The organism is Arthrobacter jiangjiafuii (genome assembly GCF_018622995.1).
In the GTDB taxonomy this organism is placed as follows: domain Bacteria; phylum Actinomycetota; class Actinomycetes; order Actinomycetales; family Micrococcaceae; genus Arthrobacter_B; species Arthrobacter_B jiangjiafuii.
The window spans coordinates 2215025-2270800 of the sequence record NZ_CP076022.1 but is presented as its reverse complement, the minus strand read 5'-3'; the positions used below and the strand labels follow the sequence as shown (position 1 = coordinate 2270800).

Genomic DNA, 55776 nt, shown 5'->3' with positions numbered 1-55776 from the left:
GCATGGCATGCAGGGGGTCAGGGGTTCGAATCCCCTCAGCTCCACCAATAAGCTCCTGCGCAGGCAGGGTTTATGTTCATCTTTTCCTGCCGGGGTTTCCCGGAGGCAGTGGTGATGAAGAAATACAACTGAATTGGGGCTGTGGCGCAGCTGGTAGCGCACCTGCATGGCATGCAGGGGGTCAGGGGTTCGAATCCCCTCAGCTCCACCCAATCGTTTCATCAAGAACACCGGTTCCTCAGGGAGCCGGTGTTTTTGTTTGGGCGGGGCAAGGTCTGGGCAAGATGGCGACGCGGCCGGGGCCCGGACCGGGCCCCGGGTTCACGGCACAACCCGCCGCCGGCAACCGGCCCGCCCTAGTCAATGACGCAGGGTCTGCACCAGAATGCTGGGATGGCTGAACTGCTCCGTCCCCGCCGTACGGCCGTGATCCACTTGCCCTGCCATACGTCCGCCGGCTGACGTGGAAAAGACCTCCGCGGCGCTTCTGCTGGTTTTCACGGGGTTGGCCCTGCTGTGGGCCAATCTCCCGTTTTCCGCGACCTACGGGGAATTCTGGGACACCAGCATCGATCTTCAGGTGGCCGGTTGGGAACTGGAGATGACGTTCCACGACTTCGTCAACGATGCGCTGATGGCTTTCTTCTTTTTCACCGTAGGGCTGGAGGTGAAGCGGGAGTTCACCGTGGGGGAGTTGACGGACCGCTCCCGTGCCGTGGTGCCGGTGGCAGCCGCGCTGGCCGGGCTCCTGGTGCCGGCAGCCATTTTCCTGCTGCTGAATCCCTCCGGAGAGAACGCCGCAGTGTGGGGAGCGGTGATCTCCACGGACACGGCGTTCCTCGTGGGGGCGCTGGCTGTTGCCGGGCCCAGGTTTCCCGGCCGGCTCCGGGTGTTCCTGCTGACCCTGGCCGTGGTGGATGACATTGGTGCGCTGGCTGCCATCGCGGTGTTCTACACCGCAACCCTTGAGCTGCTGCCCCTGCTGGCGGCGATAGTGCTGCTGGTACTGGTGGCGCTGGTGCGTTTCCTGCCGACCGGGCGCGGGCCGGCCTATGCGGTCCTCAGCGTCCTGGCCTGGGGCGCCACATACGCGTCCGGCGTGCACGCCACCCTGGCCGGGGTGGCGATTGCCCTGATGATTCCGGTGTTCACGCCGCGCCGCCCCCATGTGGAACGCACCGAGGAACTGGCGCGCGCCTTCCGGCAGTCACCGACTCCGGAGTACGCGGCCGCGACAGCGCGAAGCCTGAAGGAGTCCATTTCCGTCAACGAACGGCTCCAGGGCACCTACGCGCCCTACGTTTCCTTCCTGGTGTTGCCGCTGTTTGCCCTGGCCAACGCCGGTGTGCGCCTGGACGGACCGACCCTGGCTGCCGCGGCCCAGTCCCGCTTGACCTGGGGGATAGTCGCAGCGCTGGTGATCGGGAAAACGGTCGGCATCACCGGCGCTACGGCACTGATGCGGATCACAGGAGCCGGAGCGCTGGCACCGGGCCTGACCCTGGCCCGGATCGGAGGGGGAGCGGCGCTCTGCGGCATCGGGTTCACCATATCGCTGTTCATCGTCGACCTTGCCGCGGAGGATGAACTGCTGCAGGCCGAAGCAAGGGTGGGGGTCCTCGGGGCTTCCGCCACCGCGTTCGCGCTGGGGTGGGCCTGGTTCCGGGTGGTGGACCGGGTGCAGCCACCGTCCATGGTGGGACGCCTTTTGGTGCGGGACTTCGACCCGGCGCGTGACCACTTCCGCGGCAATCCGCAGGCGCCGCTGCAGCTGGTGGAGTACGGGGACTTCGAGTGTCCTTTTTGTTCCCGGGCCACCGGTTCCATTGACGAACTGCTGGAGTACTTCGGCCCCCGCCTGGTCTATGTCTGGCGCCACCTGCCGCTGACCCGCGTCCACCCACACGCCCAGGAAGCGGCCCGTGCCAGCGAGGCAGCTGACCGGCAGGGGGCGTTCAGGGAGTATGGGCGGCTGCTGTTCAGGCACCAGGACCACTTGGAAACCGATGACCTGATTACCTACGCGGAGGAGCTGGGACTGGATGTGGACCGGTTTCGGGATGACCTGCAGTCCGGAGCCGTTGCCAACCGGGTGGCCGATGACGCCCTGGACGCGGAGTTTATGGACCTTTCCTCCACCCCTACGTTTTTCGTCGGGTCCAAGCGGCACCTTGGACCGTATGACGCGCCGGCGCTTATCCGTGCGCTGGAAGGGCGGCCGGGCGGCGCCAGTGTGCGGCGCGGGCCCTGAGCCCGCCGCGGAGGACGCCGGCGACAATGAGGCCCTGCCCGGCGCAGTAGGTCAGCATCACGAGCGGATTGGTCCAGTCGGGCATCGCATCGGGCATGAAGATCCGCAGGGCCAGGATCGTGTCGGAAGCAAGGAACAGCAATCCGCCGGCCGCCACCATCCGGCTGCAGCGCGCCGCCGTTGCAGCGGTTCCGGCGAGCACAATGCCGTACGCGGCCACGGCAGCCGTCAAACCCCCGAGGGTCGGCCAGAGCACCAGCAGCATGAGTGCCCACCACGCCACAAAGACCAGGGCCCACCGCGGGAACGGGCGCAATGCCGCGTACCTGGCCAGCAGCCAGATGTAGCAGATATGGGCCAGGCCAAACGCGCCGAGCATCACCGGCAGCTCCGGCGCAAAGGGGAAGAAGGTCCCTGCACCGTCACCCAGCCAGGAAAACAGCAGTGCCCCGAGCAGCAGCACGGCCGGCAGCCGCCGGGCATAACCGCGGCCGCCCCAGGCGGCCGCCACGGCGAGCAGTGGCATCAGGGCCAGCTTGGTCGGTTCTGCGATCTCCGGGGCGCCGACGGCGCGTGCGCCGATGTGGACCGCTGACACCGCGGCGAACGGAAGGAAGCCCCACCACCAGGAGCTGGGGAGATGTGCGGTTTCGGCGGGGGCAGGCTCGGTGGTCACGGTTTTCCTTCGGGTCGGGGCAACTAGGGCCCATCCTACGATGTGCGGCAGGATTTCCCGTGACGCCCGTCACTGCTGCGGCCATCACCCTTAGGGGCCCAGGACACGGTCCAGATAGTCGTTGCTGAAGGACCGCCCCGGGTCCAACTCATTCCTCAGCTCCAGAAAGTCCCCAAAGCGCGGATACAAACGGGCCAGGGCAGCGGCGTCGAGGGAGTGCAGCTTCCCCCAGTGCGGGCGGCCGCCGTGGGCGAGCATGATCTCCTCGACCGCGTCGAAATACTCGGCCGGATCCTCCCGGTAATACCGGTGCACGGCAATATAGGCCGTGTCCCGGCCATAGGCAGTGGAGAGCCACCTGTTATCGGCGGCAGCCCAGCGGACCTCCACCGGAAACGATATCCGCCACCCCCGCTCCCGGATCAGCCGGCGGAGGGCATCGAAGGCTGCGGGCAGCCGCTCTGCCGGAAGGCCGTATTCCATTTCCCGGAAACGCACGGTGCGGCGCTGCGTAAAGACCCGGTGGGAGTGGTCGGTGTAGTCCTTTCCGCCCAGCAGCCGGGCCGCGATGCCGTTTACTGCCGGGACGACGCCGGGCATAAGGGTGCCGGCAGCGCAGGTGGCCCGGAACACGGCGTTGGACAGCAGCCGCTCGTCCAGCCACCGTCCGGCCGGCGACAGCGGCGCCAGCGGAGCTGTTCCGGGCAGCCGATGATTGGCCTTGGACGCTGCCTTGTCCGTATGCGGAAACCAGTAGAACTCGAAGTGGTCGGTGGTCCCCACCCGCCCGGGCAGGGATCCGAGCACATCGGAGAGCGGTTCCGAGCGTTCCACCGCATGCAGGGCAAAGGCCGGCACGCACTGCAGGGTCACGTCGGCGATGACGCCCAATGCCCCCAGCCCCAGCGCCGCGGCAGGCAGCCGGGCATCGTCCTCGGCAAGAGTGAGCAGGCCGCCGTCGGGCTGGACAAGAGTCAGGCCCACTACCTGTGTGCAGAGCCCGCCGAACCCGGCGCCGGTGCCGTGTGTCCCCGTGGAGAGAGCCCCGGCCACCGACTGCCGGTCGATGTCGCCGAGATTCGGCATGGCCAGGTTGTAGGCGGCCAGCAGGGGCGGGACACGGTGCAGGCGCGTGCCCGCGAGCAGCCGGACCCGGAGCCGCCCGGGATCGGCCCCGGCAAGGCCCTGCAGCCGGCTGAGGTCCAGCAGTACACCCGGTGCTGCTGCAATTCCGGTAAAGCTGTGCCCGGCACCAACCGCCTTCACCCGCAGGCCCGCGCTGACGGCGCGCTTCACGGCCTGCTGCAGCTCTTCCACGCTGGCCGGCGTTTCCACCCGCTGCGGCAGCACCTGCACCGTACGCGGCCAGTTCTGCCAAGGCCGGCGCCGGGCACTCACAGGAACGCCTTCCCTTCGCCCCGGTAGGTAGGCAGCATGGCGGTCACGGTTCCGCCATCCACAACGGCGAAGGAGTTCACCCGTTCAGCCGGTTCACCGCTTTTGGCGTGCCGGAACCAGACCCGGTCGCCGACGGCCAGCCCGGCAGCAGACCGGCCCGCCAGCGGCGTCTGGACTTCGCCGGCACCCTCGCGCGGCAGCAGCTTGAGTCTCCGGGGCCAGGCAACCTGCGGCACCCGGTTGGCGCCGGGCGGCCCCGAGGCTATCCAGCCGCCGCCAAGGACGGTGGCGATGGCTGGCGCCGGGCGGCGCACCACATCAAGCGCGACGGCGGCCGCCGGGGCGGGGGAGAAGGCGCGGTAGGAGTCGAATAAGTGTCCGGCAAAGAGCCCGGAGCCGGCGGTGATTTCGGTGACCGAGGGATCGGCAGCCGTCGATTCCACCGATCCGGTGCCGCCGCCGTTGACGAACTCCAGGTCGGCCAGCTCCCGCAGTCCGCGGACTATGGTGCCGCGGCGCTGCCGGAGTTCGGCGATCGAGCGGGGCTGCACCCGGCGCATCAGGGCATTCATGGCTGCGGCCCGGGGTGCGGCGTCGCCCACTCCGGCGATCTGACCTTCGTACATCATGAGCCCGACCAGCGTGAATCCCGGACGGGACGCGACGGCGCGGCCCAGCGCGACGGCGTCCGCCGGGGCGTGCAGGGGAGAGCGGCGGGTGCCGATAAAGCCCAGGAGCGGCGACCGCCAGGACGCATCGGCATCGAGGCAGATCCGCACCTCGGGGCGACGTCCCGCCGGAGTGAGGGAGTCGATCAAATCCAGCTGCGCCTCGTCATCTATCATCAGGGTCACCCGGGCGGCCAACCGGTGATCGGCCAACAGCCGCGCAAGAGCTGCGCGGTCTGTGCTCGGATAACCGACGACGACGTCGTCGCAGCGTTCGGCGAGCCACAGCGCCTCGGCCAGGGTGAAGGCAAGGATGCCGCGGAAGCCCGGGAGGGCCAGCAATGCGTTTATGACTCCTCGGACCCGCAGCGATTTGCTGGCGACGCGCAACGGGGTTCCGCCGGCCCGGCGGAGCAGGTCATGCGTGTTCCATCGCAGCGCCTCGAGTCCCAGTACTGCGACCGGGGCGCTCAGGTGGGCAACGGCCCGGCTGAGGTCCGGCCAGTAAGCGGACGGATTCCGCCATGGCTCGTGCCCGGCAGGAACGCTGAGGTCCAGGGTTCCGTGGTCAGCTGTTCCGGTTGGGGATGTCATGGCCGGTCCTTCCTGCTTCTTGTGCTGGTAACCAGTGTGGGACAGGCCCGAAGGCGAGACGGGCCTGCACCGGATACTAGCCGGATTGAGCCCTGCAGCTGAGTTGGCGTGGCGGGCAGTCGTGACAGCCCGGGGGAGCCGGTCACAAGGTTTTGCCAGCTCTTGGGGTTAGGCTGGAGTATCTGCAGAGCAGCAAATGCTCGTTTAGCCGGCTGGGAAGCCGAAGAACCCCCGAGGGCCGCATGAGCACAACTGCACAACCTGCTGCACCGAAGACCCGCACCAACTCCGTCGTCAGCAGCTATTCAGGGCTGCTGAAGGCCGTTCGTGAGGAAGGGCTGCTGAAGCGCCGCCGCTCCTTCTACATCACGACCTTCATTTTCCTCTGCGCCGGCTTGATCGCCGCCGGAACCGGGTTCTTCCTGATCGGTGAGAGCTGGTTCCAGCTGCTGATCGCTGCTGCGCTGGGCGTGCTGCTGACCCAGATGGCGTTCATCGCCCATGAGGCAGCGCACCGCCAGGTGTTTGAGTCCGGCCCCGCGAACGACCGCGCCGGACGCTTCGTGGCCAACGCCGTCGTCGGCATCAGCTACCAGTGGTGGATGAACAAGCACAGCCGGCACCACGCCAACCCCAACACGGTGGGCAAGGATCCGGACATCGACATGGACACCATCTCGTTCCTGCCCGAGCAGGCGGCACGGCAGAAGGGCTTCATGGCCTGGTTTGCCCGCCGACAGGGCTGGCTGTTCTTCCCCCTGCTGACGCTCGAAGGCATCAACCTGCACGCCACTTCGATCAAGCACCTCTTCGCCAACAAGCAGGTCAAGGGACGCATCACCGAACTCTCGATGGTCTTCCTGCGCCTGGGCCTGTACCTGGCCGCCGTGTTCTTCTTCCTCCCGGTGGGCATGGCCTTCGCCTTCATCGGAGTGCAGCTGGCCGTCTTCGGTGTGTACATGGGCGCCTCTTTCGCCCCGAACCACAAGGGCATGCCGATCATTCCCAAGGACTCCAAGGTGGACTTCCTCTCCCGCCAGGTCCTGACTTCGCGCAACATCAAGGGCACCGGCATGAACACCCTGATGGGCGGGCTCAACTACCAGATTGAGCACCACCTGTTCCCGAACATGCCCCGGCCGCACCTGGCCCGCGCATCCGAGATCGTCAAGGCCTACTGCGCCGATCACAAGATCCCCTACACGGAGACCACGCTGACGCAGTCCTACGGCATTGTCGTCCGGTACCTGAACGAGGTAGGCCTGGCGGCCCGCGACCCGTTTGATTGCCCGATGACCGCAGAGCGCCGCCGCTAGGCCAGCCCGGCAGCTTGAAAGCCGGCAGCAACCGTCCCGCACGGTTGCTGCCGGCTTTTTGCTGCCCGGGGCGGGCAGGGGAAGCACCCGGCACCTGAGAACTGCGGATCTGACAGACTGGAGTTATGTCGCTGACACCTTCCCAGACACCGCCCGTCCAGAGTCCGCCAACCGAAACGACCACACCGTCGGTCAAGGAGCAGGCCAGCCACCTCGGCATGCGGCTGGAGGACGTGTTCCACAGCTTCCGCTCGGCCCGCGCCCGCAAGCATGGACAGGTCCAAACCGTGCTGCCCTTCACCGGGTACGGCACCACCGAATGGGTCCGCGTCCTGGGCCGGGTGATCCTGGCCAAACCGGGCTACGCCTCCACGGCAGAGGATTCCGCCGGCGCCAAGGCCATCCGCGACGGCATCCGCGGCTGGCGCAACTTCATGAGCCCGCCGATCAACAAGGCAGCCGTGACCGTGGAGATCGGCGATGAGAGCTATCCGGTGACCGCCGACCGCGGCGGCGTGATCGACGTCGTCATTCCCGTGAAGCTTGCCCCGGGCTGGACCACTGTCACCCTGCGTTCGGAGGACTCCGAGGCAGCCGAGGCGCCCGTCTACATTGTTGACCCGCAGGCCAGCGTGGGTGTGGTCTCGGATATTGACGACACGGTGATGGTGACGGCCCTGCCGCGTCCGTTCCTGGCCGCCTGGAACACCTTCGTGCTGGATGAGCACGCCCGCACGCCCACGCCCGGCATGGCCGTGATGATGGACCGCCTGGCCCGGGAGAATCCGGGCAGCCCCGTGCTGTACCTGTCCACCGGTGCCTGGAACGTGGCAGCAACCCTGACCCGTTTCATCACCCGCAACCTGTATCCTGCCGGGCCGCTGCTGCTGACCGACTGGGGGCCCACCCGGGACCGCTGGTTCCGCAGCGGGCCCGAGCACAAGAAGACCCAGCTCGAGCGCCTGGCCAAGGAATTCCCGCACATCAAGTGGCTGCTGATCGGCGATAACGGACAACATGACGAGGCCATCTACGCGGCCTTCGCGCAGCAGTACCCGGACAGCGTCCGGGCCATTGCCATCCGGCAGCTTTCTGCCAGCGAGGCCGTCCTGGCCGGCGGGCGGTCCGCTTCGCGGGCGGGCGAGACGCCGTCGGACATTCCCTGGATCTACGCGCCCGACGGTGCCGGCATGGCCCGGCAGCTGACGGACCTGGGGCTGCTGCCCGACGCCGGGTAGCGGCTGTTGCGGCCGGCCGGCCGGCGGCTTCTGCCGCCGGTTACGGCTGGTCTTCTTCGGTCCGCACGGTCCGCAGGATCCGGCGCATGCTCATGGCCAGCGACGCGGTGACGTCCACCGGGCTGTCCGGGGAGGCCGACGAGTTCATGTCGATCTGGAGGCGCCGGACCGCGTCGCGGGCCTGGGTGTATTCCTCGGTATCGGCATCCCACGCTTCCACCGCTTCCCCGGTTGCGGTCATGGCCTCGGAAAGCTGTTCGGTAAACTCGTCCGGAACCGGCATATCCTCCGGATAGGTCCAGATGGCGGTGGCGAGGACCTCGGTCATGTCCTCCACATACAGTGTCACCCGTTCCATCGCCCGCAGGGCCCGGTAGTCGGCGTCGAGGTCGCGCTGGTGCCGGTGCCTGCGGAGGTTGCCGCGGCGGCTGGTGTCCGCCAGCTGGACAGATTCCCGGACCTCGCGGCTGAACGCCATGAGCTCGGTCCGTCGCTTGGACCAGTCTTCATGCTCGGGCGGCCAGGTTTCGGAGATGGCGGTGCCCATCTCCTTTAGCTGCCGGGCAAGGGAGAGCCGCAGCGACGCCAGGCCGTCCACTGCGCCGGTGAGGTGCAGGGGAGGAAAGATGGTGGCGTTGACGCCCAGTCCCACGCCCACGCCCACCAGCATCTGCACGGCATAGCCGATGGAGTAGCCGTCGGGGTCGTCGCCGCCCATCACCAGGACAAAGAGGGCCGCCATGGGCAGGTACTCCCGCCCTGCACCAAGCCGGGAAATGCCGGCAAGCAGTACGCCCACCCCAACGACCAGCGCAATGGTCCACACCGACGGACCGCCGAACAGCAGGACCAGCAGGGCCAGGGCCATCCCCGTCACCAGTCCGATCAGGGTCTGGATCCCGACCTTCGCCGAGCCGGAAACCGTCGGATACATGCTGATCAGGGCGCCGAGCGGAGCGTAATACGGATACTGCGCGGCCACGCCGGGCACCAGCGGAGCCAGCGTCCAGGCAATACCGACGGCGAGGGCGGCCTTAACGGCGAGCTGGAGGCGTGTGTAGCGGAGCATGTCCTTGAACTGGCCCCTCACGGAGGCGAGCCCGGGCGCCTGCAACAGCTTTCCCGTTCGGCGAAAGAGGTTTCCGGTAGTAGGCATCACCCCAGTATTACCCGCGCCTGCGGCGAGCCGCGATTCGGGTCGTCCCCGTCACAGCGCTCCCGGTTGCTTGCGGCGCTAGGTGCCGGCTCCTGCCCGCGGGGCAATGCTCTGCGTCCGCAGCACCTCGGCCAGCTGGTCAAGGAACAGGCGGACCTGCGGGTTTTCGCGCTCGTTGATGATCAGGGCGAAGATGCTGCGCGCCAGCCGGATTTCGGGCACGTCCAGGACCACCACGCCGTCGTGCCGGTTCAGCATTGCCAGTTCAGGAACCAGCGCCGCACCGAGCCCCGCCGCTGCCATCTCCAGCGACGCGTTGAAGTCATCGCAGTAGGCAGCGACCCGGGGATGCAGATTGCAGCCCGCGAACAGCCGCTCGATGACCAGGGCATCGGGGGTGCCGGGGTGGTGCATGATCCAGGGCATGTCGGACAGCTGCTCGGCCGACACCTGCGAGCCCTCGCGGATGCCCCAGGAGCGGGGGAGGACCACGCGGAAATCGTCGTCGCCCAGCCACTGGCGGCTGATGGTCGAGGGCCAGGCGAGCCCTCCTTGTCCCACCAGGTAGATGAGGGCGACATCTAGCTCCCCGCCGGTTCGCAGGCCCTGGATGGTTTGCCCCGGCTCCGCGACGTGGATCTTCAGGTTGATGCCCAGGTCCTGCCAGCCGGGGGAGCCGACCAGCCGGGGGAGGGCAAAGGTGGCCAGGCTGGGAAAGATGCCCAGGCGCAGTTCATGGCTGGTGCCGGCCTCGACCCGGGCCGAGGCGGCCATCAGCGCATCCATGTCGGTGAGCACCTTGGCTGCGTGGCGGGCCATGACGACGGCGGCCTCCGTGGGTACCGCAGTCCTGGCGGAGCGTTCGAACAGGTGGGTTCCGGTGGCCCGTTCCAGGGCGGACATCTGCTGTGAGACGGCCGAGGCGGTGTAGCCCAGCCGCAGGGCGGCCGCGGCGAAGGAACCCACCCGGATGACCTCCAGCAGGGTTTTCAGGTGTATCGGGTTTACCACTGGTGCCGCCTTCCGTGCCCCGGGGAGCCGGGCTTGTGACGCGCTTTCCCGCCGTCGACCACTTTATCCGGTCGGCGGCAGGATCCGGCCGTGGGCGGGCAGGGGCATCGCCCGACACCGGGTGCGGGCCACGACACGCCCGCAAATCACGACACGCAACTGAAATTGTGGCCTTGCCGACGTCCGGAGCCTGTGCGTTCGTTCTGCACAGGCTGTGGAGAACCCGGAGCGGACCAGCGGAAATCCACGGAATTTTTCACCCGCCCCTGTGCATTAACTGTGGACGACGCACCCGGCTAATGACATACTTGTAATACATCATCTTGGGGTCCCCTCTGCAGCTGCGTACTAGATGTAGTGTCTGGCTGTAGTATCAATGGACAGACTTCAAGCATCACAAGGGGAGACCAACCATGACCGTTACGGTTTACACCAAACCCTCCTGCGTTCAGTGCAACGCTACTTACCGGGCGTTGGACAAGAAGGGCATCACGTACCAGATCGTGGACATGTCCCAGGATGCCGAGGCCCTGGAACGGGTCCGCGCGCTGGGTTACATGCAGGCCCCCGTCGTCATCACCGAGCAGGATTCCTGGTCCGGCTTCCGTCCGGACAAGATCGACGAGCTCGCCCTGGCATCGGTATCCTCGGTCGCCTGATTCGGCTTCCGCACACCGCACCACACCGCACCACCTTGCACCGTCAGGAGCACAGCAACCATGGCACTGGGGATAGCAGACCGCACCGGAACTGATCCGGTTCCGGGATCCGCAGCTGAAGCCCAGCCCGTCACCGACGCGCCCCTGATCTTCTTTACATCGGCATCGGGCTACACCGGCCGCTTCGCCGAAAAGCTGGACACTGCCGCAGGAAGAATCCCGCTGCACACGTCCGCCCCCACGCTCCTGGCCCAACGCCCGTACGTCCTGCTGCTGCCGACCTACGGCGGCACCGCCGCACAGCCGGGGGCGGCAGCCGCAGGGGCAGTACCCAAGCAGGTCATCAAGTTCCTGAACGACGAGCACAACCGCTCCCTGATCCGGGGAGTGATCGGCGCGGGCAACACCAACTTCGGGGAATCCTATTGCCTCGCGGCAGACATCGTCGCCGCGAAGTGCAAGGTCCCCGTGCTGTACAGATTTGAACTCATGGGCACGTCCGAAGACGTCGCCAAAGTTAACGAAGGATTGGAAGAGTTTTGGACGCATCAGTCGCAGAAGCCGGCATGACGGACTCCAAGGAGCTGCCGGAGGCATACAAGGACCTCGGCTACCACGAGCTCAACGCCATGCTGAACCTGTACGGCAAGAACGGCGAGATCCAGTTCGACGCCGACCGCGCTGCTGCGCGCCAGTACTTCCTCCAGCACGTGAACAACAACACCGTGTTCTTCCACGACCTGGAAGAAAAGCTGGAATACCTCGTGAAGAACGAGTACTACGAGAGCGAAACGCTCGACCAGTACTCCATGGACTTCATCCGCGAGCTCTACCAGCGCGCGTACAAGAAGAAGTTCCGCTTTGAGACCTTCCTGGGTGCGTTCAAGTTCTACACCTCGTACACGCTGAAGACCTTCGACGGCAAGCGGTACCTGGAGCGCTACGAAGACCGTGTCTGCATGGTTGCCCTGCACCTGGCCCGCGGCGACGAGAAGCTGGCCATGCAGATGGTTGACGAAATCATCGGCGGCCGTTTCCAGCCCGCCACCCCCACGTTCCTGAACGCCGGCAAGGCCCAGCGCGGAGAGCTCGTTTCCTGCTTCCTGCTGCGCATCGAAGACAACATGGAGTCGATCGGCCGTTCCATCAACTCCGCCCTGCAGCTGTCCAAGCGCGGCGGCGGCGTCGCCTTTGCGCTGACGAACATCCGCGAGGTCGGTGCCCCGATCAAGCAGATCGAGAACCAGTCCTCCGGCGTCATCCCCGTGATGAAGCTCCTTGAGGATTCCTTCTCCTACGCCAACCAGCTCGGTGCCCGCCAGGGTGCCGGTGCCGTGTACCTGCACGCCCACCACCCGGACATCAACCGGTTCCTCGACACCAAGCGGGAAAACGCCGACGAGAAGATCCGCATCAAGACCCTCTCCCTCGGCGTCGTCGTTCCGGACATCACCTTTGAACTGGCCAAGCGCGACGAGGACATGTACCTGTTCTCCCCGTACGACGTCGAAAAGGTCTACGGCATGCCGTTCTCCGACATCTCGGTCACCGAGAAGTACTACGAGATGGTTGACGACGCACGGATCAAGAAGACCAAGATCAAGGCCCGCGAGTTCTTCCAGACCCTCGCCGAGATCCAGTTCGAGTCCGGCTACCCGTACATCATGTTTGAAGACACGGTGAACCGGGAAAACCCGATCGACGGCAAGATCATCATGTCCAACCTGTGCTCCGAGATCCTCCAGGTCTCCGAACCCACCACGTACAACGATGACCTCTCCTACGCCGAGACCGGCAAGGACATCTCCTGCAACCTGGGTTCGCTGAACATCGCCAAGACGATGGATTCCCCGGACTTCGGCCAGACCATTGAGACCTCGATCCGTGCGCTGACCGCTGTCTCGGACATGAGCCACATTGGCTCGGTGCCGTCCATCGCCAAGGGCAACGACCAGTCGCACGCCATCGGGCTGGGCCAGATGAACCTGCACGGCTACCTGGCCCGGGAGCGGGTGCACTACGGCTCCGAAGAGGGTATCGACTTCACGAATATCTACTTCTACTCCGTGGTCTACCACGCGGTGCGGGCGTCCAACCTGCTCTCGATCGAAACCGGCCGTAAGTTCGCCGGCTTCGAGCGGTCCAAGTACGCCACCGGCGAGTTCTTCGACAAGTACGTAAATCAGGAATGGGTTCCCCAGACGCAGCGCGTCCGGGAGCTGTTTGACGGCATCCACATCCCGACCCAGGCTGACTGGGCCGCGCTGAAGGCTTCGGTCATGGAGCACGGCATCTACAACCAGAACCTGCAGGCTGTGCCGCCCACCGGCTCGATCTCCTACATCAACAACTCCACCTCCTCGATTCACCCGGTGGCCGCGAAGATCGAGATCCGCAAGGAAGGCAAGCTCGGCCGCGTGTACTACCCGGCGCCGTACCTGACCAACGACAACCTTGAGTACTACAAGGATGCCTATGAAATCGGCTACGAGAAGATCATCGACACCTACGCCGCTGCCACGCAGCACGTGGACCAGGGCCTGTCCCTGACTCTGTTCTTCAAGGACACCGCCACCACGCGCGACATCAACAAGGCGCAGATCTACGCATGGCGCAAGGGCATCAAGACCATCTACTACATCCGCCTGCGCCAGCTCGCGCTCGAGGGCACTGAGGTGGAAAACTGCGTCAGCTGCATGCTGTAGCGGTTAGCTAACTGGCATGGAAACGACGACGACGACGGCGGAGGCTGGCTTTGTCTACGGCATCCGCCCGAGGCGGGAACGGGAGTACCGTTACGTAGGCATCACCACCAAGACCGTCGCTCGTCGTTTCCAGCAGCACCTCAAGGTTGCGCGGGGCGGCCGGAAGACACCGTTCTACGATTGGCTTCGCAAACAGGAAGCCGACTCGGTCGTGGCCGAGGAGCTTCAATCCGTATGGGATCTCGAGGATCTAGGCAAGGCCGAAATTGACTGGATCGCGTATCTGAAGCGGGACGGAGATAGACTTCTGAACGTTTCAGGGGGCGGTCTCGGGCCGATCGGTCTCGTCTGGACCGCAGAACAGCGCGAAGCGGCCCGAATCAGGTCTCTAGGGCGGCCGGGGATAAGCAGGTTCGGTGAAGCCAATCCGTTTTTCGGGCGTTCACACACTGCGGAACAGCGTCAAAAGTGGGCGGAGACCCGGAAGGGCACGCACACAGGACCGGACAATCCTAACTACGGGAAATTCGGCGACGCTCACCCGGGATTCGGGCGTTCCATGACGGAGGAATCCCGGCAATTGCTGTCCGAAACCAGGACGGGGGCAGGTAACCCGAACTATGGCAAGAAGGCCAGCGAGGAAACACGGGCAAAAATGTCGGCGGTCCGAAGGGGCCGCCCGATGCCGACCAGCAAAAGAAGCGCCCACACAAGACATCACACCAATAAAGGCGTCGAGAAAGCCGACTGCAGGTACTGCATCGATGACTCAGCCAAACCAAGTCTCCCTTCAGAAAGTGAGTCGGAGTCATGACCGAAAAGATAAAGCTGCTCAGCCACGTTGAGGCGATCAACTGGAACCGCATCCAGGACGACAAGGACGTAGAAGTCTGGAACCGCCTGGTCAATAACTTCTGGCTGCCCGAGAAGGTGCCGCTGTCCAACGACGTCCAGTCCTGGAACACGCTCACCCCGGACGAGCAGCAGCTGACCATGCGCGTGTTCACCGGCCTGACCCTGCTCGACACCGTGCAGGCAACAGTTGGTGCCGTCTCGCTGATCCCCGATGCCATCACCCCGCATGAGGAAGCCGTTTACACGAACATCGCGTTCATGGAATCGGTCCACGCCAAGAGCTACTCCTCGATCTTCTCCACGCTGGCCTCCACCAAGGAGATCGACGAGGCCTTCCGCTGGTCCACCGAGAACGAGAACCTGCAGAAGAAAGCCCACATCGTCACCGATTACTACCGCGGCGATGATCCCCTGAAGCGCAAGGTGGCCTCCACCCTGCTGGAGTCCTTCCTCTTCTACTCCGGCTTCTACCTGCCGATGTACTGGTCCTCGCGGGCCAAGCTGACAAACACGGCTGACCTGATCCGCCTGATCATCCGTGACGAGGCCGTGCACGGCTACTACATCGGCTACAAGTTCCAGAAGGGCCTGGAAGGCCTCTCCGAGGAGCGCAAGCAGGAACTGAAGGACTACACGTACGAACTGCTCTTCGAGCTGTACGAAAACGAAGTCCAGTACACGCACGACCTGTACGACGGCGTCGGCCTGGCCGAAGACGTCAAGAAGTTCCTGCACTACAACGCCAACAAGGCGCTGATGAACCTGGGCTACGAAGCCATGTTCCCGTCCACCCTGACGGACGTGAACCCGGCGATCCTGTCCGCGCTCTCTCCGAATGCTGACGAGAACCACGACTTCTTCTCCGGGTCCGGTTCCTCCTACGTGATCGGCAAGGCCGTGAACACGGAAGACGACGACTGGGACTTCTAGTTCTAAGTAAATAAAATGCCCGGTTCCTTAGGGGGCCGGGCATTTGTGAGTTGACAAGTTAGTTGGCCAGTGTCAGGCAACTTGGCATAAGTGACAAGTTGCTGGGCAATTGTCGGGCCGTTGTCAATATCCCACGTCCCAGGCCCCTTACTGGACGTAGAGGCATTTCCACAGCCGTTGGCTGGCTGATCAATGCAGTTAGCCAACGGCTGTGGGTTACCGCGATTGGTTCGGCAACCTACAGGCATAGCAAATGGGCTCTCGGTTCTTGTGAGATCCCGTTCAGCGGTAGACGGATGGCCAGGTTCAGGGGTATCGGCCAATATTCCATGGTGGTGGCTAACAACCACAAGGTGCCGATCGAGTTTCCCTAGAAGCGGCAATCATCATTATTGAGGCACGGCTGTCATTCCAGGGCGCACAAGGCATTGCGGAAGATGCTGATCGAGGACCACAAACTCGACGGCGTAGTCAGGATTCCGCCGGCGTGCCGGGCTCCCTTCTTGTCTGCCCGGACTGCATCTAGCCATGCCCGGGAGGTCATCGCAGCCGTCCCGGAGCTGCCGGTTGACGGCCAGACCCGGCGCCCACTGCCGCGGGAGGGGAGATTCAGCGAGGCTCTGATCCGCAGTACGTTTTGACATGCCAGTCCCAGAAACTGCCGTTCCGGATGCATTCAGCCTTGTACTCAACGCCGTCGTAAGTGATTACTTCCTGGGTTCGGCCGCTTTTCCTGCCGTCTCTATATTCGAACCGCACCAGTTTATCTTCAGTTTCAAAGCAGGTCTTGGACGAGAAAAAGCCGGAATCATCACATTTCGACATTTTCATGCTATTGCCTGAAGAATCCTCGTACTCCCAATCTTTCTTCGTTCCGCTGTCTGGCGCGACTTGCCTTACCCTGTGCTCTGAGGTGGCGAACTGCGCGGGAACAGGGAGCCGTTCATCAACCGCACGGGTTTGACCGGATAAAAATATAGCGGCAGCAATCACAGCGCTGACCGCGGCGATGAGGAGTAGGAACTTCGTGAAGGTTTTCATGCAATCTTCCTGGGCGGGGCTGCAATAAAGGCGATGCTGGATTCTCTCAAGGAGTGCCAGCCCTAGGATATCGATGTTTCTGGAGACTCTGATTATTCGGGGTTTGCAGCCGCTGCTGCTCTTTATGCCTACATATGTGCGGCGAGGATCGAAGGTTTCGACATGAATCTGATGCCCGTCAGCTGCCGGCAGGCATAGAAACAAAGAGAGCCCGGGATCGGCCGGGCCAGCCACGAGCAAGGAGGGCGTCAGAAAAAATGACAACTAGTGTGGCAAAGTCATGGACCGGGCACGCTCATCGATCCCTGAGGATTCAAGGGACAAGGTACTTGGCAAATGGCCAGATAGCGTGTCATCTCACACCGGACCAACAGACAGGTCCGGTGCTGCGGTCTTTAACTCCCGATCCCGTCCGACAAAAGACCGGCATTGGATCGCCCCATGTTTGGTTGAACAAGCGCGGCACTTGCAGTTGGATTGCGGCTTTCAAAACTGCCAGCCTCAGGCGCGGTTCCAGAAGAACACTTTGAAGCGCGCGCTCCCATCGAGAATTGGATGATCCATGTCTTTTGATAACTGTCGCTGCTTGCTCAGGCCAACAATGGCGGCAATGGCGGCTGTCGGCCTGAGGCAGTGGGGATCCGAAAACGAGCAGCTCAGGGCCCAGCTCACCGGAAACGTCAGCTCATAGAAGCTGCGGGCGCTAACCCGGGCACTAACTCCGGCCGGGGCCTTAACTTTCGTCCGCCCGAGCGGGAAGGTTCTCGATTTCGGGCAGCAGCGTGCCGTTGACAGCATCGCGGGCAATCGTCCGGCCAAGCTCCGTTGCCGCGTGCCGGTAACCGTCCCCGCCCAAAACCTTGCTGATCGCCCGCGCGATGCGCGTGGCGCTGGCGCGGCGGGAGACAGCAAGACCGGCTCCTCTCGTTGAGACACGCACGGCATTGTCTGCCTGGTCACGGCCATGCGGAAGGATGACCATCGGCACTCCGGCAACCAGGGACTTCATCACGGTGCCGTGGCCTCCGTGCGTGACAACGAGGCGGGCCTGCGGCATCACCTGGTGATGTGGAACAGAGGGGACGACGGCGACATTGGCCGGAGCGCGAACCGCCCCCGGACGGACCGCCGGGCCGGTTGTCACCAGCCCCCGCACGGGAAGGCTGCCGAGGGCATCCATAATGCGCTGCAGGCACCCGGTCTGGTTCTGGAACGTGGAGGAGAGCGCAACCAGGACCAGCGGCTGGTCCCCGTCCGGCAGCGTCCAGCTGTCACTGACTGCCCAAGCGGGGTCATCGAGGATGGGTCCGGTATAGCGGACGTTGTCCGGTAGCCGGGCAGGGAAATCGAAGGCGGCAGACGTCAGCACGAGCTCACGCCATGCCTGGTGCATCTGGTCCCACGAGTGGGCGAGAGGCACGAGCCCGTATTCTGCCCGCAGCGCGTTCAACCGCGCCAGCGCATACCGGTCGAACAGAGCCATGCTCATGCTGCCGGCAACCGAATCCCGCAAACGGCCAGTACGGCCCCGGGCCGGCGGCAGACCGGCACCGAACGGCGGCATGCCAGGCGCGGGCAGGGCATACACGTTCGGGAACATGACGCCGAACGGTATTCGGTGGGATTCCGCGGCGATCATGGCCCCCATAGCCGGCAATGAGGTCAGCACGAGATCCGGCCGGAGGTATTCAATGGCCGCTGCCGCGTCCCGGGCCTGTCCGGCGGCCGGTCCAACGAACATGTGGTCGACGACGCCGCGAAGCTGGCTTCTCGGCGTGCGCAGCTCCCAATCTTCAAACTGCCCCCAGCTCTCGGTCCAGGGGGTAAACGCGGCACCGGTACCGGCGACTTCCCCGGCCATTGAATTGTCGGCGAGGACGTTGACCCGGTGCCCTCGATCGAGCAGCCGGCGGGCGACGCCGAGTTCCGGGGGGACCGTGCCGCCGCCATCGACTAACGCGAACAGATAGTGATGGCGGGCCGTTCCCGGGTTGTGGTCCCGGGTCTGCTGATCGCTCATCAGGTCACGTCAATCCTGGAACAGGGTCCACAGCTTCTGAGTGGTGTTCCAGCTTCGGATGGTCATCGATTTGTAGAGCGGGGAGGCCGCAATGGCGCTCAGGCGGCTCTTGGTGCGTTCGGCGCTGAGGCGCTGGGAGTAGACGACGCCGTCGCCCGGCCACACCCGGTCCACCCCCTCACGCGGATTGAAAGCACTCATGGCTTCCTCTGCATCAATGCCCATGAGGAAGATCGCGTCGCTGTGGTACTTGCCCGGCTGCTCGCCGAAGTTCTCCGGTTTCTTATCGACGACGTCCTGCAGCTGTCCCCGGCTGAGCACCAACACCCTGATGAGCTCATCGTCAAGGTCGAACCTGCCGGTCAGGGCGGCTTCAATGTCCCGGCCGACCTGCTCGGCGGAATCGGCTGACTCGAGCAGCACATTGCCGCTCGCAATGTACGTCACTACCTGTTCATAGCCCAGGTCCTCCAGATGGCCCTTCAGCGTCTTCATGGGGACTTTGTTTCGACCGCCCACATTGATGCCGCGCAGGAGCGCGAGGTAATGGCTCGTTTCCACAGCTGCCTTCCGTTCATCAGCGGGCGCCGGCCCGGGCGCGGGAGAGGCGGAGGTAGTTTTCCGTGCCCCCGATTGGAGCACATGGGGCCCGCCACGGGCAATGGGTCCTGGATGCTTCCGGCCCTGCAGACGTTAGGAATCCTGCAGCAGTGTCCAACCAGACGAATCCACGGCAACGAGAGCCGGCGGCTTCGCATCCAGGCCATGCCGGCGCAGCGCCTCGGCGATGTCTGCGGCGGCCACCGGCAGCCGTGCGAGCCACGGCGGCGGGGGAGCGCCATTGGCGAGCAGGACAACCGTTGCCGGACACTGCAGGTCGGTCACGGACTGGTCCCGGGTCCGGGCTGCCCGCGGTGAAGCCGGGCGGCAGGCAGCGGCAGTTCGATCGAGGCGTTCATGTCGGCGGCCTTGGCAATGGCCCCGGCAGCGGTTGGAGCAACCGAAACCCGGTCCCGGCGCACTTCCTGAATGAGGACCGGAATCCACTGCCCGTCGATGTCCAGCCACCAGTCCTCGGTGAACATCGCCAGCCCCAGTTCGTTCAGCAGGGCCTCGGCTGCCTCCAGGTCCATGGGCTCCGCACGCCTGCGGTGCAGCAGGTCGAACGGAACGAAGTCTCCGCCCGGAGTCATATGGATGTACCCCACATGCTCGCCGTCGGAGTCCCTCAGGTGGTCAAAGGTGTTGTCCGCCGGCATCGCCTCGATCATGGGTCGACCCTAGCATCGGGTCATGGCGGTGGGGGCTAGGCATCCTTCGCGGAATTAAACCGTTCCAGGGCTGCGGCAAAGTCGCGGAGTTCGGACTCGCTCCAGCCGTCCAGCCGGCTGCGGACCGCTTCGCGGTGGATCGCCAAAGATCGTTCGAGCCGGTCGGCTCCCTCCTCGGTCACATGCAGCGGACGGCCGCGGCGTGCCTGGCCGTCGTCGTCGTCACCGGCTGTCACCAGCCCCAGAGCGGCAAGGTCATGCAGCTGGCGGGAGACCGTGGAGCGGTTGAGGGAAAAGGCAGAGGCGATATCGGTGGCCAAGCAGCCGGGATTCCGCCCGATGTAGGACAAAAGGGATTGTTCCACCGCCGTCAGCGGCGCGTTGATGCGGCGGGAGCGGGCCACGGCGCGCTGGTAGATGGCATCGATCTGTTCGTAGACGCTGCCGACGGCCGTATCCCTGAATTTGTCCTGTTGTGTCACCTTTCCAACCTACCTTCCGCCAGGTGTCCGGCTGTCCGCGTCATCGCTGTCAGTTGCATTGTGCAACAATGTCTTATGTTGCATAGTGCAACATTCGAGCCGGAGTCGCATCCGCCAGCCCCAGAGAGGTCCCATGCCCGTTCCGTACAGTTCCGCATCATCCACTGAGATAGTCCTCACGGAACTGCCGTCGGGGCCCTCGCTGGATCCCGCGCCGACTGCGCCGGCGGCGGACCGAACGGCCCGGCCGGCGCCGGGCCGCAGCCTCCCGCCGGCCGCCTTCTGGCGGGACCTGGGCCTGCACATCCTGATTCCGTTTTTCCTGGCTGCGGGAATGGGCCTGGCCTACCTTGGTGCCTTCCACCAGCCGGAACCGAACCACATGGCACTGGGCGTCGTCGGCTCGGGAACGTCGGCGCAGGTTTTCGCCCAGCAGCTGAACGACGCCGAGCCGGGCCGGCTGGATGTCCGGGTGGTGGAGGACCCGGAAACCGCCCGTCACCTCCTCACGGACCGCGAACTGTCAGCGGCGTACGAGCCGGGCAGTGAGGACGCCACGCTGTACCTGGCCTCTGCGGCCTCCGCGACAACGGCCGAAGTGGCCAAGAAGATCTTCCAGCCCATTGCCTTTGACCAGCACCTGCCGCTGGAGATCGTGGATGTGGTTCCCACCAACGAGCACGATCCGACGTCCCAGGGCCTGTTCTTCCTGCTTGTGGGCCTCAGCGTCGGTGCGTACTCCAGTGCCGTGGCCATTTCCGCCGTTGCCAGCCGGATCAGTATCCTCTGGCGGGCCGCCGTCGCCGCCGGCTCTTCGGTAGTAATTGCGGGCATCGGCGTGGTCATCGCCGGACCTGTCTACGGGGTCCTGGAACACAGCCAGTGGAGCATCTGGCTCTTGTCCTGGTTCTACGTCACCACGATCACCCTGCTGGGCATCGCCCTGCATCCGGTCCTGCGGAAGTGGACCACGCCCACGCTGACGCTGCTGTTCGTGATGCTGAATTTCACCAGCTGTGGAGGCATCTTCACGGCCGAGACGCTGCCGCCCTTCTTTGCGGCTCTGGGAACCTTCTGGAACGGCGCTGCCTGGCTGCACGCCGCGCAGAGCATCGTCTACTTCCCGGGCCAGTCCTTCGGCATTGACGTGCTGAAGCTCGGCCTGTGGCTGGCAGGCGGCGCGGTGCTGCTGGTCCTGACCCATCGCTGGAGCGTCCGCCGGACCCGGCTTTCTGACGAAGGGATCCGGGTCCGGGAGGACGAAGAAGGCATCGCTGCCTAGGAAAACCTGGTCAGTGTCAGCCGGCGACGCGGCTGCGCTGGCCGGTGTCGACGGCGGCAACGGCGCCGCCGTCGACCAGCAGGTCCATGCCGGTGATGAAGCTGGCGTCGTGGCCGAGCAGGAAGGCGACGGCGTTGGCAATGTCGCCCGGAGTGCCTACCCGTCCGGTTCCGGAGCCCTCGATCATGGCCCGCATCTGGGCACCTGATTCCCCGGCGAGCTCCTGCTGGCCCATCGGGGTGGAAATCACGCCCGGGCTGATGCTGTTCACCCGCGCTCCGCGGGCACCCCAGCGCAGGCTGGCGGTCTGCACGCGCACCTGGTTGGCGCGCTTGGCGATGCTGTAGGCATGCCCCGGGTTCTCAATGCCGCCGATGAACGGAATCAGGTGCAGGTCATCGACCGGAACGGTGGCCAGGCTGGCCAGGACATCGGCGGGAATGCTGCCGCCGGCCATGTAGGCGGACATGCTGGAGATGACGACGCCGGCACCGCCCGGGGCGATGACCTTCTCGAATTCCTCCAGCACCAGCGCGACGCCGATCAGGTCGACCTTCCAGATGGCCTCCACCGGGGCCTGGACGGGGGAGAGGCCGGCCGTGTGGACCACCTGCGTGACCGACCCGAGTTCTGCCGCGGCCGCAGCCAGCGCCGCCACCGAATCCCGGGAAGAGACATCGACAACCTGGGAAACGACGTCGAATCCCTCACCCAGCGCGGTTGCGGCAGAGGCCTCCAAGAGGGATTCGTTGAAGTCCGCGAGCAACACCTTCCGCCCTGATCCTGAACGGCGGAGGACCGCCTGGCCCATGCCGCCCATGCCGATGATGACCAATACTTCAGATGCCATGACGCTCCATTGTTCGCAGGGTTCGGGTGCAGGACGCTGCCCGGTTGCTTTGAGGATAGCCCGCCTCCCGGAGGGTACCAGCTCCCGCCACGGGTCAGCCCAGCGCCGCCCAGCAGATCAGCGCCGTCAGCGGCAGCAGGGACTGGGCCAGCGCCCCGCGCCAGAGGTAGTGGTTCGAGCCGTACAGGACGGCGCCGAGGACCACCTGGCTCCCGAGGCAAAAGAGGAGGACACCGCTGCCGACATCGGTGTTGCCGAAATTAATCAGCCAGAGCCCCGCGGCCAGGCCGGCTGCGAAGCAGAGGTTCACAAAACCGACGTTGACGGCCCACATGCGGACCGCCGCGACGTCGCCGGGCTCGGTGCGGAAGATGGAGTAGAGGTTTCGGGATCCGTTGAAGAAGGTTTCAAGGACCCACATGGTGGTCAGGATCAGGGCCATCAGCCCAGTAAGGGTTTGTGCCAGGACGTTCATGATGCACTCCGGTGGGGCGGGAGCCGGGAGGGCGGAGCTGCCGGCGGACCAGGGTTTGCGCGCCTTCGCCCTCCAACTGCGACAGCAACGCGGAACGTCCCGTCAGCAGGAGCAGCAAGGCGGCGATGGGTCCGCGGACGGCACGGCCGCTGCCCGCAGACCATTGGGCATCCGTGGCGGACAGGCGGAAACCGCGCAGCCGCCGTCGGGCCCGGAACGGAAAGGGTGCGGCCCACACATGTGCCGCAGCTGCCGTGGCCGGAGCCGTCGGCATCGGGTGGGACAGGCCCAGCGGCACGGCGATGTCCTGGCTGTGGACGAGGATGTCCACCAGCGGATCCCATCGGGTCGTGACGAAGGGGCGGGTGCGGGCGCCGTCGTACCGGCGCAGTTCATCCAAGATGGCCGCCGGCGGCCGTGACCCGAGCCGGAGGCCTTCCAGATAGAGCGCACGGTTGAAGCTGCCGCGGCCACGCAGGAGGGCGCCGACGACGGCGGCGGGCCGGGTTGCGGGGGAGGAGGCTACGTGGGCTGCCACGTGCCGGACCTCCCATCCGGTGCACAGGCTCGGAGCCTGCCAGTCCTGTTCCGGGAGCTGTTCGAGCAGGCCCAGCAGGCGGCGCCGCTCGGCATGGGTCCATTGCCACAATTGCTCGGTAGGAACCGCTGGCCTCATGACGGGCCTCCCCGGATAGGACTAAACTCTGACTAAATTCAATCAGGATGACTGACTAATGTCGAGGGGTGGAGATGACAAATCCGCAGCCGGAAGAGGCGCCCGATCCCGGCCCCAACACCGGGCTGCTGCTCTACCTGCCGTACCGGGCCATGGAAGCGCGGGTCTTCGAGGCCCTGCACCAGGCGGGGTTCGCAGACTTGACCCTGGCGCAGGCCCGGGTCTTCCAGCGGGTGGGGGCGCAGGGCACCCGGCTGACCGCCTTGGCGGAACAGGCCAGGATCACCAAGCAAACGGCCGCCGTTTTGGTCCAGGCGTTGGAGGATGCCGGGTATGTGTACCGGATTGCCGATCCCCTTGACGGGCGGGCACGGCTGGTCTGCGTTGCCGACCGCGGTGCCGCCGCGGTTGCGGCGGCAGCACGGACGGTGCAGGCCGTCGAAGACGAGTGGCGCGGGCACCTGGGTGCGGCCTCCTATAACAGGCTGCGCACCACCCTTCTTCGGCTGCGCGAGGTCACCGATCCGTACGCGGACCGGCAGTGAACCGGCCGGCGTGGCGTAGCCGGCACCGAGGCTGGCGGGCTAATCCCGCAGCGGAATGCCCCTGGCATCGGTGCGGAAGACCTGGGCGTTGCACAGGATCATGATGCCCTCAATGAAACCCCACAGGCCTACCAGTCCGAGGGTGAATATGCCCAGCACCACGGTCAGGACAAGCTGGGTGATGCCCAGCGCGGTGTGTCCAAGGTAGAAGCGGTGGATGCCGAGCCCGCCCAGGAAGATGCCGAGCAGTCCTGCGACAAGACGGGACTTCTGTACCGGGTGGCCCTGTCCATAGGGTCCCTGTGCATAAGGGGCCTGGCCGTAGCCTGCCTGCGGGTAGCCCTGGCCGGGGTACGGCTGACCTGGCTGGCCCTGGGTTCCGGGATAGTACTGCGCCCCCGGCGCACCCTGCTGCGGGTAGCCCTGGCCGGCGTAGTACGGCGCACCCGGCTGCTGGCCCGGCTGGCCCTGTGTTCCGGGGTAATACTGTTCTCCGGGCTGGCCCTGGACTCCGGGCTGCGGGTCGCCCTGCTGGCCCGGGGGCGGCGGATACACCGAAGAGCCCTGCTCCGCCGGGGCGGGGGATGACTCCCGGCGCTCTGCCGGATCGCTGCCTTCCTTGGCCAGATTGAGGGCCTGTGGGGCCGGTGCCGCTGCAGGGCGTGTGCCGGCAGGAGCCGTGGCGGTGTTCTGGTCTTCGGTGCCATTGGCTCCGAAAGCCGGCTGTTGTCCCTCGCCCTGTACGGGTCCGGGCGTGTTCTCTGACATGCGTTCCTCTCGCTGCGTTCCCCCATAAAGGACCGGCAAAGTCTGATGTGGTCACCGGCGGCGGGGGTGCGGTTGCGGCCGCCGTCGGTTCTCTTGGCACTCTAGCAGTCAGCAGCACGGCGGTCCGGAGACCGCTCCGCAGCGGAGCGGTCAAGGGGACCGCCAGACGCCGATACGATTTAAGGCATGGATATTGAACTGCGGATCCCGCCGAAACTGGGACGGGAGCTGGAGGAGTTGGCTGAAGAACAGGGGGTGCCGGTGGAAACCCTGGTGGTCAACGGAGTCCGGCTGCTCTTGGAGCACCGCAACCGGCGCAGCCACCTGTCCTAGGGAACCCTTCACCTTCCCGGTCAGGACGCCGCTTCCCGGTCAGGACGCCACGCCGGCCAGCAGATCCGAGAGATCCATATAGTCCTGGTCGACCCGCTGCTCCCCGGGATGGGCGTCAAACCAAGCGGGGATTTCCGCCGCACCCTCCGCGAACGGGATCCGGGCCGAAAACCCGGGAACCAGGGCTTTGATCTTGGAGTTATCGAAAATCACCGAATGGGCCTTGTCTCCGAGCAGGCCCGGACCGCGCCGCGGATCGTGCGCGGCAATGGCGTCCGAGGTGACGTGGACCAGCAGCGGCTCGGGCACGCCGGCGGCCTCGGCCAGCACGCGGTAGATCTGATTCCAGGGCAGGAACTCGTCGGAGGTAATCGTGTAGCTCTCACCCACCGCCGCTCCGCGCCCCAGCAGTCCGGTGAAGCCCCTGGCGAAGTCACGGCTGTGCGTCAGCGTCCACAGGGATGTGCCGTCACCGGGCACCAGGACCGGCAATCCGGCGCGCATCCGGTGCAGGTCGGTCCAGCCGCCGATGAGCGGAACCTTGGTGCGGTCATAGGTATGCGAAGGCCGGACGATGGTTCCGGGAAAGCCTTCGGCGCGGTAGGCGGCGACCAGCAGGTCCTCGCAGGCGATCTTGTCCCGGGAGTACTGCCAGAACGGATTGCGCAGGGGGGTGGACTCCAGGATCGGCAGGCGGGCCGGAGGTTTCTGGTACGCCGAAGCGGAGCTGATGAACACGTACTGCCCGGTGCGGCCACGGAACAGGTCCATGCCGGCCGCGAGCTGTTCCGGAACGAACGAGATAAAGTCCGCGACGGCGTCGAACTCCCGCCCCTGCAGGACGCGGGCCACGGCCGGCACATCACGGATGTCCGCGTGCAGGACTTCGGCTCCGGCCGGAACCGGCCGCACGGCGGAGGTGCCGCGGTTCAGGAGGGTAACGCGGTGTCCCAGCCCGACGGCGTGCTCCGCCACGGCTGAACTGATGACGCCGGTGCCGCCGATGAGAAGAAGATCCACGTGCGCTCCTGGCATCTGAAGGTGGGCGCAGGCCCGGTACCGGTGCCCCGCGGACGGCGTGTGCCGCCGGGGCCTATTCTGCCGCAGCCGGCGGCTGCTGTCCCGGCCCGTTCGGTCCCGGACCCCCGGTGCGCTCGCCGAGGCCGGTCTTCCGGCCGCCGCTGGTGCGCCGGGTGACCGCCGAAGCCCAGACCCAGGTGGCCCGCCGGGTGCCCGCGTCGGTCCACAGCACCTGCACCGCCTTGGCGTTCCAGGTGCAGGCCTCGCCCTTGACGCGCTCAGCCGCACTGGGAAACCGGATCCAGGCCCAGACGGGAATTCCCGGCACCGAGGTAGTGGCGGGATGGTGCTCGAAGTCGAGTTCCTCGGGAGTGAGTTCAATCGGCTCCGCGCGCCTGGCATAGCGGGCAGCGAGCCGTGCCGCTGCATCCTGGTCCATGCTTTAAGTAGAACATATATTCGAATATCCTTGGCGCTCGGCCGGGGGCTTCCCGGGCAGGCACAATGGAACCATGTGCGGACGTTACGTGATGGCCAAGGCAACATCGGACCTGGTGGCAGCCTTCGCCGCCGAGCAGGCGGTGGGGGAGGACCTGGCTCCGTCCTGGAATGTGGCCCCCACGGATGATGTGCGCATTGTCACCGAGCGTGCACGCCGCCATGAAGCCGGCGACGGCGGCGCGGGCGGAGACACCGTCCGCCGCCTGACCACCGCCAAATGGGGTTTGGTGCCGGCCTGGGCCAAGGATCCGAAAATCGGCGCCCGGATGATCAACGCCCGGCGGGAAACCGTGCTGGAAAAGCCCTCCTTCCGCAAGGCAGCGGTCAAACGGCGCGCACTGGTGCCCGCGGACGGCTATTACGAATGGGAGAAGTCCGGCGGAACCAAGATTCCGACCTATCTCTATTCCCCGGCTGAGGATCCGCTGGCCTTCGCCGGCCTGTACGAGTTCTGGCCCGACCCGGCGCTGCCCGAGGACCATGAGCACAAGTGGCTGCTCAGCGTCACCATCATCACCACGGAAGCGAGCGACGCGCTGGGCCACATCCACGACCGCACCCCGCTGATTGTTCCGCCGGACATGTACGCCGACTGGCTGGATCCGCGCACCACGCAAGGCACCGAGGTGCAGCAGTTGCTGGACGCCATGCCGGAACCGGTGCTCACGCCGCGGGTGGTCTCGCCGCTGGTGAACTCGGTGCGGAACAACGGTGCCGAACTGATCCTTCCGGCAGATGCAGAGGGCCAGGCGGGTGGCCCGGCCACCCTTCCGGGGCTCTAGCCCGGTCCGGGGGCGCCCGGGCTGGGATTTTAGCTGGGAGCTGCCTCCGACGTCGGGCCCTGGCCGGCGTCCGGGCCGGCGATATTGACCATCCAGCTCACGCCGAAACGGTCCGTCAGCATGCCGAAGCTGTCGCCCCAGGGGGCCTGCTCCAGTGGCATGTCCGCGGAGCCGCCGACGATCAGCTTGTCCCAGTAGCCGCGCAGCTGGTCCTCGTCTTCACCGCTGAGCGACACTGCAAAATTCGTGCCCGGGGTCAGATCGATGCGGTTGGGCACATCCGCGGCCATCAGGACCATGCCGTTGTCCGTGACCAGGCGGGAGTGCATCACCTTGTCCTGCTCGGAGGGGTCTTCGCTGACCTGGTATTCCTCGAAGGTGCTGATGCCGAGGTCACCGCCGAAAACGGACTGGTAAAACTCCATCGCCTGGCGGGCGGAGTCGCGGAAGGAGAGGTAGGGGCTGATTTCGCTGCTCATGGTGTTTCCTTTCGAGGTCGGGCTGCCCCGGTCCCCGGCAGCCGTGCGGGTCGATGCTGCCGATTATCCCTCCTGCCTTCAGCCGGTTCCTAGCCGTATTCCTTCCGGCCGCCCCGTGGGGTGCCTAGGGTGGAATGCAGAAACGACCGAGAGGCAGCCATGATTCCTGAACATGTTCCCGGACTGACCCTGAACAACGGCGTGCGGATTCCACAGCTGGGGTTCGGTGTCTTCCAGATTCCGGAGGAGGGCACCCGGGAGGCGGTCGAGAGTGCGCTGGAGGCGGGCTACCGGCACATTGATACCGCTGCTGCCTACCGGAACGAAGCAGGAGTAGGTGCCGCCGTCGCCGCCTCCGGCATCCCCCGTGAGGCCCTCTTCATCACCACGAAACTGCGCAACGGCGACCAGGGGCGGGCCCGTGCCGCGTTCGAGGAAAGCCGGGCAGCGCTGGGCGTGGAGCAGATCGACCTGTACCTGATCCACTGGCCGGTTCCGTCCCAGGGGCTGTTCCTGCGGGCGTGGAAGGACTTGGAAGGAATCTACTCGGACGGGTTGGCCCGGGCCATCGGGGTTTCCAACTTCCTGCCCGCCCATCTGGAGGAGCTCACCCGGGACGCCGATGTCCCGCCGGCGGTCAACCAGATTGAACTGCATCCCACGTTCGCCCAGCGGGCGCTCGCCGATGCCACCCGGCGGCATGGCATGGCGGTGGAGGCCTACAGTCCGCTGGGCCAGGGCGAGGACCTGGACAATGACGCGGTAATCGGAATTGCCCGGAGGCACGCCGCCACCCCGGCGCAGGTGGTCCTGGCCTGGCACCTGGCCTCGGGCAATATTGCCATCCCCAAGTCGGTCACGCCGGAGCGGATCCGGGAGAATCTCGAAGCGGTGAACCTTGCGCTGACCCCGCAGGAAATGGAACAGATCAATGAGCTCGACGCCGGCAGGCGCCTGGGTGCCGATCCTGCCACCGCGGCGTTCAGCCAGTACTGAGCGCGGCGGCGCAGCGGGCCGGTTCAGCGGGCATGCTGAGGTAGCCTGAGTTCCAAACCTGAACCGCAAGGAGGGCCATCTGTGGCCGAGTCGTATTACCGCGCCCTGGGCGAGGACAGCTTTGAATCCACCCTTCATACCCAGGGTGCCTGGAATGACCACGAACAGCACATGGCTCCGGTCTCGGGACTCCTGGCCCATGCCCTGGAACGTTGCAGCCCCCGTCCTGATATGCGCCTGGCCCGGATCAGCTACGACATTCTGGGCATCATTCCCCGCGGAACCTTTGATATCCGGACCAAGGTGATCCGGCCCGGACGGACCATCGAGCTGCTTGAAGCCGAGCTGATCGCTGGCGGCCGCACGGCGGTGCGCGCCACCGCCTGGCGGCTGGCGCTGGGGTCCACCGCGGAGGTGGCGGCCGTGGAAGATTCGTCGATGCCCGGGCCTGAGGGGCTCTCCGGCGTCAGCGGCATGACCGAATGGCCCGGGAACTTCATCGGTTCCCTCGACTTCCGCGGGGTTGACGGGCTGCGCCCCGGGCGCGGCCAGGTCTGGATCCGCACGCCCTACGAGATGGTGGACGGGGAGCCCACCAGCGACCTGGTGCGTCTGGTGGGCCTGGTGGATGTAGCCAACGGCATTGCCACCAGGGTTCCGCCGGGCGGAGACAGCTACATGTTTCCCAACGTCGACCTGCAGATCCACCTCCACCGGGCACCGCAAGGCCAGTGGCTCGGCCTGGACACCCGGGTCACCTTCGGCACCGACGGCATTGGGCTGACGTCTTCAGTGCTGCACGACACCAATGGGCCCTTTGGCCGCAGCGAGCAGATCCTGACGGTGCGGCGCCTCGGCGCGCAGGCCTAGGGGCAGGCGATGCTGCGCCAGACGCCGGGCAGCGCCGCCGGTGCAGGGCCGGCCCGGCTGACCGTGGTGCGGCAAGAGCATACGCTGGGTGCCGCGGAGGACCTTGGATTTGCCGTTGAGATGCTGGCCGCCGCCAAGACCGGTGGGCTGGGGCCGACGCTGCGCCTGTACCGTCCCCAGCCCACCGTGGCACTGGGGCAGCGCGATGCCCGCCTTCCGGGGTTCGACGACGCCGCCCGGGCCTGCCGGCAGCAGGGCTTTGTGCCGCTGGTCCGCAAGGCCGGCGGCCGTGCCGCCGCTTATCACCAGGGCTGCCTGGTCGTGGACCATGTGGAGCCCGGGATGGAGGCGGTGGCCGGTTCCCGGGGCCGGTTCGCTGCCTTCGCTGAGTTGTACGCCTCGGCATTGCGCCATGCCGGGGTGGACGCGGCAGTGGGGGAGATTCCGGGTGAATACTGCCCGGGGGAGTTCACCGTCCACGGGACCACGGCTGCGGGCCGGAAAATCAAGCTGGTGGGAACGGCCCAGCGGGTGGTCTCCGGAGCCTGGCTCTTTTCCTCGGTACTCGTCATCCGGGATGCCGCACCCCTGCGCCGGGTCCTGACGGACGTTTACGCCGCCCTGGGACTGGACTGGGATCCCGGCACGGCCGGCGCTGCCGAAGATGCCGCCGAGGCTTCAGCACTGGACCTGGACACTGTCGAGGCCGCGCTGATCCAGGCCTACGCCGGGTACTCACCGCTGGCCTTCGGCGGTTTTGATGCGCTGGCGGATGCCGTGCACCGTCCCGTAGCCTGATCCTGCCCGGCCGGACGCCGCCGGCCGGACACCGCTTGGTCAAACCGATCAGTAAGCTTAGTAGCAGGCCCTGACACCGCGACGAAGGAAACACATTGGCCCAGAACACCATGAAGAACACCGCCCACCGGCTCAAGGCAGTCCTGGAGGTCCTTGCCGCCGAGGATCCCTCGGCCAAGCGCCGGATCAGCCGCGGGGAGGTGCTGGCGGCCGCCCTAACCCGGGTGCCGCTTGAGGGCAGGGAAGAGGAAATCCTCGCCGGCGGTGCTGCCCGCGGTGAACGCGCCCTGTCCACCGCATCCGCCAAGCTGGTCAAGGCCGGCTGGATTACCAAGGAGGGCCGGGCGGGCTGGAGCATCACCGCCCATGGACGGCAGGCGCTGAAAGATTTCCCGGAAACCGACGCACTGCTCGAAGCCATGGAGGGTGTGGCTCCGAAAGGCTCCGGGAGCAGCCCCGCCGGCGGAACCGTCAGCGGAACCGGTGCCAAGGGCGCCGGCAGGCCGGCTGCCGATGCCGCGGCCGAGGAGGTCATCGAGGAAGCGCTGCTCGAGGCCGCGGCCCCCGAAATGCCCCAGGAGCAGCACGGGGCCCACCGGACAATGCACCCGGTCCAGCCCTCCTTCCCGCAGCCTGACGCCGTCGTCCTCGCCGGAACCGTGGGACGCGCCCTTGGCTGCGCGGACTGGGACCCGGCAAGCGGGGACCTGCAGATGAAATTCGACCGCAGTGACGAGCTGTGGAACCTCACCGCGGACCTTCCGGCCGGCCACTATGAATTCAAGGTGGCGCTGAACGGGTCCTGGGATGAGAACTACGGGCAGGATGGACACCGCGACGGCGCGAACCTGGACATTCAGCACGCCGGCGGACCGTTGACGTTCCTGTATGACCATGCCACCCATCTGGTGGTCACCAAACCTGACGTCGGCGTCTGAAGCCCAGCTTCACTGCCCCGGCCGGTCTAGCGGTCCTCTGCCTCCGGCGTCAGGCCATGCCGGGACAGGAACGCCAACACGGTTTCGGCGGTAATCCGCCAGCCGTGGTCGATGACCAGCGAGTGCCCGCTGCCCCCGATCTCGGCGTATTCGGTGGACGACGCCGAGGACCGGTAGCGGCGCGCTGCCGCCCGCACCACCGACGCCGGCACGGTGCGGTCCTCGCTGGCGCCGGCCAGCAGCAGCGGACCGCGGGCCGCGGCGGTGTCGACCCGGACCGGGCTGAACGGATTGAGGTTGGCCGCTGCGCTCTGGAACAGCGGCCGGCCCGGGGCGGGCATCACGCAGGTGGCGTGCAGGTCATTGGATTCGCGTTCCGAGACGGTGTTGGCAACGTCGCGGTGGAAATGCTGCGGCGACTGGCGCAGGATCCGCCTGCGGTTCAGCGGATTCCACAGCACCGGCAGTGCCGACCGCAGCTGCGCCGGCGCCGGGCGGAGCACACCCCGGAACCGGATAGGTGAGATGGCAGCGGCTCCGGCGGCCATGCCGCCGGCCAGGAGCTGCTGGGCCAGCAGCCCGCCCAGGCCATGGCCGACCAGCACCGGAGGACGCCGCAGCCCGGCGATGAAGCCCTCATAGTGGGCCAGCGCCTCCCCGACCCCGGTGCGGGCCATCGGCCCGGGGAAGGCGTTGGCCGCCGTCAGGGACCCGGGTTCACCCGGCCAGCCCGGTGCCATCGCGTCATAGCCCCGGTCCCGGAACAGTTCGATCCACGCGTCCCAGCTGCTGGCATGCAGCCAGAGCCCGTGGATGAACACCACCGGCAGGGGGTCATCCCGCTCTCCGGTGCCGGAATCGGTGAAGGGGTAGCGGGCCGGAAGGCTCCCGACAGGGCTCATCTGGCAAGTCTGCCATCCCGGTAACCGGGCGCGGTAGGGTCCCTAGGCCTCCGGCCGGCGGACGGGCTCCAGCAGGAAGCCGGAGGGCTCCCGGACCCACCACACCCGCTCGGCCCGCCGTTCCGCCCAGGTGGAAAAACGGTAGCGGTACACCCGCACCCGGATCCAACGCGGCGGGATCCCGGCAAAAGGATCGGTGCGCAGCAACGCCAAGGTGCGCGGATCGCCGTCGAGCAGTTTCTGCACCAGCACCGGAAACCAGGATCCGCCCGAGGCGCCCAGCGCCAGGAACCACATCAGCCAGTCCAGCCGCAGGTGGTACGGCGCAAACTGGCGCGGCATCCGCGCCGGATCCCCGGGTTTGCCTTTGAAGCCGTATTCGCGCCACTGCGCGGCCGGTCCGGGCTCGTCCAGGGTTCCCTCGATCACCACCTCGTTCCGGATCCGGGTGATGGACCCGAACGCGCCGTAGGCGTTGGACAGATGCCAGCGGTTGAAGCTGGCGTTCATCAGCTGGTCGCGGCTGAACAGGTTCCGCAGCGGATCCCAGGCCCAATAGAGCATCAGCGCCGTCACGGCGAGGACGACGACGGCGAACCACACCGGTGTTGCCGACGGGTCCGGCGCCGAAAACCGTGCTCCGGGCAGCAGCGCCTGGATTGTGGAGTCACCCACCGTGCTGAAGGCCAGCAGGATGGTCAGGATATTAAGCCAGGCGAAGTTCCCGGAGAGCACCAGCCAGGCCTGGGTTCCGATCACCACCAGTGCGGCGATCCCGGCCACCGGCTGCGGGAAGAATAGGAAAAACGGCACCACCAGCTGGGCAAAATGGTTGCCCAGCACTTCCGCCTTGTGCAGGGGCTTGGGCAGGTGATGGAAAAACCAGCTGGCAGGATTGGGCATCGGCTGGGTCTCGTGGTGGTAGTACAGGGCGGTGAGGTTCCGCCACACCGGGTCTCCGCGCATTTTGATCAGCCCGGCACCGAATTCCAGCCGGAACACCAGCCAGCGGAAGAGGAACAGCACGGTCACCGGGGGAGCCACCTCGGTGGAGCCCAGGAACGCGGCCAGGAACCCGGCCTCCAGCAGCAGCGACTCCCAGCCGAAGCCGTAGAAGGTCTGGCCGATGTTCACAATTGACAGGTAGAGGAACCAGATCAGCAAAAAGGCAGCCAGGGGCAGCCAGGGCGGGCCGGCCTGCGGCAGGCCGGCCACCAGCAGCGCTGCCACCGCCGCCCCGGCCCAGGCCACCGCGAGCAGGAAGCGGTCCGAATAATGCCACCGGAAGAGCGTGGGAATGCCGCGGCCCCTGACCCGCTCCAGGAAGCGCGGTGCCGGGAGCAGCCCGTGTTCGCCCAGAAGCGCGGGGAACTGATTGGCGGCAGAGATGAAGGCGATGAGGTAGACGGCGGCGATGCCCCGCTGCAGCACCTGCCGCGCAAATTCGTATCCCTCCGCGCTAAAAAGCTCCATGGCACACCTACGGTAGCGCCGGGAGTCCTAGGCTGGGAGCGGTGGCGGAAAACTCCGCAGCTCTTTCCAGGAGGTGCCCAAATGGATGGATCCCACATCCTGGCCCTCATTGTCGCCCACCCGGATGACGACGCATACGGCCTGGCCGGGACAGTGGCGCTGCATGAGAACGATCCCGGCTTCCGTTTCATCCTGGTCCATGCCACGGACGGCGGCGCCGGGCAGATTGATCCTGCCTATCCGCCGGTCAACGAGGCGCTCGGCAGCATCCGGCGGCGCGAAATGGACGCGGCATGGATGGCCCACGGACGGCCGCCGGACCGCCACGAATGGCTGGGTTACGACGACGGCGCGGTGGGGCAGGTTCCCTTCGACGAGCTGGCCGAGCGGATCGGCGGGATCCTGGCGCAGGAACGGCCCGACGTCGTGGCGACCTTCGGCCCGGATGGGCTCACCGGCCATCCCGACCATATTGCCGTCGGTGCGGCCACTGATGCGGCTTTTTCCCGGCTGCGCGGCGGCGGTCCGGGGCTGCGGCGGCTGGTGCACGGCGGTGTCCGCCGGTCCACCTGGGAACGCTGGAACCGCGGCCGGATCAGGCGCGGACTGGCGCCCTGGGACGCAGGCCGGATGTACGACGTGCATCCGGTTCCGGACGAGGAGATCGGCATTGAGGTGGACGTCAGCGCCGTGGCCCACCGGGTGGTGGCCGGATTAATGGAACACCGGACCCAGCGCCATGTCGTTTCACCGGGGGTGCCGCCGGAAGCGGAAGAGGATGCCCGCTGGGCGCGCACCGTTGGCACCGAGCCGCTGGTTATGGCCTGGCCGCCGCGGGAGCCTGGCGCTCCGGTGCTGGGGGACGTCTTCGAGGGCCTGGACTGAACCCCGGGCCTTCAGAACCGGAAGAAGGAATCGATTTCCTGCTTGGTGTCGTCCACGTAGACCTCGGTGCGTTCGTCGAAAAAGGACACCCGGTCTTTCAACTGCTCGGAGTCCGGCAGGACCTTTTCGTAGGACCAGGCCAGATCCGTTCCCTCCGGCCGGCCGCGGACGGACCAATAGGAAGCGGTGCCCTTGTAAGGACACACCGATTGGGTGAGGGAAGCGCCCAGGGCATCCCAATCGACGTCGCCCCGGGGGTAATAGGTGCGCACCGGCAGCATGGTCTCGTAGACGAACAAAGGCTCCCGGGTTTCGGCCAGCAGTTGCCCGCCCAGATGCACGCGCACGGCCCGCGAGGATTCCCTGGCATCCACCCGGTGGAACGGATCGCGGGGATGCCCCTCAATCACCTGGTCCTCTTCCAGCCACCGGTCGAAGGCGCCGAAATCCAGCAGGACGTGACCGGACAGATCCGGGTCCTCGGGCCGGAACGCCGCAGCCGGCAGCTCATGCGTTCCCGCGTGTACGTCCAGCGGCTGCCCCGGCGTTGTATGCGCGGCAAAGGGATAGCGTGGATCCATCGGTGCACCCGGCGGGATGCCGGCCATCGGATCCTCAGCAGGGGCGGCGGCCGGGACCCTGAGATCGGCAGCAATATCCTTCGCCGGGACGGCGTAAATCGGGGTGACACGCCTGGGTTCATACACCAGGAACGCGTTGTGGGAATCAACGATGGTGTTGTCTCCGAGCTGGGCCCGGATGCGCCGCGGCGTGGGTTCGTAACGCAGCTGCGGGATGAACTTCCAAAATGCGGGGCTGATCTGCAGTGCCATGGCTCCAGTGTCCGGCGGGGCCGGGCGGCAATCAAGGCCTTGCGGTTACCGGCGCAGGGCCTGTAACTCCCGCCTGTCCAGGCCTAGCATCATCAGTATCTGCAGTCCCTTCCGCGGGTGCGCGGAAGGGACTAACGGCACCCGGAAAGGCGTACCAAATGCTTGAGAACAGCAGTGCCTTCAGTGGATTCTCAGTCAACGACATCCCGGCCGCCCGGAACTTTTACGGGCAGGTCCTGGGCGTTCCGGTCTCCGAAGCCAACGGGATGCTGTTCCTGCACCCCGAAGGCAGCGCGAACATCCTTGTCTATCCCAAGGACAACCACACCCCGGCCACCTATACGGTCCTGAATTTTCCGGTACCGGACGTGGAGGCCGCCGTAAGTGAGCTTTCCGGCCGGGGCGTGGAGTTTGTCCATTTTGACGGGGTGGGCGAGGACGGGATCTTCCGGCAGGCCGGCCCCACGATCGCGTGGTTCCGGGACCCTGCCGGAAACATCCTCTCCGTGATTGAGGACGAGCCGCCCCAAAGCGAGTAGGAGCCCAGGCCCTTAGTGGCCGCGGGCGATCCAATCGTTGAGCGCCGGTGCCTCGGCGCCGACCGTCGTGGACTCGCCGTGCCCGGTCAGCACCCGTGTTTCCGAGGGCAGCGTCAGCAGCCGCTCCCGGATGGAGGTGATGATGGTGGGGAAGTCGCTGTAGGAGCGTCCCGTGGCTCCCGGACCGCCGTTGAACAGCGTGTCACCGCTGAACACCACCGGGGCGCCGTCGCCGGGGGCATCGGCGGCCAGCAGGAAGCACACCGAACCGGGGGAGTGCCCCGGGGTATGCAGCGCCTGCAGGGTTACACCGGCGACCTCGAAAATGTCTCCGTCTTCAATTTCGCCGTCGGGCCCCTCATCGGGGAACACCGCGTCCCAGAGCATCCGGTCCGCCGCATGCAGGAACACCGGTGCGCTGAACCGGTCGCGGGCTTCGCCTACGGCACGGATGTGGTCATCGTGGCCATGGGTGAGCAGGATCGCCTGGACCTCGCGGTCGCCCACTGCCGCGGCTACCGCGTTGGTGTCATGGGCCGGGTCGATGATGATGACCTGCGCGTCGTCGCCAATGATCCAGACGTTGTTGTCCACGTCCCAGGTGCCGCCGTCGAGCGAGAAGGTTCCGGAGGTGATGACGTTGTCGATATGCACGCCCATTTAGAGCACCACTACCGAGCGCAGGACCTTACCGTCATGCATTTTGGTGAAGGCTTCCTCGATGTCGCCCAGGCCGATGCGTTCGGAGACAAACGCGTCCAGGTCCAGCCGTCCGAGCTTGTACTGCTCCACGAGCATCGGGAAGTCACGCGAGGGCAGGCAATCGCCGTACCAGGAGGACTTCAGCGATCCGCCGCGGCCGAACACATCCGCCAGCGGCAGTTCGATCTTCATTTCCGGGTTGGGCACGCCCACCAGGACCACGCGGCCGGCAAGGTCGCGTGCGTAGAAGGCCTGCTTGTAGGTTTCGGGGCGGCCGACGGCGTCAATGACGACGTCTGCTCCGTTGCCTGAGGTGAGGGCACGGATGGCTTCCACCGGATCCTCTTCCTTGGAATTGATCACGTGCGTGGCGCCCTGCGCCTTGGCCAGCTCCAGCTTCTTGGCGTCGATGTCCACCGCGATGATGGTGGTGGCGCCGGCCAGCTGTGCGCCGGCGACGGCGGCAATGCCCACGCCGCCGCAGCCGATGACGGCCACGGATTCCCCGCGCTTCACCTCGCCGGTGTTGATGGCGGCACCGATGCCGGCCATGATGCCGCAGCCGAGCAGGCCCACCGCGGCCGCGTCGACGTCGTCGTCCACTTTGGTGCACTGGCCGGCAGCAACCAGCGTCTTCTCGGCGAACGCGCCGATGCCCAGGGCGGCGGTCAGCTCCGTGCCGTCCTCCAGGGTCATCTTCTGGGTGGCATTGTGCGTGTTGAAGCAGTACTGCGGCTCGCCCTTGCGGCAGGCGCGGCACTCGCCGCAGACGGCACGCCAGTTCAGGACCACGCGGTCACCGGGGGCAACCTCGGTAACGTCGGGTCCGACGGCGGCTACGACGCCGGTGGCTTCGTGGCCGAGCAGGAACGGATAATCGTCATTAATGGCACCCTGCTTGTAGTGCAGGTCGGTGTGGCACACACCGCAGGTGAGGATGTCCACCAGTGCTTCTCCGGGGCCCGGATCCGGAACCAGGATGGTCTCCAATGAGACCGGGGCGTTCTTTTCCTTGACGACTACTGCCTGAACCTTGTGAACCATATGCGGGTGCTGCCTCTCGAATGTCCGGGCGGAACGCCGATGTCCGGCGTTCCGCATTCCATCCTATGAAGCAGGATGGCCGTGCGCGAAGTTGACGTGAACCGGGGAACGCCCCGGATCCTTGGGGTTCTCAGACGCCCAGGCGGGACTTGACCTCGGCCGCGGACGGGTTGGTAGCGGAGGAGCCGTCCGGGAAGATCACCGTGGGTACGGTCTGGTTGCCGCCGTTGATCTGGGCCACCAGCTCCGCGGTGCCTTCCACATCCTCGATGTTGACCTCGGTGTAGCCGATCCCGGCGGTCTCCAGCTGCGACTTCAGGCGGCGGCAGTATCCGCACCAGGTGGTGGAGAACATAGTGATGGAACCGGCGGCGGGGGTGAAGGCTTCTGCTGTGGCAGCCACGAAGGGCGCTCCTTTGCGTGTAGAAAACAGGGACTGCTTGGTACAACCGCGGCGGGCCCGGTTCAATTCCCCCGCGGTGCCGGTGTTGCCCCGCTGGCAGGCTCTTGCCGGCGGCCAGGCGTCTTGGCGCCCCTAGGGCGCATCCTCGGGTGCGATGGCGTCGATGCGCACGTTTCCGCTCTCGTCCACGGACAGCCCGGGGTTGTAGCAGACCTCCCAGCGGTAGCCGTCGGGGTCGGTGAAGTAGCCCGAGTAGCCGCCCCAGCTCATTTGGGTTCCGGGGGCGGAAATCAGCCCGCCCGCCGCGGCGGCACCGGCGAGCACCGCATCAACCTCCGCCGGCGATCCGACATTGTGGCCCAGGGTGATCGGTGCCTGGCTGGCCTCGCCCATGGCGCCGGCCTCGGCGGCCAGGTGATCGCGCCGGAAGAAGGCCAGCAGCAGCCCGTGGCCGACCTGGTAAAAGATGACTTCCTCAGGCACGTACGAGGCGGCGGTCCAGCCGAGGCGGGAGGAATAGAAGGCGTAGGTGACTTCAAGGTCGCGGACGCCGACGGTGATGACGGAGAGTTGGGGTTTCACCTTCCCGATCTTGCCATTGCCATCGAACCAAACGTGCATTCAATGGCCGGTACGACACAAACCCCTGTTCCATGACCTTGCTGACGTTTCCGTATCCGCCCACGACCAGTCCAGGGCAGGGTAATCAGCAGATCCTGTCCACTCCCTGCAACAGGACCATTGACGCCGCCGCGGGGCCCGGGCTGTCATGGAGGTAATGTCCGCATGCGGTGGCGCCACGTCCGCGGACAGCGCCTTGCGTGATGGAAGAGGCCCCGCTGTCCATGAATCCTTCAGTCCCCCGCCGCCAGGGCGGCAGCCACCGGGCCGGCAGCGGTCCCGGCCAGGTCGCCGGTGCTCGCGCCGGCTCCGATGAGGAGCAGCCCGACCGGCGCACCGGCTGGGCCCGCTTCCTGGTCCCCGTGGTCCTGATCCTCATGTGGTTTGTTGTGGGCGGTTTCGGCGGTCCGTATTTCGGCAGGATCTCCGAGGTGGTGGACAACAACCAGAGCTCCTACCTGCCCGCCAGTTCCGCGGCCACGCAGGTCGCTGACCTGCAGGCTGAATTCACTGACAGCGACGCCGTTCCGGCGGTCATTGTCTACGTGAACGACGCCGGCCTCACCGACGCCGACCGCACCTATATCAACGGCAGGGTCCCGGCCCTGTCCGGCGTCTCCGGGGTGGCCGGAGGCGTGTCGCCCGCGCAGTTCTCGAACGACGGCAAGGCCGCGGAGATCTTCGTTCCGGTGGCGGACAACGACGACGCCGCCACCACCGTGGAAAACCTGCGGACCGCGGTCACCGAGGGCCTTCCCGCCGGACTTTCCGGGTACGTCACCGGGCCGGCCGGGCAGCTGGCGGACATCACCGAAGCCTTCGGCGGCATCGACACCTCGCTGCTGCTGGTGGCCGTCATCGCCGTGTTCGTGATCCTGGTGGTGGTTTACCGGTCACCGCTGCTGCCGGTGCTGGTCCTGCTGACGTCCGTCTTTGCCCTCTCGGCTGCGATTCTGGTGGTCTATTACCTCGCCAGGGCCGGTGCCCTCGCGGTGAACGGACAGGTGCAGGGGATCCTGTTCATCCTCGGCATCGGGGCGGCCACCGATTATTCACTGCTCTATGTCTCCAGATACCGGGAGTCGCTGCGTGATCACCCAGGCCGGTGGGATGCAACCCTGGCCGCCCTGAAGGGCACCTTTGAACCGGTGCTGGCCTCCGCGGCTACGGTCACCGCCGGCCTGCTCTGCCTGCTGCTGAGCGACCTGAATTCAAACAAGGCGCTGGGGCCGGTGGCGGCCATCGGTATCGGCTTCGCCTTCCTGGCGGCCATGACCTTCCTCCCGGCGCTGCTGATGCTGACCGGACGGGCGGCGTTCTGGCCCCGCCGCCCGCTCTACGGCTCCCGGCATCCGGACCGCGACGGCGACGCGCGCAACGGCATCTGGCCCCGGGTGGCCCGCACCGTGAAGGCCCACCCCCGGCGCGTATGGGTCATCCCCACGGTGCTCCTGCTTCTCGCGGTGACGGGGATGCTGCAGCTGCGCGCCTCCGGCGTGCCGCAGAGCGACTTTGTCCTGGGCGAGACGTCGGCCAAGGAAGGACAGCAGGTGCTGGGGGAGCACTTTCCGTCCGGCTCCGGCAGCCCGGTACTGATCGTGGCGCCCGAAGGGGATCTCGACGACGTCGCCGGCGCGGTCCTGGGGGTGTCCGGCGTGGACACCCTGACGGTCCAGGCGTCCGGGACCCCTGCCGGTTCGCTTCCGGTGACGGCCGACGGCGTCCAGCCCTCACCTGTTCCCGGAGCGGCTGCGGCGCCCACGGTGGTGGACGGAAAGGTGCTGCTGGAAGCCACCTTGACCGACCCGCCGGACTCGGACGCCGCGGAACAGACGGTCGATGACATGCGCGGCGCCGTCGCAGGCATCAACGATGTGCTGATCGGTGGAGAGACCGCCACCACCATCGACACCAATGCCGCAGCCATTCACGACCGGAACCTGATCATCCCCGTGGTGCTGGTGGTCATCCTGTTCCTGCTGATGCTCCTGCTGCGCTCGATCCTGGCCCCGGTCCTGCTGATCCTGACCGTGCTGCTGTCCTTCGGCGCCACCCTGGGGGTCTCCGCCCTGATGTTCAACCACGTCTTCGACTTCCCCGGTGCGGACCCGGCGGTGCCGTTGTTCGGCTTCATTTTCCTGGTTGCACTGGGAGTGGACTACAACATCTTCCTCATGACCCGGGTCAGGGAGGAAAGCCTGCAGCACGGCACCCGCGAGGGGGTGATCCGCGGGCTGATGATCACCGGGTCCGTCATCACCAGCGCCGGCATTGTCCTGGCCGCCACCTTTGCCGCCCTGGGCGTGATTCCCGTCCTGTTCCTGGCGCAGCTGGCGTTCATCGTTGCCTTCGGCGTGCTGCTGGACACCCTGGTGGTGCGCTCGCTGCTGGTGCCGGCCCTGTCCTATGACATTGGCCGCAGCATCTGGTGGCCTTCGCGTCTTTCCCGGCCGCCGCGCGGACTTCACCGCCGCGGAGTTCCCGCGCACGCCGGGAAGGACTTCGCGCCGTGAGGAAACCGGGGGCAACGGCCGGCCCGTTAGGCTAATGGCATGGAAACCCTTGATCACCAACGATCCATGACCTGCCAGCTCGACGACGTGCGCACCGCCATTGACGAGATTGACGAGGAGATCGTGGCGCTGATCTGGCGGCGGGAACGGCTGGTCCGGCTCGCCGGGTCACTCAAGGAAAACGACGCCGAGGTCAAGGCTCCGGCCCGGGTCGAGGAAGTCCTTGAGCATGTGCGCGCCACGGCCGAAGCCCAGGACGGCGACCCCACTGTCGTGGAGGCCACCTACCGGGCCATGATCGACGCCTTTATCGATTACGAGCTCAAGGTGCGGCACGAGTCCGAACGCCAGGCCAAGCTGGACGCCTTCTCACGCAGCTAGCTGTACTCACCACTGCGGAGCGGCGGCACCGAGCGGGCCGGCCGGAACGTCCCAGGCCAGGCGCGGCACCGTGCCCCAGCCCGTGAACCGGACCGGCGGCAGCAGGCGCCGGCCGGGACCCCAGAACGTCTGCTCCTGAACCTGCTCGAACGAGGGGATCCCTCCCTCCTGCCCGGACTCCTTTCCAGAGCCCTGCCGTGCCGCTGCTGCCCGGCCGGGAGTTTGCGCGGAGGTGCAGGCGCCGGCCATGTGCTGCAGCTGAACAGCGGTGCGCGCCAGCGAAAGCCGCGCCGCGAAGACCCCGCCGTCCAGGCGAAGCAGCCACGCCCGCAGAGCTGCCGCAGCGGCAAGGTATCCCGTGGCGTGGTCCAGCGCCTGGACCGGCAGCGGCCGCGGGGCATCGGTACCGAAATGCAGCATTCCCGCGTGGGCAATGCCTGAACTCATCTGGACCAGCGAATCGAACCCCCGCCGTCCGCTCCACGGCCCGGTCCAGCCATAGGCGTTCAAGGCGACTTCCACCAGCCCCGGCCGCAACTGCTGCAGCCGCGCCGAATCCAGCCCCAACCCGGCGAGCGCACCCTTGCGGTAACCGGACACCACCATGTCGGCACCGGCCACCAGCTCCCGGATGCGCCGGGCCCCGGCTGCGGAGGCCAGATCCAGCCGGGCACACCGCTTGCCCAGGGTCAGCTCCGCTTCCGACGCCGGCTCCTCCCATCCCGGGGGATCGATGCGCAGCACCTCGGCGCCCAGCCCGGCAAGGAACCGCGTAGCCACCGGTCCGGCGATGATCCGGGTCAGATCCAGCACCCGCACGCCGGCCAGCGGCCGCTCCGGGGATGACGCCGGAGCAGGCGCCGCAGCCGTTCCGACGCGGGTCCAGTCAATCAGCGGTTCCTGGTTCACCGCGTTTCCCTGCGGATGGCCTGTCCACTGGAGTGCAGTGAGCATCCGGGCAGCGCAGCCGCCGGCGGCGACCACTGCGCGTTCAAGTGTTTCCGGCTCCCGGCCGGCGACGGCGGCGGACACCGTGTCACGGCCCGGCAGCGGGTCAACCGGCAGCCCGAGTGCTGCCAGCGCGGCGGACCGGTGATGGGGCGCGTTGGTGTGCAGCCGGATCCAGCCGCCCGCGCCGGGGTAGTCGCCGGCCAGCGGGTCCCAGGGTGGCGGGATGCTCCAGCCCTGCGGGGTAAAGGAGCCGGCAAACCAGGCCAGCGCCAGGTCCGGGTCGATGTCGGATCCGGTTGTGCTTCCGCCCAGCCGGCGGGAAAGCCCGACGGCGGCGTCGGCGGCCTGCCGCACCGCCCAGCCGGCGAAGGCACGTACGGGATACGCGGACTCCAAGGCCATCAGAGGTTCCTTTCCACGGGCACAGTCTTTCCACAGGCACAGTAGGGTACGGTACTGACACGCCGGGGGCGTTCGACCCGCCGGGCAAAAGGGGGAGCACTCGTGGACCAGGAGCAACCGGCAGCGCCGGAAGCCGCGCCGGAACAGTGGCGGGCCGTCGCCGCGGCGCTCGCCGATGAGCGCAGGCTCCGGCTGTACGCGCGCATCATCACCGCGGCCGGCCGCGGTACTCCGCTCGACGGCCAGGAGCTGGACACCCGGGAGCGCAAATCCCTCGCCGCCCTGCAGAAGGCCGGGCTCGTCTCCTCCGGAGCCTGCGACGTACAGCCGGTGAGCGGCGTGTTCACCCGGCTGCTGGCCAGCGGCAGGGAACCAACCGAGACCTCCGTACGGCGGTTCCTGGTGAACGGCAAGATCGGCTCCCTTCCCCGGCGGCAGGCTGACCGGCTGGAACTGCTCCACTACATCGCCGGGCACGTCTTCGAAACGGTCCAGGCCCCGCAGGGGGAGCTGCCCGTGCTGGACGAACGAATGATCACCGAACGGCTCGCGGAGTATTCGGCCGATCCGGCAGCCGTGCGCCGGTGCCTGGTGGACGAGGGCATAGTGTCCCGCAACCGGGATGGATCCCGCTACTGGCTTTCTGCCCCGCGGCCGGCCGACGGATGGGAGTTCGCCTAGGGCGCCAGCCAAGCGGACCGTTGACTCGCACCGAGGCGTGGCGTCTGATGGAAGGTGCCGTGCTCAGTGCACGGGCCTGGCAGCAGCTTCGCGGGCCAGCAGGACGACGGCTTCCAAGGAGGCGTCATTTGACCGCCAGATTCAATGCGCACGGTGCCGAACCCACCCACCCCGCCGCCCGTAGCGCAACGGACCTGGGCTCGCCGGCGTCGTCCTACCGGCGCTCGCCGTCAGATACCTTGGCCGCCCCGCCGCAGCCGCCGGTACGCGGAGAAAGCACGGGCCCCGGGCAGCCGGCAGCACACAGCGGGGAAGCGCCGGCGCCGCATTCCCGCCGTCAGATTGTGCTGGTTTTCACTGGACTGATCTTTGCCGTCCTGATCTCGGCGCTGGACCAGACCATAGTGGCGACGGCGCTGCCCACCATCGTGGGGGACCTGCAGGGACTGGACCATCTGTCCTGGGTCATTACCGCCTACCTGCTCACCTCTACGATCGGGCTCCCGATCTACGGCAAGCTCGGCGACCTGCTGGGACGCAAGAACATCTTCGTGTTTGCCATAGTCGTGTTCCTCATCGGGTCGGCCCTGTCCGGGCAGGCCCACAGCATGGCCGAGCTCATCGCCTACCGCGCCCTGCAGGGCGTAGGCGGCGGCGGGCTGATCATCGGCGCGCAGGCCATCATCGGCGATGTCGTCTCTGCCCGGCAGCGCGGCCGCTACATGGGCCTGATCGGTGCCGCCTTTGGCCTGGCCTCGGTGAGCGGACCGCTGCTGGGCGGCTATCTCACCGAGTACTGGTCCTGGCGGTGGGTGTTCTACATCAACCTTCCCCTCGGCGCCATCGCCCTGGCCGTCATCATCACCTCGCTGCACCTGCCGGCCCGCACGGGGCAGCGGCCGCCGCTGGACTACCCCGGGGCCGCCCTGCTGGCACTCACCAGTTCCGCGCTGGTGATGCTGACCAGCTGGGGCGGAACCACCTTCCCGTGGACCTCACCCCAGATCCTGGGGCTGGGAGTGCTTGCCGCCGTCGGCGTTGCCGTTTTTATTCCGGTGGAGCTGCGTGCCGCCGAGCCGATCCTGCCCCTGCGGCTGTTCGGGAACCGCAACTTCCTGGTCTGCACCCTGGTGGGGCTGTCCGTGGGGCTGGCCATGTTCGGCAGCATTTCCTACCTGCCCACCTTCCTGCAGATGGTCAACGGCGCCTCCGCCACCGTCTCCGGGCTGATGATGCTGCCGATGACCGCCGGGCTGCTGCTGACCTCAATCGGCACCGGGCAGCTGATCTCCCGGACCGGCAAGTACAAGATCTACCCGGTCCTGGGCGCCGCCGTCATGATCGTAGGCCTGCTGCTGCTCTCGCGGATTTCCAACACCACCCCGTACTGGTTCACTGCCCTGGGCATGTTCGTGCTGGGCCTGGGCATCGGCGCGCTGATGCAGAACCTGGTGCTGATCGTGCAGAACAGCGTGCCCGCGCAGGATATGGGCACCGGGGTCTCCTCGGCCAACTACTTCCGGCAGATGGGCGGCTCGCTGGGGATCGCCGTCTACGGCTCCTTCTTCATCAAGCGGCTGAACGACCAGGTGGCGGATGCCCCGGCACAGGCCTCGGGGGTACTGCGCAACGGGGTCAATTCGATCAGTCCCGCGGAGCTGAAGATGCTGCCGGAACCGGTGCAGGACTTTATCGCCCGGGCCTTTGGCGACGCGCTGCCGCCGATTTTCCTGCTCGGCATCCCCGCTCTGGGAGCGGGCCTGATCCTGACCCTTTTCATCCAACAGATTCCACTTTCCGAAACCCCGCGGCTGGCGGCAGGCGCGGAAGCCCGGACGGGAAGGCCGTGAGCAATGGCGGGCAACCGGGACTTCCTCCCCGAGCCGGGACCGGCGCCCGGGCACGGACTGGCGGCCGCACCGGCAGCCGGCAGGCCGCGCCGGGCCATGGTGTTTACCGGCCTGCTGCTGGCCGTGCTGCTGGCGGCCCTGGACCAGACCATCGTGGCCACCGCGCTGCCGACCATTGTGGGGGAACTGAACGGGCTGGAGCATCTGTCCTGGGTGGTGACCGCCTACATCCTGGCCGCCACGATCGGGCTGCCCGTCTACGGCAAGCTTGGTGACCTCTACGGGCGGAAAAGGATCTTCATCTTCGCCATTGCGCTCTTCCTGGCCGGTTCCGTCCTCTCCGGCCTGGCGCAGAACATGGAGCAGCTGATCGCCTTCCGTGCCTTGCAGGGGGTTGGCGGCGGCGGGCTGATGATCGGCGCCCAGGCCATCATCGGCGATATCGTCTCGCCGCGTGAACGCGGCAAGTACATGGGCGTGATCGGTGCGGCTTTCGGGCTCGCCTCGGTGGGAGGCCCGCTGCTGGGCGGCTGGATCACCGACAGCTTCTCCTGGCGGTGGGTGTTCTACATCAACATTCCCATCGGGGCCGTGGCGCTCGCCGTCGTCATCTCCTCCCTGCACCTGCCCAGACCGGAAGCCTCCCGGACGGGGGCCTTCAGGCCGCGGCTGGACTACGCCGGTGCAGCCCTGCTGGCCGTGGCCAGCGCCGCGGTGGTGATCCTGACCAGCTGGGGCGGAAGCATCTACGCCTGGTCCTCGCCGCAGATCCTCGGGCTGGCAGCTGCAGCCCTGGTGGCCGTTGTGGCGTTCATCCCGGTGGAGCTGCGGGCGCCGGAGCCGATCCTGCCGCCGCGCCTGTTCCGGATCCGGAACTTCCTGCTGCCGGTGCTGGTGGGGATCGCGGTGGGGATGGCCATGTTCTCCACCATTTCCTACCTGCCCACGTTCCTGCAGATGGTCAACGGCGCTTCGGCAACCCAATCGGGCCTGATGATGCTGCCCATGATGGGCGGGCTGCTGCTGACCTCCATCGGCACGGGGCAGCTGATCTCGCGGACCGGCAGCTACAAGATCTATCCGGTTCTCGGCTGCGCCGTGATCATAACCGGCCTGGTGATGCTCTCCAGGATCTCCGCGGACACCCCTTATTCCTTCACCGCTGCAGGAATGCTGGTGATGGGACTGGGGGTGGGCTGCCTGATGCAGAACCTGGTGCTGATCGTACAGAACAGCGTTCCGCCCCGGGATATGGGGACCGCCATCTCTGCGGCGAACTACTTCCGCCAGATCGGTGCGTCATTCGGGATTGCAGTGTTTGGATCCGTCTTTATCAGCCGGCTCTCGGAGCAAATGGCTGCTGCCCCGCCGGGCGCCGGGGGACTGGCGGCCGGCGGCATCAATTCGCTGAGCCCCGAGCTGCTGCGGAGCCTGCCGGATCCGGTCCGCGGGTTTGTAGCCGGCGCCTTCGGCCAGGCCCTGCCGCCGATCTTCCTGCTGGGAGTCCCGGTGGTGGCAGCTGCCCTGGTTCTTTCCCTGTTTATCCAGCAGGTTCCACTCTCCGAGAGCACACGGGTGGAAGCCGCCGAGGAGGCCAGGGGATGACGCGGGGCGGGCCTTCCAACGGTCAGGGCCGCAGTGATCGGCGGCTGTCAGAAAGGGGCCGTACACTGGTGCTGTTCGAATATATGTTCGAAGATGAAGCAGGTCAATTAACTAAACCTGCAGGCCGTCAACGGTGGAAGAGGGAACTGAAGTGGGTGTCTTCAGCGATGCGGTAGAGGTGGTGTGTTCTCCCGGCGGGCAGCCGCTGCGCTTGTCCTGGCAGGGGCGCATTTACAAGGTCGCGGCGGATCCGGTGCGGTGGTTTGAACGCCGGAACTGGTGGGACGAAGAAGCCCGTGCCGAACGCGGACACGGGCCCGGCCTGGTGGACTCCGAGATCTGGCGGGTGCAGGCGAGGCTGACCACCCGTGCGCCGCTGCGTACCCTGGACCTCTCGCATGACCTGTCCTCCGGGCGCTGGCGCCTGATCCGGGTTCACGACGCCCTGCAGGAAAGCGCCTAGGAACCTGGCCATCATGAGCTTCACCCACCTGCACACCGCCACCGCGTTCAGTGCACACTACGGTGTGTCCTGGCCCCAGGACCTCGCTGCCGCTGCGGCAGCCGACGGCGCCGACGCGCTCGCCTGCACCGACCGGGACGGGCTCTACGGAACGGTGAAGCACCTGCGCGCCTGCATGGATGCCGGCATTGATCCCATCGTGGGGGTGGATCTGGCCGTGCTGGGTGATCCCGACGGGCACGGCAGCACTGCGGTCACTGGCCGCGTGGTGGTCCTGGCCCACGGCCGGCGCGGCGGGGCCGGCTACCGGGCGCTGTGCCGGCTGATTTCCGATGCCCACGCCGGCACGGTTGCCTCAGGTGCCCGCAAAAACAGCAAACCCGTGGGCGTGACCCTGGAGCAACTGGCGGCGCGGGCTGCCGGGAACGGCGATGACGGCGGCGCCCCGGACCCCGCCGGACGGGACAGTCCGGTCCTGACGGTGCTGGTGGGCCCCTGGTCCGACGTCGGCCAGGCGATGCGCAGCCGCAGCTATGCCGTCGCCCGCACACTCTTCGCCCGCTGGCAGGCCCTGCTGCCCCGCGAAGCGCTGGCCATCGAAGTGGTGACCCATCTGAGCGCCCCCGGAAAGAACCTGTCCCTGGCCCATGCGGTGCGCATGTTCCGGCTGGCCGATGAAATGCAGCTGCCCGCCATCCTCACCAATGCGGTGCGCTATGTCGATGCCGACGGCGCTGCCACCGCCGACGTCCTGGATGCCGCCCGGGCGCTGACCTCCATGGCCAGGCTTCCGGACCTGCAGCCCAGCGGGCAGGGCTGGCTCAAGACAGCCAAGGCGATGGGGGAGCTGGCCCGGGAGATCAGCGCCGGTGCAGGCTATGGCGCGGCCGGGGCGGCACGCCTGCTCCGCGACACCGAGGCGCTCGCCGACACCTGCCGGATGGACCCGGTGGCGGAAATGGGCTGGAAACAGCCGGTGGTTCCGGAAGCATCGGTCATCGGCATCACCGCCGATCCCATGACCGAACTGGTGGCCCGCTGCGAAGCGGGAATCGGCCGCAGGTTCGCCACCCTGGATGCCGCCGGGGAAGCACGGATGCGCAACCGGCTGGCGCATGAGCTGGGCATCATCGAACGGCTGGGGTTTGCCTCCTACTTCCTGACCGTCGCCGAGGTCTCCGCCATGATCACCGGGATGGGGGTGCGGGCCGCTGCGCGGGGATCGGGGGCGTCCTCGCTGGTGAACTATCTGCTGGGCATCAGCCACGTTAACCCGCTGGCGCATGACCTGATCTTTGAGCGCTTCCTCTCACAGGACCGCTCGACCCTGCCGGACATCGACATCGACGTCGAAAGCGCGCAACGGCACAACGTCTACCACCGCATCTTCGAACGTTTCGGCGCCGAGCGCGTCACCCTGATGAGCATGCAGAACGGCTACCGCGCCCGCGGGGCGGTGCGCGACGCCGGCATGGCCCTGGGCCTGGCCGAAGAGGAGGTCGGAGCCGTGGCCAAACAGCTCTGGCGTTTCTCCGCCGCCAAGTTCCGGGAGGCGCTCGCCGAAAAGCCCGAACTGCGCGACGTCGCCGAACGGGTCCAGGGCAACCGGCAGCTGGATCTGCTGGTGGATCTGACCGAACGCCTGGACCGGCTGCCCCGCCACATCTCCATGCACCCGTGCGGCGTGATCCTGGGGGATACCTCCCTGCTGGACCGCACCCCGGTGCAGCCCTCCGGGCTGGGCCTGCCCATGTCCCAGTTCGACAAGCACGACATGGATCCCATGGGCATGCTCAAGCTCGACGTGCTGGGCGTGCGGATGCAAAGCGCCATGGCCTACGCCCTGGCGGAGGTGCGGCGGCTGCACCCCACCAAGGAGGACACCGTCAAAGCCGGCGCCCATCCGGCCGGAGCCGGCGGTCAGGGGCCGGACTACGTGCGCGCCGACGGCTCCATCGACCTGGACGCCGTGCCGCTGGACGATGAACCCACCTACGAGCTGATCCGCAGCACCCAGACCCTGGGCTGCTTCCAGATCGAGTCGCCCGGCCAGCGTGAGCTGATCGGCAAGCTGGCGCCGAGGGACTTCAACGACCTGATCATCGACATCTCGCTGTTCCGGCCCGGGCCGATGAAGTCGAACATGGTCCGCCCGTTCCTGGAACACCGGCACGGCTGGTCTCCGGAGGAATATCCGCACGAAGCACTGCGGCCGGTCCTGGCCGAGACGCACGGGGTAACCGTGTTCCACGAACAGGTGCTGCGCACCTTCGACGTCTTCACCGGGTGCGGCCTGGCCAAGGCAGACGAGCTGCGCAGGCTGCTGGGCAACGAAGAGGCCGAAAAAGGGGTGGAAACCTACTTCCGGACCGAGGCCGGCAAACGCGGCTACCCGGCCGATGTCATTGAGAATGTCTGGGGCACGCTGGCGGCCTTTGGCAGCTTCGGTTTCTGCAAGGCGCACGGCGCTGCCTTTGCCGTGCCCACCTACCAATCGGCCTGGCTGAAGGCCCACCATCCCGAGGCGTTCCTGGCCGGGATCTTCGAACACGACCCCGGCATGTATCCGCGCCGGCTGCTGGTGGCCGAGGCCCGGCGGCTGGGCATCCCCATCCTGCCGCTGGACATCAACCGCAGCGGCGAGCAGTACCGGGTGGAACGGATCCCTGCCGTTCCCGCCTCGCCCGGCCATCCGGCCCGCCCGGAAAAACTGGGCATCCGGCTCAGCCTGGCCGGGATCTACGGGCTCTCAGCCACCGAACTGCGGCGGATCGCCGCCGGCCAGCCCTACGATTCACTGGCCGACCTGCGCGCCCGCGCCAGGGTGGGCCGGACCACCCTGATGCGCCTGGCGCAGCTGGGCGCCTTCGACTCCCTCGCCAGGGACACCGGGACCGCTGCCTCCCGCGCTGATCTGCTGCGCCACCTCGATGCTGCCCCGCCCCGCCCGGCACCACGCAAATACGATCCCATTCCAGGCCAGCTCTCGCTGCCGCTGGGCGACACCGAATTGGAGAACCTGCACGCCGAACTGCCCGAACCAACGCTGCGCGAAAAAGTTGCCACCGAACTGGACCTGCTGGCCGTGGATGTCAGTGCCCACCTGATCGACAGTTACGGGCCGCTGCTGAGTACCCTCGGCGTCACCAAGGCCCGGGACCTGGTGGAACTGCGCAACAATTCCGAGGTGCTGGTGGCCGGGATCCGCGTGGCCACGCAGACTCCGCCCATGCGCGGCGGCCGCCGGGTGGTGTTCATCAGCCTCGACGACGGCACCGGATGCGTGGACTGCACGTTCTTCCACGAGGCCCAGGAAAAAGCCGGCCCGCTGCTGTTCGGCACCGCGTTGATGCTGATCCGCGGGCTCACCCGGCGCACCGGACCGCGCGGAATCAGCCTGCAGGCGCTGCAGGCCTGGGACCTGAACGACGCCGACTCGCTGCCGGCTCCGGGCGGGGCAGGTTGGTGGGGCCCAACTACAGCGGATAACATCAAAGGGGCGCAGGAAGCAGCCGGCCACGTCCTGACCGGCCCACAGACGCCGCCGCACAACGAAATCTAGGAGACAACCGTGTCAGTGCCAGAGAAGTTCACCCTCATCGTCGACGGCGAAGAGACCACGGTGGATACTGGCACCACAGGTGCTCAGCTGTTCTTCGACCGCCGCGACGTCGTCGTCATGCGGGTAAACGGTGTCCTGACGGACCTGGATACCGAGCTCGGCGAGGGCGCCGCCGTCGAGGCCGTGACCATCGACTCCGAAGACGGCCTTAACGTACTGCGCCACTCCACCGCCCACGTGATGGCACAGGCCGTGCAGCAGCTGCGCCCCGACGCCAAGCTCGGTATCGGTCCGTACATCAAGGACGGCTTCTACTTCGACTTCGACGTCGCCGAGCCGTTCACCCCGGAGGACCTGAAGACCCTCGAGAAGATGATGCAGAAGATCATCAACTCGAACCAGAAATTCGCCCGGCGCGTGGTCAGCGAAGAAGAAGCCCGCGAGGCCATGGCCAACGAGCCGTACAAGCTGGAACTCCTGGGCAAGAAGGACGGCGCAGACGAAGCCGGCGAGGGCGCGAACATCGAGGTCGGCGCCGGCGAGATCACCATCTACGACAACGTGGACCGCAAGTCCGGCGACGTCGTGTGGTGCGATCTGTGCCGCGGCCCGCACCTCCCCAACACCAAGCTGATTTCCAACGCCTTCGCGCTGACCCGTTCCTCCGCCGCCTACTGGCTCGGCGACCAGAAGAACCAGCAGCTGCAGCGCATCTACGGCACCGCCTGGCCCACCAAGGACGCGCTGAAGGCCTACCAGGAACGCCTGGCCGAGGCCGAGCGCCGCGACCACCGCAAGCTGGGCACCGAGCTGGACCTGTTCTCCTTCCCGGATGAACTCGGTTCCGGCCTGCCGGTGTTCCACCCCAAGGGCGGCATCATCCGCAAGGCCATGGAGGACTACTCCCGCCAGCGCCACACCGAGGCCGGCTACGAGTTCGTCTACACCCCGCACATCACCAAGGGCCACCTGTACGAGGTTTCCGGCCACCTGGACTGGTACCGCGACGGCATGTTCCCTCCGATGCACGTGGATGAGGTCACCGACCCGGAGACCGGCGCGGTCATCAAGCCCGGCCAGGATTACTACCTGAAGCCGATGAACTGCCCCATGCACAACCTGATCTTCCGCTCCCGCGGCCGGTCCTACCGCGAACTGCCGCTGCGCCTGTTCGAATTCGGCTCCGTGTACCGCTACGAGAAGTCCGGCGTGATCCACGGCCTGACCCGCGTGCGCGGCATGACCCAGGACGACGCCCACATCTACTGCACCCGCGACCAGATGAAGGACGAGCTCACCAGCACGCTGAAATTCGTCCTTGACTTGCTCAAGGACTACGGCCTGGATGACTTCTACCTGGAGCTCTCCACCAGGGACCCGGAAAAGTCCGTCGGCTCCGACGAGATCTGGGACGAAGCCACCCGCACCCTCGCCGAGGTAGCCGAGGCCTCCGGACTGGACCTGGTTCCGGATCCGGGCGGCGCCGCCTTCTACGGCCCGAAGATCTCCGTCCAGGCCCGCGACGCGATTGGCCGCACCTGGCAGATGTCCACCATCCAGCTGGACTTCAACCTGCCCGAGCGCTTCGAACTGGAATACCAGGCCGCCGACGGCTCCCGCCAGCGCCCGGTCATGATCCACCGCGCACTGTTCGGTTCCGTGGAACGCTTCATGGCCGTGCTCACCGAGCACTACGCCGGCGCGTTCCCGGCCTGGCTGGCTCCGGTCCAGGTGGTCGGCATTCCCGTGGCCGAGGCGTTCAACGACTACATGTTCGACGTCGTCGACAAGCTCAAGGCCGAAGGCATCCGCGCCCAGGTGGACACCGGCACCGACCGCTTCCCGAAGAAGATCCGCACCGCGTCCAAGGACAAGATTCCGTTTGTCCTGATCGCCGGGGGCGACGACGCCGATGCCGGCGCCGTGTCCTTCCGCTTCCGTGACGGCAGCCAGGACAACGGCGTGCCGGTCGAGGAAGCGGTCAAGCGCATCGTTGAAGCCGTCCGCAACCGGGACAAGTAACCGGCAAAAACGACGGCGATAACGGGTGGCGAGTACAGGAGTGCAGATGGAAGACAGACAGGACGACGGCGGCAGTCCCTACCCGGGCGACGCCGCAGTCACCGATTCCTTCGAACTGGCCGGGGTGCCGGATTCGTTTGCACGCCTGTGGACACCGCACCGGCTGGCGTACATCAAGGGCGGGCAGGAACAGGTCTCCTCGGAGCACAACTGCCCGTTCTGCGCCGCCCCCACCCGGTCCGACGAGGAGTCCCTGATCGTGCACCGCGGCAGGCACGCCTTTGTCATCCTGAACCTGTTTCCCTATAACGCCGGGCACCTGCTCGTCTGCCCGTACCGGCATGTTCCGGACTACACGGACATCGACGAGCAGGAAACCGCCGAGATCGCCTCGCTCACGCAGACCGCCATGCGCGTGCTGCGCAAGGTCTCCAACCCCAGCGGTTTCAACTTGGGGATGAACCAGGGGGTCACCGGGGGAGCGGGAATTGCCGCGCACCTGCACCAGCACATTGTTCCGCGCTGGGGCGGCGACGGGAACTTCCTGCCGATCATTGCCAACACCAAGGCCATCACCCAGACCCTGGGCGACGTCCGCCAGCAGGTCGCTGACGCCTGGCCCGCATCCTCCACGGCCGGTGAGGACTAAACCGTGCTGAACAAGTATGCAAGAGGTTTTTTCACCGGCGTCTTTACGCCGATGGCCGCCTGGCTGCTGAAGCGGGGTGTTTCCCCGGACGCCGTGACGATCCTGGGTACCCTGGGCGTGATGGTCGGCGGACTCGTCTTCTACCCGATGGGCCAGCTGTTCTGGGGAACGCTGTTCATCACCGCGTTCATTTTCTCCGATGTCCTGGACGGGATCATGGCCCGCCTGCAGGAACGCACCGGGAAGTGGGGCGGATTCCTTGATTCCACTCTGGACCGCTTCGCTGACGGCGCCCTGTTCGCCGGTGTCAGCATCTGGTTCTTCACCGGCGGCGACAACGACGCCATCGGCATAGCCGCGATCATCTGCCTGGTCCTGGGCATGTCCGTGTCCTACATCCGGGCCAAGGCAGAGTCCCTGGGCTTCACCGCCAATGTCGGTATCGCCGAGCGGGCCGAACGCCTGGTCTCGCTGCTGGTGGCCACCGGCCTGGTGGGACTGGGACTGCCCGAAGTGCTGCTGCTCGTGGTCCTGATCGCGCTTTGCGTGGCCAGCTGCATCACCGTCGGCCAGCGGATCGCCGCCGTCCGCCGGCAGGCCCTCTAGGCCAGACCCCGCGCCGGCAGGGAGGATCAAGGATCAGCCTCCGGTGCCGGCCCGGGATCAGCTCAGCGCAGGTCCAGGCGCAGCTGCTGCCCCCGGCCGATCAGCTCGAAGCCGCGGGCAGTGCACAGCTCCAGGCCCAGGGGAGCGGCGTTAATCGCCAGCTGGCCGGCGCCGGCCGTTGCAGCCACCGCGGCTGCACGGCTCAGCAGGGCAGTGCCGTAGCCCCTGCGCCGGCTGGAGGGCCCCACAGCCAGGCCGAAAACACCCGCCAGGGAACCGGCCGCCGGCTTCCGCTGGAGCGCAGGCTCCGCAACCGCCACCGTAGCCGTGCCCCGGCTCTCATGCCGGGGTTGGAGGATCACCGGGCGGTCCTGCTGCCGGCGCAGCTCCCGTTCCTCCTTCTGCCGCCGCTGTTCTGCCTGCGTCGGAACGAACACCCAGGCCCGTCCGGTCAATTTCCCCTCGCCACGCGCGGTGAGGTGCCACGCCGTGCGGGGATGGCCGCCGCCGGCGGCCAGCTCATCGGCGTCGGGCCCTGAAATTTCCGCCGGAGCCGGATCCAGCGCCGCTGCAGCCGCGCTGAACTGCTGCAGCGCCGTCACCGGTGCGCTCATCCACAGCGGCTGCGGACCGCGGTGGAAGCCGAATGCCTCCAGCGGGGAGTACCCCACGGCGTTGTTCAGCCAGGCGCTGACGCTGCGGGCGCCCAGGCGCGCGCCCTCGGCCAGCCCCGGGCGGATACCGGCAGGCGAAATCCGCTCCGGATACAGCAGCACCAGCTGCCGCCGCGCCGGCAGCCATGCCCAGTGGGATTCATGTGTGGAGAAGGTGCGGCCGCCGGAGGCGACGGCGAGGGAGGCCAGCCAGTCCCGGTGCAGATTCTGGCAGGCGGCAATCGTGGCCACGGATCAGTCCAGCCCGCGCCGGTGCAGCAGCGGCTCGATGGCGCCGTCGCGGCCCCGGAAGTTCCGGAAGGCCTGCAGCGGGTCGATGCTGTTGCCCCGGGACAGCAGCTCGCGGCGGAACCGGTTCCCGTTGGCGCGGGTCAGCCCGCCGTTGTCCTTGAACCACTCCACCGTGTCTGCGTCCAGGACCTCGCTCCAGA

Annotated in this window: 56 protein-coding genes and 2 tRNA genes (2 of these 58 only partly in view); 30 read left to right on the top strand and 28 right to left on the bottom strand. The window is 66.7% G+C overall.

Annotated features, from left to right (window positions below; translation table 11 throughout):
- The 3 genes from KKR91_RS10690 to nhaA all read left to right on the top strand — a co-directional run.
- Positions 1-47: transfer RNA gene (locus KKR91_RS10690), tRNA-Ala, on the top strand; it begins 29 nt to the left of the window's first position.
- Positions 48-135: 88 nt separating this feature from the next.
- Positions 136-208: transfer RNA gene (locus KKR91_RS10685), tRNA-Ala, on the top strand.
- Positions 209-463: 255 nt separating this feature from the next.
- Entirely contained in the window at positions 464-2251 is a 1788-nt protein-coding gene (gene nhaA / locus KKR91_RS10680) for a Na+/H+ antiporter NhaA (RefSeq protein WP_210232940.1), read from the top strand.
- On the opposite strand, the gene KKR91_RS10675 is transcribed toward nhaA, so the two are convergent.
- The 3 genes from KKR91_RS10675 to KKR91_RS10665 form a co-directional block, all read right to left on the bottom strand.
- Positions 2196-2927 carry a lysoplasmalogenase gene (locus tag KKR91_RS10675; protein ID WP_237687350.1) on the bottom strand — a complete coding sequence of 244 codons (732 nt, stop codon included), beginning with the start codon at positions 2925-2927 and terminating at the stop codon, positions 2196-2198. The genes nhaA and KKR91_RS10675 overlap by 56 nt on opposite strands.
- Before the next feature lie 90 nt (positions 2928-3017).
- On the bottom strand, positions 3018-4325 hold the full coding sequence (locus KKR91_RS10670) for a D-arabinono-1,4-lactone oxidase (RefSeq protein ID WP_210229407.1): 1308 nt from the start codon (positions 4323-4325) through the stop codon (positions 3018-3020).
- Entirely contained in the window at positions 4322-5587 is a 1266-nt protein-coding gene (locus KKR91_RS10665; RefSeq protein WP_210229404.1) for a type III PLP-dependent enzyme domain-containing protein, read from the bottom strand. The genes KKR91_RS10670 and KKR91_RS10665 overlap by 4 nt, the downstream gene beginning before the upstream one ends.
- Before the next feature lie 242 nt (positions 5588-5829).
- On the opposite strand from KKR91_RS10665, the gene KKR91_RS10660 reads away from it, so the two are divergent.
- Positions 5830-6903 (top strand): fatty acid desaturase family protein, encoded by a 1074-nt coding sequence (locus KKR91_RS10660; protein WP_210229402.1) that lies wholly within the window; start codon positions 5830-5832, stop codon positions 6901-6903.
- 125 nt (positions 6904-7028) lie between these two features.
- The gene (locus tag KKR91_RS10655; protein WP_210229400.1) at positions 7029-8141 is read left to right on the top strand and encodes an App1 family protein; all 1113 of its coding nucleotides are present in this window, start codon (positions 7029-7031) and stop codon (positions 8139-8141) included.
- A 40-nt stretch (positions 8142-8181) separates the two neighbouring features.
- Here the strand turns inward: KKR91_RS10655 and KKR91_RS10650 are convergent, their stop codons facing one another.
- Positions 8182-9297, bottom strand: a complete 1116-nt coding sequence (locus KKR91_RS10650) for an FUSC family protein (protein ID WP_237687349.1) — start codon at positions 9295-9297, stop codon at positions 8182-8184.
- 78 nt (positions 9298-9375) lie between these two features.
- Complete coding sequence (locus KKR91_RS10645; protein ID WP_210229398.1) at positions 9376-10308, bottom strand: LysR family transcriptional regulator; 933 nt, start codon at positions 10306-10308, stop codon at positions 9376-9378.
- Positions 10309-10721: 413 nt separating this feature from the next.
- Between KKR91_RS10645 and nrdH the strand changes: the two genes are divergently transcribed.
- From nrdH to nrdF, 5 genes are read left to right on the top strand one after another with little or no spacing between them, the layout of a single operon-like run.
- Entirely contained in the window at positions 10722-10967 is a 246-nt protein-coding gene (gene nrdH / locus KKR91_RS10640; RefSeq protein ID WP_210229396.1) for a glutaredoxin-like protein NrdH, read from the top strand.
- A 60-nt stretch (positions 10968-11027) separates the two neighbouring features.
- Positions 11028-11537 carry a class Ib ribonucleoside-diphosphate reductase assembly flavoprotein NrdI gene (gene nrdI / locus KKR91_RS10635; RefSeq protein WP_210229394.1) on the top strand — a complete coding sequence of 170 codons (510 nt, stop codon included), beginning with the start codon at positions 11028-11030 and terminating at the stop codon, positions 11535-11537.
- A complete protein-coding gene (gene nrdE, locus KKR91_RS10630) occupies positions 11534-13672 on the top strand; it encodes a class 1b ribonucleoside-diphosphate reductase subunit alpha (RefSeq protein WP_210229808.1) in 2139 nt (712 codons plus the stop codon). The genes nrdI and nrdE overlap by 4 nt, the downstream gene beginning before the upstream one ends.
- 16 nt (positions 13673-13688) lie before the next feature.
- Positions 13689-14486 (top strand): NUMOD3 domain-containing DNA-binding protein, encoded by a 798-nt coding sequence (locus tag KKR91_RS10625; protein WP_210229392.1) that lies wholly within the window; start codon positions 13689-13691, stop codon positions 14484-14486.
- Positions 14483-15457 carry a class 1b ribonucleoside-diphosphate reductase subunit beta gene (gene nrdF, locus KKR91_RS10620; RefSeq protein WP_210229391.1) on the top strand — a complete coding sequence of 325 codons (975 nt, stop codon included), beginning with the start codon at positions 14483-14485 and terminating at the stop codon, positions 15455-15457. Before KKR91_RS10625 ends, nrdF begins: the two co-directional genes overlap by 4 nt.
- A 609-nt stretch (positions 15458-16066) precedes the next feature.
- On the opposite strand, the gene KKR91_RS10615 is transcribed toward nrdF, so the two are convergent.
- From KKR91_RS10615 to KKR91_RS10590, 6 genes are all read right to left on the bottom strand, one after another.
- Entirely contained in the window at positions 16067-16498 is a 432-nt protein-coding gene (locus KKR91_RS10615; protein ID WP_210229389.1) for a hypothetical protein, read from the bottom strand.
- Positions 16499-17231: 733 nt separating this feature from the next.
- The gene (locus tag KKR91_RS10610; protein ID WP_210229386.1) at positions 17232-18518 is read right to left on the bottom strand and encodes a glycosyltransferase; all 1287 of its coding nucleotides are present in this window, start codon (positions 18516-18518) and stop codon (positions 17232-17234) included.
- A gap of 9 nt (positions 18519-18527) precedes the next feature.
- Positions 18528-19079 (bottom strand): DUF1697 domain-containing protein, encoded by a 552-nt coding sequence (locus KKR91_RS10605; protein ID WP_210229384.1) that lies wholly within the window; start codon positions 19077-19079, stop codon positions 18528-18530.
- Positions 19080-19211: 132 nt separating this feature from the next.
- The gene (locus KKR91_RS10600) at positions 19212-19403 is read right to left on the bottom strand and encodes a hypothetical protein (protein WP_210229383.1); all 192 of its coding nucleotides are present in this window, start codon (positions 19401-19403) and stop codon (positions 19212-19214) included.
- The gene (locus KKR91_RS10595) at positions 19400-19789 is read right to left on the bottom strand and encodes a serine/threonine protein phosphatase (RefSeq protein WP_237687348.1); all 390 of its coding nucleotides are present in this window, start codon (positions 19787-19789) and stop codon (positions 19400-19402) included. Before KKR91_RS10595 ends, KKR91_RS10600 begins: the two co-directional genes overlap by 4 nt.
- A gap of 35 nt (positions 19790-19824) precedes the next feature.
- Positions 19825-20271, bottom strand: a complete 447-nt coding sequence (locus KKR91_RS10590) for a MarR family winged helix-turn-helix transcriptional regulator (RefSeq protein ID WP_210229381.1) — start codon at positions 20269-20271, stop codon at positions 19825-19827.
- A 133-nt stretch (positions 20272-20404) separates the two neighbouring features.
- Between KKR91_RS10590 and KKR91_RS10585 the strand changes: the two genes are divergently transcribed.
- Entirely contained in the window at positions 20405-21553 is a 1149-nt protein-coding gene (locus tag KKR91_RS10585; RefSeq protein ID WP_210229379.1) for an ABC-2 transporter permease, read from the top strand.
- A 16-nt stretch (positions 21554-21569) separates the two neighbouring features.
- Here KKR91_RS10585 and KKR91_RS10580 read toward each other — a convergent pair whose 3' ends face one another.
- The 3 genes from KKR91_RS10580 to KKR91_RS10570 form a co-directional block, all read right to left on the bottom strand.
- Entirely contained in the window at positions 21570-22403 is an 834-nt protein-coding gene (locus tag KKR91_RS10580) for an SDR family oxidoreductase (RefSeq protein ID WP_210229377.1), read from the bottom strand.
- A gap of 94 nt (positions 22404-22497) precedes the next feature.
- Positions 22498-22845: a DUF1304 family protein gene (locus KKR91_RS10575; protein WP_210229375.1), complete on the bottom strand. Its 348-nt coding sequence runs from the start codon at positions 22843-22845 to the stop codon at positions 22498-22500.
- Complete coding sequence (locus tag KKR91_RS10570; RefSeq protein ID WP_210229373.1) at positions 22811-23554, bottom strand: maleylpyruvate isomerase family mycothiol-dependent enzyme; 744 nt, start codon at positions 23552-23554, stop codon at positions 22811-22813. Before KKR91_RS10570 ends, KKR91_RS10575 begins: the two co-directional genes overlap by 35 nt.
- A 74-nt stretch (positions 23555-23628) precedes the next feature.
- Between KKR91_RS10570 and KKR91_RS10565 the strand changes: the two genes are divergently transcribed.
- A complete protein-coding gene (locus tag KKR91_RS10565) occupies positions 23629-24099 on the top strand; it encodes a MarR family winged helix-turn-helix transcriptional regulator (protein ID WP_210229371.1) in 471 nt (156 codons plus the stop codon).
- A gap of 39 nt (positions 24100-24138) precedes the next feature.
- On the opposite strand, the gene KKR91_RS17120 is transcribed toward KKR91_RS10565, so the two are convergent.
- Positions 24139-24867, bottom strand: coding sequence for a TM2 domain-containing protein (locus KKR91_RS17120; RefSeq protein ID WP_273544696.1), 729 nt, complete (start codon positions 24865-24867; stop codon positions 24139-24141).
- A 186-nt stretch (positions 24868-25053) separates the two neighbouring features.
- On the opposite strand from KKR91_RS17120, the gene KKR91_RS10555 reads away from it, so the two are divergent.
- A complete protein-coding gene (locus tag KKR91_RS10555; RefSeq protein WP_210229370.1) occupies positions 25054-25200 on the top strand; it encodes a toxin-antitoxin system HicB family antitoxin in 147 nt (48 codons plus the stop codon).
- A 39-nt stretch (positions 25201-25239) separates the two neighbouring features.
- Here the strand turns inward: KKR91_RS10555 and KKR91_RS10550 are convergent, their stop codons facing one another.
- Positions 25240-26220, bottom strand: coding sequence for an NAD-dependent epimerase/dehydratase family protein (locus KKR91_RS10550; RefSeq protein ID WP_237687347.1), 981 nt, complete (start codon positions 26218-26220; stop codon positions 25240-25242).
- A gap of 73 nt (positions 26221-26293) precedes the next feature.
- Positions 26294-26659 carry a hypothetical protein gene (locus KKR91_RS10545; protein WP_210229366.1) on the bottom strand — a complete coding sequence of 122 codons (366 nt, stop codon included), beginning with the start codon at positions 26657-26659 and terminating at the stop codon, positions 26294-26296.
- A gap of 73 nt (positions 26660-26732) precedes the next feature.
- On the opposite strand from KKR91_RS10545, the gene KKR91_RS10540 reads away from it, so the two are divergent.
- A complete protein-coding gene (locus KKR91_RS10540) occupies positions 26733-27503 on the top strand; it encodes an SOS response-associated peptidase (protein WP_210229364.1) in 771 nt (256 codons plus the stop codon).
- Between the two features lie 29 nt (positions 27504-27532).
- Here the strand turns inward: KKR91_RS10540 and KKR91_RS10535 are convergent, their stop codons facing one another.
- Entirely contained in the window at positions 27533-27982 is a 450-nt protein-coding gene (locus KKR91_RS10535) for a VOC family protein (protein ID WP_210229362.1), read from the bottom strand.
- A 159-nt stretch (positions 27983-28141) separates the two neighbouring features.
- Here KKR91_RS10535 and KKR91_RS10530 point away from each other — a divergent pair, with 159 nt between their 5' ends.
- The 4 genes from KKR91_RS10530 (at position 28142) to KKR91_RS10515 (ending at position 31584) form a co-directional block, all read left to right on the top strand.
- Positions 28142-28978, top strand: coding sequence for an aldo/keto reductase (locus KKR91_RS10530; protein WP_210229360.1), 837 nt, complete (start codon positions 28142-28144; stop codon positions 28976-28978).
- Positions 28979-29059: 81 nt separating this feature from the next.
- Positions 29060-29848: a thioesterase family protein gene (locus KKR91_RS10525; RefSeq protein ID WP_210229357.1), complete on the top strand. Its 789-nt coding sequence runs from the start codon at positions 29060-29062 to the stop codon at positions 29846-29848.
- Between the two features lie 9 nt (positions 29849-29857).
- A complete protein-coding gene (locus KKR91_RS10520) occupies positions 29858-30646 on the top strand; it encodes a lipoate--protein ligase family protein (protein ID WP_210229355.1) in 789 nt (262 codons plus the stop codon).
- 95 nt (positions 30647-30741) lie between these two features.
- The gene (locus KKR91_RS10515) at positions 30742-31584 is read left to right on the top strand and encodes a pullulanase X25 domain-containing protein (protein ID WP_210229353.1); all 843 of its coding nucleotides are present in this window, start codon (positions 30742-30744) and stop codon (positions 31582-31584) included.
- Positions 31585-31610: 26 nt separating this feature from the next.
- Here KKR91_RS10515 and KKR91_RS10510 read toward each other — a convergent pair whose 3' ends face one another.
- Positions 31611-32486: an alpha/beta fold hydrolase gene (locus KKR91_RS10510; protein WP_210229351.1), complete on the bottom strand. Its 876-nt coding sequence runs from the start codon at positions 32484-32486 to the stop codon at positions 31611-31613.
- Between the two features lie 42 nt (positions 32487-32528).
- Positions 32529-33959, bottom strand: coding sequence for a lipase maturation factor family protein (locus KKR91_RS10505; protein WP_210229349.1), 1431 nt, complete (start codon positions 33957-33959; stop codon positions 32529-32531).
- Positions 33960-34040: 81 nt separating this feature from the next.
- Here KKR91_RS10505 and KKR91_RS10500 point away from each other — a divergent pair, with 81 nt between their 5' ends.
- Entirely contained in the window at positions 34041-34844 is an 804-nt protein-coding gene (locus tag KKR91_RS10500) for a PIG-L deacetylase family protein (protein ID WP_210229347.1), read from the top strand.
- An 11-nt stretch (positions 34845-34855) separates the two neighbouring features.
- Here KKR91_RS10500 and KKR91_RS10495 read toward each other — a convergent pair whose 3' ends face one another.
- A complete protein-coding gene (locus tag KKR91_RS10495; RefSeq protein WP_210229345.1) occupies positions 34856-35677 on the bottom strand; it encodes a DUF427 domain-containing protein in 822 nt (273 codons plus the stop codon).
- Between the two features lie 158 nt (positions 35678-35835).
- Here KKR91_RS10495 and KKR91_RS10490 point away from each other — a divergent pair, with 158 nt between their 5' ends.
- Positions 35836-36216, top strand: coding sequence for a VOC family protein (locus KKR91_RS10490; protein ID WP_210229344.1), 381 nt, complete (start codon positions 35836-35838; stop codon positions 36214-36216).
- A gap of 12 nt (positions 36217-36228) precedes the next feature.
- Here KKR91_RS10490 and KKR91_RS10485 read toward each other — a convergent pair whose 3' ends face one another.
- From KKR91_RS10485 to KKR91_RS10470, 4 genes are all read right to left on the bottom strand, one after another.
- Entirely contained in the window at positions 36229-36876 is a 648-nt protein-coding gene (locus tag KKR91_RS10485) for an MBL fold metallo-hydrolase (protein WP_210229342.1), read from the bottom strand.
- Positions 36877-37962, bottom strand: coding sequence for an S-(hydroxymethyl)mycothiol dehydrogenase (locus KKR91_RS10480; protein WP_210229340.1), 1086 nt, complete (start codon positions 37960-37962; stop codon positions 36877-36879).
- Positions 37963-38092: 130 nt separating this feature from the next.
- The gene (locus KKR91_RS10475) at positions 38093-38317 is read right to left on the bottom strand and encodes a mycoredoxin (protein ID WP_210229802.1); all 225 of its coding nucleotides are present in this window, start codon (positions 38315-38317) and stop codon (positions 38093-38095) included.
- A gap of 180 nt (positions 38318-38497) precedes the next feature.
- Positions 38498-38947 carry a VOC family protein gene (locus KKR91_RS10470; protein ID WP_210229338.1) on the bottom strand — a complete coding sequence of 150 codons (450 nt, stop codon included), beginning with the start codon at positions 38945-38947 and terminating at the stop codon, positions 38498-38500.
- 263 nt (positions 38948-39210) lie between these two features.
- Between KKR91_RS10470 and KKR91_RS10465 the strand changes: the two genes are divergently transcribed.
- Complete coding sequence (locus tag KKR91_RS10465; protein ID WP_210229336.1) at positions 39211-41499, top strand: MMPL family transporter; 2289 nt, start codon at positions 39211-39213, stop codon at positions 41497-41499.
- 39 nt (positions 41500-41538) lie between these two features.
- Complete coding sequence (locus tag KKR91_RS10460) at positions 41539-41880, top strand: chorismate mutase (RefSeq protein ID WP_210229333.1); 342 nt, start codon at positions 41539-41541, stop codon at positions 41878-41880.
- A 6-nt stretch (positions 41881-41886) separates the two neighbouring features.
- Here KKR91_RS10460 and KKR91_RS10455 read toward each other — a convergent pair whose 3' ends face one another.
- Complete coding sequence (locus KKR91_RS10455; RefSeq protein ID WP_210229332.1) at positions 41887-43233, bottom strand: CoA transferase; 1347 nt, start codon at positions 43231-43233, stop codon at positions 41887-41889.
- A 102-nt stretch (positions 43234-43335) separates the two neighbouring features.
- Between KKR91_RS10455 and KKR91_RS10450 the strand changes: the two genes are divergently transcribed.
- The 8 genes from KKR91_RS10450 to pgsA all read left to right on the top strand — a co-directional run bounded on the left by KKR91_RS10450 (position 43336) and on the right by pgsA (position 54671).
- The gene (locus KKR91_RS10450; protein ID WP_210229330.1) at positions 43336-43914 is read left to right on the top strand and encodes a DUF2087 domain-containing protein; all 579 of its coding nucleotides are present in this window, start codon (positions 43336-43338) and stop codon (positions 43912-43914) included.
- Positions 43915-44042: 128 nt separating this feature from the next.
- The gene (locus KKR91_RS10445) at positions 44043-45764 is read left to right on the top strand and encodes an MDR family MFS transporter (RefSeq protein WP_237687346.1); all 1722 of its coding nucleotides are present in this window, start codon (positions 44043-44045) and stop codon (positions 45762-45764) included.
- 3 nt (positions 45765-45767) lie between these two features.
- On the top strand, positions 45768-47369 hold the full coding sequence (locus KKR91_RS10440; protein ID WP_237687345.1) for an MDR family MFS transporter: 1602 nt from the start codon (positions 45768-45770) through the stop codon (positions 47367-47369).
- A 151-nt stretch (positions 47370-47520) separates the two neighbouring features.
- Entirely contained in the window at positions 47521-47832 is a 312-nt protein-coding gene (locus tag KKR91_RS10435; protein ID WP_210229798.1) for a DUF6504 family protein, read from the top strand.
- Positions 47833-47845: 13 nt separating this feature from the next.
- Positions 47846-51394, top strand: coding sequence for a DNA polymerase III subunit alpha (locus KKR91_RS10430; protein ID WP_210229326.1), 3549 nt, complete (start codon positions 47846-47848; stop codon positions 51392-51394).
- A gap of 9 nt (positions 51395-51403) precedes the next feature.
- Positions 51404-53416 (top strand): threonine--tRNA ligase, encoded by a 2013-nt coding sequence (thrS, locus tag KKR91_RS10425; protein WP_210229324.1) that lies wholly within the window; start codon positions 51404-51406, stop codon positions 53414-53416.
- Between the two features lie 46 nt (positions 53417-53462).
- Positions 53463-54065 carry an HIT family protein gene (locus tag KKR91_RS10420; RefSeq protein ID WP_210229321.1) on the top strand — a complete coding sequence of 201 codons (603 nt, stop codon included), beginning with the start codon at positions 53463-53465 and terminating at the stop codon, positions 54063-54065.
- A gap of 3 nt (positions 54066-54068) precedes the next feature.
- A complete protein-coding gene (gene pgsA / locus KKR91_RS10415; RefSeq protein WP_210229319.1) occupies positions 54069-54671 on the top strand; it encodes a phosphatidylinositol phosphate synthase in 603 nt (200 codons plus the stop codon).
- Between the two features lie 62 nt (positions 54672-54733).
- Here the strand turns inward: pgsA and KKR91_RS10410 are convergent, their stop codons facing one another.
- Positions 54734-55576 carry a GNAT family N-acetyltransferase gene (locus KKR91_RS10410; RefSeq protein ID WP_210229317.1) on the bottom strand — a complete coding sequence of 281 codons (843 nt, stop codon included), beginning with the start codon at positions 55574-55576 and terminating at the stop codon, positions 54734-54736.
- A 3-nt stretch (positions 55577-55579) separates the two neighbouring features.
- Positions 55580-55776 carry the 3' end of a M3 family metallopeptidase gene (locus KKR91_RS10405; protein ID WP_210229315.1) on the bottom strand. It continues 1822 nt past the right edge of the window, so only the last 197 of its 2019 coding nucleotides appear in the window; its start codon lies off the right edge, out of view; it ends in the stop codon at positions 55580-55582.

Excerpts from the sequence above, each read along its gene's own strand:
- KKR91_RS10490 (WP_210229344.1), top strand. The coding sequence starts at position 35,836 with ATGCTTGAGAACAGCAGTGCCTTCAGTGGATTCTCAGTCAACGACATC.
- KKR91_RS10520 (WP_210229355.1), top strand. The coding sequence starts at position 29,858 with ATGCTGCGCCAGACGCCGGGCAGCGCCGCCGGTGCAGGGCCGGCCCGG.
- nrdI (WP_210229394.1), top strand. The coding sequence starts at position 11,028 with ATGGCACTGGGGATAGCAGACCGCACCGGAACTGATCCGGTTCCGGGA.
- nrdH (WP_210229396.1), top strand. The coding sequence starts at position 10,722 with ATGACCGTTACGGTTTACACCAAACCCTCCTGCGTTCAGTGCAACGCT.
- nrdF (WP_210229391.1), top strand. The coding sequence starts at position 14,483 with ATGACCGAAAAGATAAAGCTGCTCAGCCACGTTGAGGCGATCAACTGG.
- KKR91_RS10545 (WP_210229366.1), bottom strand. The coding sequence starts at position 26,659 with ATGGACCAGGATGCAGCGGCACGGCTCGCTGCCCGCTATGCCAGGCGC.
- KKR91_RS10510 (WP_210229351.1), bottom strand. The coding sequence starts at position 32,486 with ATGAGCCCTGTCGGGAGCCTTCCGGCCCGCTACCCCTTCACCGATTCC.
- KKR91_RS10650 (WP_237687349.1), bottom strand. The coding sequence starts at position 9,297 with ATGCCTACTACCGGAAACCTCTTTCGCCGAACGGGAAAGCTGTTGCAG.
- KKR91_RS17120 (WP_273544696.1), bottom strand. The coding sequence starts at position 24,867 with ATGTCAGAGAACACGCCCGGACCCGTACAGGGCGAGGGACAACAGCCG.
- KKR91_RS10565 (WP_210229371.1), top strand. The coding sequence starts at position 23,629 with ATGACAAATCCGCAGCCGGAAGAGGCGCCCGATCCCGGCCCCAACACC.
- KKR91_RS10595 (WP_237687348.1), bottom strand. The coding sequence starts at position 19,789 with ATGATCGAGGCGATGCCGGCGGACAACACCTTTGACCACCTGAGGGAC.
- KKR91_RS10585 (WP_210229379.1), top strand. The coding sequence starts at position 20,405 with ATGCCCGTTCCGTACAGTTCCGCATCATCCACTGAGATAGTCCTCACG.
- KKR91_RS10665 (WP_210229404.1), bottom strand. The coding sequence starts at position 5,587 with ATGACATCCCCAACCGGAACAGCTGACCACGGAACCCTGGACCTCAGC.
- KKR91_RS10575 (WP_210229375.1), bottom strand. The coding sequence starts at position 22,845 with ATGGCCCTGATCCTGACCACCATGTGGGTCCTTGAAACCTTCTTCAAC.
- KKR91_RS10660 (WP_210229402.1), top strand. The coding sequence starts at position 5,830 with ATGAGCACAACTGCACAACCTGCTGCACCGAAGACCCGCACCAACTCC.
- KKR91_RS10655 (WP_210229400.1), top strand. The coding sequence starts at position 7,029 with ATGTCGCTGACACCTTCCCAGACACCGCCCGTCCAGAGTCCGCCAACC.
- KKR91_RS10610 (WP_210229386.1), bottom strand. The coding sequence starts at position 18,518 with ATGAGCGATCAGCAGACCCGGGACCACAACCCGGGAACGGCCCGCCAT.
- KKR91_RS10570 (WP_210229373.1), bottom strand. The coding sequence starts at position 23,554 with ATGAGGCCAGCGGTTCCTACCGAGCAATTGTGGCAATGGACCCATGCC.
- KKR91_RS10535 (WP_210229362.1), bottom strand. The coding sequence starts at position 27,982 with ATGAGCAGCGAAATCAGCCCCTACCTCTCCTTCCGCGACTCCGCCCGC.
- KKR91_RS10420 (WP_210229321.1), top strand. The coding sequence starts at position 53,463 with ATGGAAGACAGACAGGACGACGGCGGCAGTCCCTACCCGGGCGACGCC.
- KKR91_RS10475 (WP_210229802.1), bottom strand. The coding sequence starts at position 38,317 with ATGTTCTCCACCACCTGGTGCGGATACTGCCGCCGCCTGAAGTCGCAG.
- KKR91_RS10495 (WP_210229345.1), bottom strand. The coding sequence starts at position 35,677 with ATGGCACTGCAGATCAGCCCCGCATTTTGGAAGTTCATCCCGCAGCTG.
- nrdE (WP_210229808.1), top strand. The coding sequence starts at position 11,534 with ATGACGGACTCCAAGGAGCTGCCGGAGGCATACAAGGACCTCGGCTAC.
- KKR91_RS10540 (WP_210229364.1), top strand. The coding sequence starts at position 26,733 with ATGTGCGGACGTTACGTGATGGCCAAGGCAACATCGGACCTGGTGGCA.
- KKR91_RS10485 (WP_210229342.1), bottom strand. The coding sequence starts at position 36,876 with ATGGGCGTGCATATCGACAACGTCATCACCTCCGGAACCTTCTCGCTC.
- KKR91_RS10505 (WP_210229349.1), bottom strand. The coding sequence starts at position 33,959 with ATGGAGCTTTTTAGCGCGGAGGGATACGAATTTGCGCGGCAGGTGCTG.
- KKR91_RS10530 (WP_210229360.1), top strand. The coding sequence starts at position 28,142 with ATGATTCCTGAACATGTTCCCGGACTGACCCTGAACAACGGCGTGCGG.
- KKR91_RS10440 (WP_237687345.1), top strand. The coding sequence starts at position 45,768 with ATGGCGGGCAACCGGGACTTCCTCCCCGAGCCGGGACCGGCGCCCGGG.
- KKR91_RS10625 (WP_210229392.1), top strand. The coding sequence starts at position 13,689 with ATGGAAACGACGACGACGACGGCGGAGGCTGGCTTTGTCTACGGCATC.
- KKR91_RS10555 (WP_210229370.1), top strand. The coding sequence starts at position 25,054 with ATGGATATTGAACTGCGGATCCCGCCGAAACTGGGACGGGAGCTGGAG.
- KKR91_RS10460 (WP_210229333.1), top strand. The coding sequence starts at position 41,539 with ATGGAAACCCTTGATCACCAACGATCCATGACCTGCCAGCTCGACGAC.
- KKR91_RS10580 (WP_210229377.1), bottom strand. The coding sequence starts at position 22,403 with ATGGCATCTGAAGTATTGGTCATCATCGGCATGGGCGGCATGGGCCAG.
- KKR91_RS10500 (WP_210229347.1), top strand. The coding sequence starts at position 34,041 with ATGGATGGATCCCACATCCTGGCCCTCATTGTCGCCCACCCGGATGAC.
- KKR91_RS10480 (WP_210229340.1), bottom strand. The coding sequence starts at position 37,962 with ATGGTTCACAAGGTTCAGGCAGTAGTCGTCAAGGAAAAGAACGCCCCG.
- KKR91_RS10455 (WP_210229332.1), bottom strand. The coding sequence starts at position 43,233 with ATGGCCTTGGAGTCCGCGTATCCCGTACGTGCCTTCGCCGGCTGGGCG.
- KKR91_RS10615 (WP_210229389.1), bottom strand. The coding sequence starts at position 16,498 with ATGAAAACCTTCACGAAGTTCCTACTCCTCATCGCCGCGGTCAGCGCT.
- KKR91_RS10430 (WP_210229326.1), top strand. The coding sequence starts at position 47,846 with ATGAGCTTCACCCACCTGCACACCGCCACCGCGTTCAGTGCACACTAC.
- KKR91_RS10465 (WP_210229336.1), top strand. The coding sequence starts at position 39,211 with ATGAATCCTTCAGTCCCCCGCCGCCAGGGCGGCAGCCACCGGGCCGGC.